This window comes from Streptomyces sp. NPDC002092, from assembly GCF_053593775.1.
This window is the reverse complement of the sequence record NZ_JBSFDG010000003.1, coordinates 430,879-488,284: the sequence shown is the minus strand read 5'-3', so window position 1 is coordinate 488,284 and position 57,406 is coordinate 430,879. Positions and strand designations below refer to the sequence as shown.

Genomic DNA, 57,406 nt, shown 5'->3' with positions numbered 1-57,406 from the left:
TTCGCGGAGGGCCCCGCCGCCCGCCACCGTCCGGCACCACGCCCGAACATGACGGAGCTGTAGCGACCGTCAGCCCCCGAACGTCACCTGCTTCGCCTCCCGCACCGCCGCCGTGCGCCCCGGTGCCGAGTGGTACTGCCAGTACAGGTTCGTGTGGGCGATGACCTGGTCCGGCGTCGGGGCTCCCCACTTGCTGTTGTCGTTCGTGGTGTGCGCGTCGGCGACCAGCGTGACGTCGTAGCCCCGTACGAACGCGCCGTGGATCGTGGAGCGTATGCAGGCGTCCGTCTCCGCGCCCGTCACGACGAGATGGCCGACTCCGGCCGCGGCGAGGACCTGCTCCAGGTCCGTGCCCTCGAAGGAGTCGCCGTAGTTCTTGTGCACCAGCGGTTCCCCGTCGCGGCGGGGCAGTTCGGCCACGTACTGCCAGTCGTCGCTGCCCTTCTTGAGTCCCTCGTCGGAGTGCTGGACCCAGACGACCGGCACGTCCGCGGCGCGGGCCTTGTCGACGAGGGCGGCGATGGTGGCGACGACGGCGTCCCGCTCGTGCGCGGCCGCCACGACGCCCTGCTGGACGTCGATCACCAGCAGGGCGGTGCGGGGGCGTTCCTGAAGAGTGGTCATGCCGCCACGTTAGGCGGCGCCACTGACAATCGCCCGGAGCGTCAGGCCCGTACCAGTTCCCGGTCCTCGTCCGGGTCGCTGTCCTTCGCGTCGCCGTCGCCGAGGGTCTTCAGGCCCTCGCCCTCGACGTCCACGTTCGGGACCGCCCGGTCCAGCCACTTCGGCAGCCACCAGGCCTTCTTGCCGAGCAGGCCGAGGACCGCCGGGACGATCGCCATCCGCACGACGAAGGCGTCGAAGAAGACCGCGATCGCGAGGCCGAAACCAATCATCTTGATCATGGACTCGCTGGAGGTGATGAAGCCTCCGAAGACCGCGATCATGATGGCCGCGGCGGCCGCCACGACCCGCGCGCTGTGCCGGAAGCCGGTCACCACGGCCTGGCCCGGCGTCTCACCGTGGACGTACGCCTCGCGCATCCGGGTCACCAGGAACACCTCGTAGTCCATGGCGAGACCGAAGACCACACCCACCATGAAGATCGGCATCATCGACATGATCGGGCCGGTCTGCTCGACGCCCAGCAGGCCGCCGAGCCAGCCCCACTGGAAGACCGCGACCACGGCACCGAGCGCGGCCAGCACGCTCAGCAGGAAGCCGAGCGCCGCCTTCAGCGGGACCAGGATGGAGCGGAAGACCGCGATCAGGAGCAGGAAGGCGAGGCCCACCACCAGGCCCAGATACGGGATCAGGGCGTCGTTGAGCTTCTGCGAGAAGTCGATGTTCATCGCCGTGGTGCCGGTGACCAGCGCCTTCGCACCCGTGTCGGCCTTGATCTCGCCGCCCTGGTCACGGATGGCGTGCACCAGGTCCTCGGTCTGCACCGAGGACGGCTTCGAACCGGGGATGACGGTGATCGTCGCGGTGTCACCGGCCTTGTTGAACACCGCCGGGGTCACCGTGACGACGTCCTTGAGGCCCTTGATCCCGTCGGCCACCCTGTCGGCGGCCGCCTTGGGCGAGTCGCTGTCCTTGGCGTCGACGACGATCATCAGGGGGCCGTTGAAGCCGGGGCCGAAGCCCTCCGAGAGGAGGTCGTAGGCGCGGCGCTGGGTCGTGGACGTCGGCTGCGAACCGTCGTCGGGCAGGCCCAGCTCCAGCTGGGTGGCCGGGACCGCGATCGTGCCGAGGCCGACCACGCCGAGCAGCAGCACGGCGGCCGGACGGCGGATGACGAAGCGCGCCCAGCGGGCACCCAGACCGGGCTTCTCAGGAGTACCGGCCGCGCTCTTGCGGCGCTTCTCGCCCGCCGCCTTGACCTTCCTGCCCGCGTATCCCAGCAGTGCCGGAATCATGGTCAGCGCGATGAGGACGGCCACGACGACCGTGCCCGCCGCCGCGAGGCCCATCTTCGTCAGCATCGGCACGTCGACGACCGAGAGACCCGCGAGTGCGATCACGACCGTGAGGCCCGCGAAGACCACCGCCGAGCCCGCGGTCCCCGCGGCCCGTCCGACGGCCTCCTCGCGGTCGCGGCCCTCGGCCAGTTCGCTGCGGTAGCGGGAGACGATGAACAGCGCGTAGTCGATGCCGACCGCGAGACCGATCATCAGGGCGAGGGTGGACGTGGTGTCGCCCAGGTCGAGCGTCTTGGCCAGAACGGTGATGGTGGAGACGCCGATACCGACGCCGATGACGGCCGTCAGCAGCGGCAGTCCGGCCGCGACCAGTGAGCCCAGCGTGATGACGAGGACGACCGCGGCGATGGCGAGGCCCACGACCTCACCGGCCGCTCCCGGCTCGGCCCCGGCCTGCAGCGCGTCACCGCCGATCTCGACGGTCAGCCCGGCGTGCCGCGCATCCTGCGCGGCCTCCTTCAGGGCGTCCCGGGAGGCCTCCTTGAGCTCCATGCCGGAGACCTTGTACTTCACGGACGCGTAGGCGACCGTGCCGTTCTTGCTGACGGCGTGCGCCTGGTAGGGGTCGGCGACGGAGACCACCTCGGAGCCGTCGGCGAGCTCCTTCACCGTCTTCTCGACGGTCGCCTTGTTGGCGGCGTCGGTCATCTTCTCGCCCGCGGGCGCCTTGAAGACGACGCGTCCGGTCGCGCCGTCGGCACTCATCCCGGGGAAGCGCTGTTCCAGCAGGTCGAAGGCCTTCTGCGCCTCGGTGCCGGGTATCGAGAAGGAGGTGGAGCCCGCCGCGGGGGCGTTGGCGGCGCCGACCCCCGCGAGGGTCAGCAGCGCCACCCAGAACAGGGCGACGAAGTGCCGTCGCCTGAAGGCGAGCCGGCCGAGTTTGTAGAGGAACGTGGCCACGGAGGCGTACTCCCGGTCAGTCGTGGGTGTTTCAGGGCAGGGGTGATCACCCGGCGGGGAGACAGGGGTGATCGTCCCGACGACTTGAGCGGTGACGTCAGGTGGGCGAGGAAGTGCGGGGAGGTGTCAGGCGCAGAGGGCGGGGAGGACGACTGCGTCGATGTACGAAAGGAGGTAGTCCTGCGTCGGCGGCAGCTCGTCGATCATCGTGCGGGCGGCGAAACCACCGATCATCATGTGGATCATGTAGTCGACCGCGGGGTTGTCCGCGCGGACCTCGCCCCGGTCGATCGCCCGCTGCAGGACACGGCGGAACTCCGCCATCTCCGGCTCGATCAGATGCTCCTTGAACGCCTTCAGGAGATCCGGGTTGCTGTGGATGGCCATGGCCAGGCCCCGCATGAGGGCGGAGTTCTGCTCCATCTCGCAGTCGTCCGACCGCATGGTGAGGGCATGCAGATCGCCCCGGAGGGAGCCGGTGTCGATCTCGCCGAGGGACAGACCGCCCGGCTTGTTGTGCCGCACCGCCTTCGCGACCAGCTCGGCCTTGCCGCCCCACTGGCGGTAGAGCGTCGCCTTGCTGGACTTGGTGCGGGCCGCGACGGCGTCCATGGTGACGGCGTCGTAGCCCACCTCCCGGAGCAGGTCGAGCACGGCCTCGTACAACTCGGCCTCACGCTCGGGCGTGATCCGACTGCGACGCGCCGTTGCGACCTCAGTCATGCCACTCACCTTCCCGCTCGGGATGCGCCGACTCGGCGCCTGCTTCGTACGTTCATGAAGATACCCTGTATCCATACGAAACGAAACCGTTTCGTACGTGCGGTGGCTCACGTAGGTGAAGGATCCGTAAGTTCCCACGAGTTGCCCGGCCCCTTCCGGCGGAAAAGCATGGGGAGGTGAGCTATCTGCGCCTGCCCCATCTCAGCGGTGACCTGTTGTGCTTCGTGGCCGAGGACGACCTCTGGCTCTCCCCCCTGGACGGCCCGGGCCGCGCCTGGCGCCTCACCGTCGACCGTACGAAGCTCGGCCATCCCCGTTTCTCGCCGGACGGGAGCACCATCGCGTACACGAGCTGGCGCAGTCTGGTCCCCGAGATCCACACCGTCCCGGTGGACGGCGGTCCGGGCCGGCAGCTCACCTACTGGGGCTCCGCGGACACCCAGGTCTGCGGATGGACACCCTCTCAAGGGGACACAGGGGGCACGATTCTCGCCGTCGCCTCCCACGGCGAGCCCTTCTCTTACTTCACCTGGGCCTACAAGGTCTCCCCCGACGGCGACCCCGGCCGCAAGCTCCCCTGGGGCCCGGTCTCCGACATCCAGGTCGCCGACATCGAAGGCGAACGCAGGACCCTCCTGCTGACCGGCACCCCGCCGCACGAACCCGCCGCCTGGAAGCGCTACCGCGGCGGCGCCATGGGCCGCCTCTGGCTGCACGGCGAACGCCTCCTTGCCGATCTGGAGGGCCATCTGCACTCTCCGATGTTCGTCGGCGGCCGGATCGCCTTCCTCTCCGACCACGAAGGCATCGGCAACCTCTACTCCTGCGCCTACGACGGCTCCGACCTGCGCCGCCACACCGACCATGACGCCTTCTACGCCCGGCATGCGTCGAGCGACGGCACCCGGGTGGTGTACCAGTGCGCCGGCGACCTGTGGATCGTCGACGACCTGGCCGCCGACTCCGGGCCGCGCCGCCTGGACGTACGGCTGAGCGGTCCGCGCGCGGGGCGGCGCACGTACCAGGTCCCGGCCGCCCAGCACGTCGACGGCATCTCGGTCGACGAGACGGGCCGCGCGAGCGCCGTCGTCGTACGCGGCAGCCTGTACTGGCTCACCCATCGGGACGGCCCGGCCCGCACGATCACCGACACCCCGGGCGTACGGGTCCGCCTCCCGGAGATGCTCGGCTCGACCGGCCAGGTCGCCTATGTGACGGACGCGGAGGGCGAGGACGCGGTCGAGATCGCCTGTCTGCCGCGGGCGACCGGCGACCGAGAACCGCGCCGACTGGCCTCCGGCGCACTGGGCCGCGTACTGGAACTCGTGGCCGACCCGCAGGGCGAGCGCCTCGCCCTCGCCTCGCACGACGGCCGCCTGCTCCTGCTTGACGTTACGGAGGATTCTGGGGGCACCTCCCGGACGGAGTCCGGGGGAGGCGAGGTCACCGAGCTGATCCACTCGGTCAACGGACCGGTGCGCGACCTCGCCTTCTCCCCGGACGGCGCCTGGCTGACCTGGTCCCACCCGGGGATCGGACGCTCCCTGCGGCAGATCAAGATGGCGCGCATAAAGGACCATTTGATCGTCGACGTCACCGACGGCCGCTTCGAGGACGAGAACCCGGTGTTCACGAGGGACGGCCGCTATCTCGCCTTCCTGTCCTGGCGCGGCTTCGACCCGGTGTACGACGTCCACACCGGGGACCTGTCCTTCCCGCTGGGCTGCCGCCCGTACCTGGTCCCCCTGTCCTCCGCGACCCCCTCCCCCTTCGCCCTGACCCCGGAGGGCCGGCCGGCCGCCGGGGGCCTGGACCCGGTGGAGGACGAGGAGGAGGGCGGCGACGGCGCGGTCACCGTCGAGATCGAAGGGCTGGAGAACCGGGTCACCCCCTTCCCGGTCACCGCCTCCAAGTACTCGGCGCTGTACCCCGTGGCGGGCGGCGGCCTGGTCTGGCTGCGCTGGCCGATCTCGGGGGCGCTCGGCGAGACGTTCGCCAACCCGGACGACACCACCGGCCGCCCGACCCTCGAACACTTCAACATCAGCAAGGCGAAGAAGTCCGAACTCCTGGAGCACCTGGACTGGTTCGCGCTCAGCGGCGACGGCACCCGCCTGGTCGTGGTCGACGAGGGTGATCTGCGGGCCGTCCCCTCCTCCGAGTCCGGCGACGGCGACACGACGGTCTGGATCGACCTGCGCCGCATCCTGCACGAGGTCGATCCGGCCGCCGAGTGGCGCCAGTCGTACGAGGAGGCCGGGCGTCTCATCCGCGCGTACTTCTGGGATCCGGGGATGTGCGGCATCGACTGGGATGCGGTGCTCGACCAGTACCGCCCGCTGGTCGAACGGGTCGCGTCCCCCGACGAGTTCGCGGACATGCTGCGCGAAGTGCTCGGCGAACTGGGCACCTCGCACGCCTACGTCACCGCCGCCCGCCGCAACGAGGGCCCGCCTCACTACCAGCGCCTGCAGGGACTGCTCGGCGCCAACCTCGTCCGCAGGCAGGGGGGTTGGGTGGTCAAACGGATCCTCCCGGGCGAGTCCTCGGACTCCAAGGCCCGCTCACCGCTGGCGGGCACGGGCATCAGGGAGGGTGCCGTACTGACCCACGTCGACGGCCGCCCGGTGGACCCGCTGACCGGGCCGTACCCGCTGCTGGCGGGCGCGGGCGGCACCACGGTCGAGCTGACCTTCACCGCGGCCGAGGGCGAGGCGGGCCGCTCCCGCCGCGTGGCCGTGGTCCCCCTGATCGACGAACGCCCCCTGCGCTACCAGGACTGGGTGGCCAAACGGCGCGCCGTCGTACGGGAGTTGAGCGGCGGCCGCTGCGGCTATCTGCACATCCCGGACATGGGCGGCTCGGGCTGGGCCCAGTTCAACAGGGACCTGCGCATGGAGGTGTCGAGGCCCGCCCTGATCGTCGACGTACGCGGCAACGCGGGGGGCCACATCAGCGAACTGGTCGTCGAGAAGCTGTCCCGCACGATCCTGGGCTGGGACCTCACCCGCGACGCCCAGCCGGTCTCGTACGCCTCCAACGCGCCCCGCGGCCCGGTGGTGGCCCTGGCCGACGAGGCGACCTCCTCCGACGGCGACATGATCACGGCGGCCATCAAGCTCCTCAAGCTCGGCCCCGTCATCGGCCAGCGCACCTGGGGCGGGGTGGTCGGCATGACCGGCCGCCACCGCCTCGGCGACGGCACGATCATCACCGTCCCGATGAACGCGGCCTGGTTCGACGCCTACGGCTGGACCGTGGAGAACAAGGGCGTCACCCCGGACCTGGAAATCCTGCGCACCCCCCTGGACTGGGCGGAGGGCCGCCACGCCCAACTGGACGACGCTGTCCAGTTGGCGGTGCAGCTGCTGGAGACGAACCCTCCGGCGACCCCTCCGGATTACAGCAACGTCCCGGACCGCTCACGCCCGAAGCTGCCGCCGAGGACGAGTTCTTGAGGTTGCGGGGAACCGCGCCCGGAACCACGAGAGCGGGGTGCCCCAAAAGCCACAGGGCACCCCGCACTTACCGTCTCAGGCCAGACGACTAGACGTCGTAGTCCTGGTCGAACCGGTCCTGCTCCTCGCGCTGCAACCGCTCCGTCTCCTCGTCCCGCATACGCTCACCCGGCTTGCCGCGCTGCGGCTGCTGGCCGCGCTGCTGACCCTGCTCCTGGCCCGGTCGGCCGCGCTGACCCTGCTCGCGGGCCTGCTGCGCCTTCTGCTTGGCCTGCTCCTGCCACTGTTCCGACTTGTCCTGGAACTTGTCCTTCATACCCATATGGGTTCACTCCCGTAGTGGGTGGGGGGAAGGCCCTTGACCGGGCCTCGACCAGATTCACACGGCCCACCACGGTGCGCATTTCGATCAACTACGGTGCGTAGCGCGGGCTTCCTCGTCGGCCGCCCCACCTGCACCGACGAGCCCTGAGCGCATGCCCTCCAAGCGTGACCCGAACCGCCGCATCTCCCGCTGCCCCACCGTCCCGATGAGACCCGGCAGATACCCCCGCACGCCCTGCATCCCGCGCAGCCACCACTGCCCGTACACATGGCTCGACCGGCGCTCGATCCCGGCGACGATCCGGTCGACGGCCGGCCCCAGGGGGTACGTCTTGTTGGACGGCCACGGCAGCCGCTGCCGCAGCTCCCGCATCACCTCGTCCTGGTCGGCGCCCCGCACCATGTCGGTGTCGGTCCACGACAGATACCCGACCCCGACCCGTACGCCCCTGTAGCCGACCTCGGCCCGCAGACTGTGCGCATACGCCTCCACACCGGACTTGGAGGCGCAGTACGCGGTCATCATCGGCGCCGGAGTGATCGCCGCGAGGGAGGCGATCTGCAGCAGATAGCCGCGGCTCTCCATCAGAACCGGCAGGAAGGCGCGGGCAGTCACCGCGGACCCGATGAGGTTCACCTCGATCACCCGCCGCCAGGCCTCGGGATCCGAGTCCACGAAGGGGCCGCCGGTCGCGACACCGGCGTTGGCCACGACGATGTCGACCTTCCCGAACCGCTCCTTGACCTCCTGCGCGACCCGTGCCATCGCCTGATGGTCCGTCACATCGGCGTACCAGTGGTCGCTGTCGCTGTGCAGCCGCTCGGAGACCTGCTTGAGGGCGTCCGGCTCAAGACCGACCAGCGCCACCTTGGCACCCCGGGCCGACAACTTCCGCGCGAGCAGCTCGCCGACACCGCGCGCGGCGCCCGTGACGACGGCGACCTGCCCTTCGAGGCTGACCTTGCTCATGCGCCCTCCTTGACCGAGTCGATCGTTGCGTACGTCGTCACAAGTTCCCGGATACGGCCGCTGACCAGCTCCGGCGCCTCCACCGGGGTCATATGGCCGAGCCCCGGCAGCTCGGTGCTGCCCACGCAGTTCGGCAGCGCGGCCACCAGCGCCCGCGCCTGCACGGGCGGGGTGAGCCGGTCCGCCGTCCCGACGACGACGGCCGTCGGCACCCTCAACTCCCGTACGCCATGGTCGAGATCGAGCAGGGCGAGCACCTGCGACCAGGCGTGACGCACCTTGCGCGGACACGCGTGCACGATCCGCGCGCACGCCTCCACCATGTGCGGCGCCGAAGCCGGCCCCATCGTCCCGTACTTGAGGATCCGCCGCGCGAGAGGCGTGACCGGCCCGAGCGGCGCCCGCGCACCCAGGATGTGCCTGGTGAGCCAGGTCCGCAGCCGCCCGGGCCCGAGGGGCACGACGGTCGACTCGGCCACCAGCCGCGAGGAGCCGGTACTGCACAGCAGTACGGCCGCGGCATGCTCCCGGAAGCTCCTTCTCGTGGCCGCCGCCATCACCGTCATACCGCCCATGGAGTGCCCGGCGATCACGGCTTTCTCGCCCGGCGCGAGAGTCGCCTCCAGTACGGCTTCGAGGTCGTCGGCGAGGGCGTCCGGACTGCACGCCGGGCTCGCCGGGCTGCGGCCGTGGCCGCGCTGGTCGTAGGCGATGACGCGGTGGTCGGCGGCGAGGTCACGTATCTGCGCGGCCCAGAAGGCGGTGGAGCAGGTCCAGCCGTGGGCGAGGACGACGGCGGGCGCGTTCTCGGGCCCGTGCACCTCGACGTGCAGCCGGGCGCCGTCGGCGGAGACGGCGACGAGTTCGCGGACGGGGGTGGGCGGGGCGTACGGCCCGGACGTGACGTGCATCAGCCGGCTCACGCGTCCACCTCCGCCTTCTGCTCGGCGGGCGCCCTCAGCAGTTCGTACTCGGCGAGATCCACCTGCCGCGTGGCCCGCCGGAACTCCGTCGTCGTACCGGGCCAGATGGTGGTGTTGCGGCCGCTCGGGTCGAGGTACCAGCTGGTGCAGCCGCCGGTGTTCCACACCGTCCGCTTCATGCGCTCCTGCACGCGCGTGTTCCAGGCCTCGACGGCGCTCGGCCTGGCGTCGAGGGCGGCGCGGCCACCGAGAACGTCCAACTGCCGCAGGAAGTCGGCCATGTAGTTGAGCTGGGACTCGATCATCAGGATCATCGAGGAGTTACCGAGGCCGGTGTTGGGCCCGATGATGGTCATCCAGTTGGGGAACCCGGCGGCCGAGGCGCCCCGAAGCGACTCCATCCCGCCCTTCCAGGCCTCGGCGAGGGTCCTGCCCTCCGCGCCGACCACCCGCTCGGCGATCGGCATGTCGGTGACATGGAACCCCGTACCGAAGATGATCGCGTCGACCTCGGCCTCGCTCCCGTCGGCGGCGACGACGGTCGACCCGCGGATCTCAGTCAGCCCACTGGCCACGACGTCCACATTGGGCCGGGCGAGCGCCGGATAGTAGGTGCTGCTCAGCAGGATCCGCTTGCAGCCGATGCGGTAGTCGGGGGTGAGCTTGGCGCGCAGGGCCGGGTCCTTGATGGCCCGCGCCATGTTCCGCTTGGCCAACTGCTCTATGAAACCGAGCTCGTCGGGGTGCTTGGTGAACGCCTGGACCTGCAGCTCCCGGATCCCCCACAGCAGTCCGCGGCGGGCCTGCGCGGTGAAGGGCAGCGCGCGGTGCAGGGCCCGCTCGGCGCCGCTGATGGCGCGGTCGACGCGCGGCATGACCCAGGGCGGGGTGCGCTGGAAGAGGGTGAGCCGGCCGACCTCGGGCTGGATGGCGGGCACGATCTGGATGGCGGAGGCGCCCGTGCCCACCATGGCGACGCGCTTGCCGCGCAGGTCGTAGTCGTGGTCCCAGCGGGCGGAGTGGAAGACCTTGCCGGGGAAGGAGTCGAGCCCCGGGACATCGGGCACCTTCGGGTCGGACAGCGGCCCGGTCGCGGAGACGACCACATCCGCGGACAGGGACCCGCTGCTGGTCTCGATCTCCCACCGCAGCTTCTCGCCGTCCCAGGTCATCATCTTCACTTCGGAGTCGAAGCGGATGTGGGGCCGCAGATGGAAGACGTCCGTGACGTGCTCCAGGTAGGCACGGATGTGCTCCTGCCCGGAGAAGGTGCGCGGCCAGTCGGGATGGGGCGCGAAGGAGAAGGAGTAGAGATGGGAGGGCACGTCGCAGGCGCACCCCGGGTAGCTGTTGTCGCGCCAGGTGCCACCCACGCTGCCGGCCCGTTCGAGGACGACGAAGTCGGTGACGCCCTCGCGCCGCAGTCGCACGGCGGCCCCGAGCCCGCCGAACCCGGACCCGATCACCGCCACCCGCACATGCTCCCGCTCAGCCATGCCGACGCCCTCCCTCACGCGACTCCGCCAGTGAACACTGGCGCAATGGGAGCGTAGAACAGCTCCGTACCGATGGGTAGGGGCGGGAGGGCAGGAATGTTACTGGCGGTACAACATAGGCTGCGCTCGTGACCGAGAAGCGCGAGTACCGCATGGAGGAACTGGCCCGCCTGGCCGGCATCACCGTACGCACCCTGCGCTTCTACCGAGAACGCAAACTGATACCGCCGCCCCGCCGCGAGGGCCGTATCGCCTGGTACGACGACCACCACCTGGCCCGGCTGCACACGATCGCGGCGCTGCTGGAACGCGGCCACACCCTCACCGGTATCGCGGAACTGGCGGAGGCCCTCGACCACGGCCGGGACGTCGCCGACCTCCTGGGCATCGAGCCGACCGAGGAGGAACCGGTCCGCCTCACCCCCGAGGAACTCGCCGCCCGCTTCGAGGGCCAGGTCACCCCCGAGAACCTCGCCGCCGCCCTCGACCTCGGCTACCTCGGCACCGACGGCGACGAGATCGTCCACATCAGCCGCCGCCTCCTGGACGTCTCCTCCGCCCTGGTGAGCGAGGGCATCCCGCTCGCGGAAGTCCTGGCAGCGGGCAAACAGGTCCGGGAACACGTGGACGACCTGGCGGAGATGTTCGCCGAACTGGTCCTGCGCCACGCCGGCGAGGACGACCTGCAACGCCTGCGCCCCCTGGCCCGGAGCGTGGTGGAGGCGGAACTGTCGCTGGCGCTGGACCGGCGGTTGCGGAAGCAGGAGCAGCCCTGAGCGGCAGAGATGCCGCACTTCTTCAGCATTCACTCCATCGAGGCACTTTCCCGCCAAACGTAAACGGATTTGGTTTCGCGCTCCGACAGTGAGATCGAAAAGGCCCCGGCGACTGTGCGACCAGTCCCGGGGTATGGCCGACACCTACGTGGAGCGTCGACATGCCCAAGCGTAGTCCTCAGCCGTCACGACCGGATTCGACTCCGCCCGAACATCCGCGAGCTCTCGGAGCCGTGCGTCTCAGCTACCTGACCGGAGTGACCACCTCGCCCGGCAGACAGCGTGCCTGCATCCAACTGTGCACCGAGCGGCTGGGTTTTGCCCTGATCGCCGAAGCCACAGACCTCGGGGTGTCCGCACGCAAGGTGTCCCCCTTCGAGAGGCCTTCGCTGTCGTCTTGGCTGCAGCGCCCAGACAAATACGATGCCATCGTGTGGTCACATGTGGACCGCGCCGTGCGCTCCGAGGCACACATGGCCGAGCTGGCCGCTTGGGGGCAACAGCACGCCAGAACGCTCGTCTTCGCAATGCCAGAAACAGATCACCCACTCGTGGTGACGCCCCAGGCCGACGACTCCACTCTTCGGCGGTGCATGGAGTTGGCCCACGACGCGGAGCAGGAAGCCCGGACCATCTCGAACCGGCTCACGAGCTGTCACGAGGCGCTGCGCGCAGCCGGTCGCTACGGAGGCGGACTGGTCCCGTTCGGCTACCAGAAGGCGCCACACCCCGCTGGCGTCGGCCGGTGCCTCGCTCCGGACCCCGAGACCTTCACAATCGTCCGTGCGATTGTGGACGACGTGCACTCGGGACTGTCCCTGGTCGCCATCGCCCACAAACTCGAAACCGTCGGCGTTCTGGTGCCACGCGACCGCCACGCCCAACTTCAGGGACGTCCCACAGGCGGGCGGCGCCACGGACGGGTGTTTCGAGCGATTCCGCTGGACCGCAGGCAGCCTGTCCAAGATTCTGCGCACACCAGCACTGATGGGGCACCGAGTACACAGAGGAAAGACCGTTCGTGACGCCGAGGGCTCCCCAGTGCTGATCGGTCCTCCGCTGCTCACCGAAGAGGAGTTCCAGGCCCTCCAGGACGTCCTCAACGCTCGCTCGAACGGGATCCACCCCAAGCGCCGGGAAACGTCCTTGTTGATCGGAGTCGCCCACTGCGCCGGGTGTGGTGGGCGCATGTACTTCGCCACCCGAAAGGCCTATACCTACGGCGACTACGTCTGCCGCGCATCTGCCCGTGGCACGACCTGTCCTGCGCCCGCCGCCATCCGAGCCAGCTGGCTCGACGAGTACACCATCAGCCGCTACCGCGAGGCATTCACAACCGACGGCGAGGTTACGCGGGAGCAACTCCTCAGGGACGGCGTTCGCGTCACGGTCGCCAAGGGGCGGTCAGGAGGCGGACCAGAGTGGCTGACCGGACCGGATACCTCTCGCTTGACCTTCGCACTTGGCGAACGAGTCGACCTGCCTCACATCTCGAAGACCACCGTCACAGGAGCATGATCCGACCACCGCTCCTCATGGCTGGCCGCCCGCTCCACAACCGCCTTGACGGCGCGGGCGGCCACCCCCGGGGTCGCGACGGCGAGGTCGATGCGCCACCCCGAGTCGTGGTCAAAGGCCCGCCCCCGATACGACCACCACGAGTACGGCCCCTCCGCATCCGGATGCAGCGTCCGCACGACATCGACGTAACCACCGTCCTCGGCGTCGAAGACCCGCCCGAGCCACTCCCGCTCCTCGGGCAGGAACCCGGAGTTCTTCTGGTTCGCGCGCCAGTTCTTGAGGTCGGCCGGCCGGTGGGCGATGTTCCAGTCGCCGCAGACGACGACTTCGCGTCCGCCGGCGGCGGCGCGCTCCCGCAGGGCCTTCAGATAGTCGAGGAACTCGCCCATGAAGCGCATCTTCTCGTCCTGGCGCTCGGTGCCGACCTCGCCGGAGGGGAGGTAGAGGGAGGCGACCGTGACGCCCGGCAGATCGACCTCGACATAGCGGCCGCTGGTCTCGAACTCGGCGGCGCCGAAGCCGACCTGGATGCGGTCGGGCTCGCGGCGGGTGTAGAGGGAGACCCCTGCGCGGCCCTTGGCGGCGGCCGGCGCATGCACGACATGCCAGCCGTCGGGCGTGCGCACATGCTCGGGCAGCTGCTGCGGCTCGGCACGCACCTCCTGGAGGCAGAGCACATCGGCGGAGGTGCCGGCGAGCCATTCCACGAAGCCCTTCTTCGCGGCGGCGCGCAGTCCATTGACATTGACGGAGGTCACAGTGAGCACCCGGGAACGATACCGGCACACTGGATCGAGACCGGACCCCTTCTGTGCATAGGTGTACGATTCTCCACATGATTATACGTCGTGTCTCCTTCGACCACCCGGACGCCGTCAAGCTGAACGACGAGGTCCAGGCGGAGTACCACGTGCGCTACGGCGACGGCGGGGACGCCACATCACTGGACCCGGCGGACTTCGAGCCGCCGAACGGCGTGTACTTCATCGCTTACGACGAGAACGACGCCCCCGTGGCCACGGGCGGCTGGCGCGCCCAGGACACCAACGACGAGGGCAACCTCGACGGCGACGCCGAGGTCAAGCGGATGTACGTGGTGGAGGCGGCGCGCGGCCGCGGGCTCGCCCGGCGCATCCTGGCCGCCCTGGAGGAGGACGCCCGCGCGGCCGGCCGCCTGCGGATGGTCCTGGAGACGGGCACGAAGCAACCGGAGGCCATCGCCCTGTACACATCCAGCGGGTACGAGCCGTGCCAGAAGTTCGGCTACTACCGGCACTACGAGAGCAGTCGGTGCTTCGCGAAGGAGCTGTGACAGGCCTGCCTGACAGGACGTCAGGCACAGCGTCAGGCGCAACAAAGATCCCGCCCGATCTTCCGATCGGGCGGGATCTCATCAACTGCCTCAGGTTTCCCTGACCAGTTGTTGCGGTGGACCTGAGGGGATTTGAACCCCTGGCCCCCTCGATGCGAACGAGGTGCGCTACCGGACTGCGCCACAGGCCCTTGCAACGAGTGAAACTCTAGCACCCCGATCCGTGTGCTTGGAAATCCGTTCCTGGCCTGCCCCCGGGGGAGCGGCACAGGTCGGGGGGCTACTCGTTGGCGGCGCGGGGCCGCTCGCCGTCCTCGTACTGGTCGAACAGCGGTGTACGCCCCCGCTCCCGGGCCCGCCGCGCGGAGGCCGCCCGGCGGGCGTCACTGCGCCCGTCGTCGTCCGCCTTGTCCTCCTCGGGTGCGGGTTCCGCGGTCTCGGCGGCCGGCGTCTCCTGGCCCCGGGCCACGGAGCCCGAGCGCGCCGAGCTCCAGGTGTCCGGCGCCCCGAGGTCGATGTCCGCGGTGGCCCGCGGAGCGACCGGCGCGGTCACATACGTCGGCAGCGGCACCGGCACCGGGTCCCAGCTGTCCCCGTGCCCGGGGCGCCGCTGCCGCTCGCGCTGCTGGTCCACCCACTCGGCGTGGTCGGTCTGCTCGACGAGGGCACGCCGGTCGGCGGCGAGCGCGGACAGTCCGGGGTCGGTGTCCTGCGCCGGCCCCTCGTCCGACTCGTCGGCGTCCGCCTCGGTGGCGGCCGCGCGGCGGCGCGGCTGGCGGGCACGCTCGCGCAGCCGCTCGGCGGCGTCCTCGGCACGGCGCCGGTCCATCTGGTAGGCGAACCGGCGGCGCTCCTGGGAGCGCAGGTATGCGATGTACGCGCTGAGCAGCACGGCGGGCACGCCGGGCGCCCAGAGGAACGCGAGCCCTCCGACCGCGGCGACGATCGCGCCGAGCGTGAACGCGATGAAGAGCATCACGGTGGTGCGTCGGCGCCGCGCGAGCGCCTTCATGCGCCGGGCGCGCGCCAGGGCGGCTTCCTCCGAGGGGGAGCGCCGGGCCGCGGGAACCCGTTTCCGCGCGGAGGCGGGGACGGGGGCCGGTGCGGGTGCCGGGGCTTCCGCCTGTTCTCGCGCCGGTTGCGCGCGCGCCTGCGCCTGTGCCTGTACCGGTACGTCCGCACGCGCCTGGGGACGGGTCGGAGGCACGGCGAAGGCCCGTACGTCCACCGAATCGGTGACGACGTCCGGACGACCGGCGCTGGACTCCCCCTCTTCGGTGGAGCGCGCCTGCAGGTCCTTGGCGTACCGGCGCTCCATTCCCGCCCGTCCGGACAGCAGCCGGATGGCGGTGCTGAAGCGTTCCGTCGGACGGGCCTCGTTCAGCTCGTCCTGCCTACGGAGCCACATCGGCACCAAGTAGGCGGCCCAGGCCCCGACAATGACTGCGTAGATGAGGCCGCTGCTGCTCACGCCTCACACGGTAGAGGGGTTTGCGTGAGGCCATCTGCCAATTGAGCCGGTGTGTCGCACGATCTGGCTGATATTTCGAACTTTTTTTGTGACCGATGCGATCAGCACCCCACCGAGGGCGTGAATTTAGCGCCTTGAGGCGGTCACCGCTCGATCAATTTCGAACACGTATTCAATTCCGGGTTATGCGGGATTCCCCCGAGTACGTGCCCGCTGCCAGCGGCTCAGCAGCCCGTCGGGGACCTCTTCCGCGGTGAGCGCGAAGACGAGGTGGTCGCGCCAGGCTCCGTCGATGTGGAGATAACGCGGTCTGAGGCCCTCCTCGCGGAATCCGAGTTTCTCCACGACCCTGCGGCTCGGCCCGTTCTCCGGGCGAATGCAGACCTCGATGCGGTGCAGTCCGACGGTGCGGAAACAGTGGTCCACGACAAGCGCCACGGCGGTCGGCATCACTCCGCGTCCGGCCACCGACTCGTCCACCCAGTAGCCGATGTGACCCGAGCACATCGAGCCCCAGGTGATTCCGGCGACCGTCAACTGCCCGACCAGACGCCCCTGGTACTCGATGACGAACGGCAGCATCCGGCCGGAGTTCGCTTCGGACCGCAGATGCCGGACCATCTGGCGGTAGGTCGGCCGGTGCGCGATCGGCCCGCTCGGAGTGGGCGGCGGAATGGTCGCCTCCCAGGGGCGCAGCCAGTCCCGGTTGCGTCGGTTGACCTCGCGCCAGGCCCGCTGGTCGCGCAGCTTTATGGGCCTCAGGACGATGTCGCCGTCCGTCAGCACGACGGGCCAGGATGGGGTGTTCAGCTCGCACCCCCACTGGTGGAGCCGGGTCTGGGGTGGTCGCCGCCGCGGATCTGGTCGACGGCATGGACCAGGACGGGTTCCAGGACGGCCAGGCCGTCCTTCACCCCGCCGGTGGAGCCCGGCAGATTGACGATCAGTGTGCTTCCCGCCACTCCGGCCAGGCCCCGGGAGAGCGCGGCGGTGGGCACCTTGTCCCGTCCGAACGCCCTGATGGCCTCGGCGATGCCCGGCACCTCGTGGTCGATCACGGCGCGCGTCGCCTCGGGGGTGCGGTCGGTGGGCGAAAGGCCGGTGCCGCCGGTGGTCACGACCACGTCGTACCCGGCGTCGACGGCGGCGCGCAGGGCGGCCTGGACCGGGTCCCCGTCGGGCACGACCTGCGGTCCGTCGACGGCGAAGCCGAAGCCCTTCAGACCGTCGGCGATCAGCGGGCCGCCCCTGTCCTCGTAGACACCGGCGGCCGCCCTGTTCGAGGCGGTGACGACCAGAGCGCGATACGTCATGTCCGGCTCCAGTCGCCCGACTTGCCGCCCGTCTTCTCCTCCACCCGTACGTCCGTGATGACCGCTCCCTTGTCGACCGCCTTGACCATGTCGATCACGGTGAGTGCGGCGACGGAGACGGCGGTGAGGGCCTCCATCTCGACGCCCGTGCGGTCCGTGGTCTTGACGGTGGCCAGGATCTCGACGGCGTCGTCCGCGACCGACAGGTCCAGTTTCACACCGGACACCGACAACGGGTGGCAGAGCGGGAGGAGGTCCGGGGTGCGCTTGGCGCCCATGATGCCCGCGATGCGCGCGGTGGCGAGGGCGTCGCCCTTGGGCACCCCCTCGCCGCGCAGCAGCTCGACCACGCGGGGCGAGACGAGGACGCGTCCGCTGGCGCGGGCGGTGCGCGCGGTCACGTCCTTGCCGGACACGTCGACCATGCGGGCGGCGCCCGCGTCGTCGATGTGGGTCAGTCGATCGTCCGTACTCATTGGCTGTGTGGCGCTCCCGTCCGGGCCCCTCGCGGTGCGGCGCGTGGGTCTGTGTGCGCGACACGGTATCGCGGGCCGGGAGCAGTCAGCCGAGCAGGACGACCTCCACTTCGGAGCCGGGCTCCACGGACTCCACGTCCTCGGGGACGACGATCAGTGCGTCGGCGTGCGCGAGGGCCGCGACCAGGTGGGATCCGGCGCCGCCGACCGGGGTCACGGAGCCGTCGGCGTACGTCCCGCGCAGGAACTGTCTGCGGCCCTTCGGCGAGGTCAGCGCCTTGCGGGCGGCGAGGGTGGCGCGGGTGCGAGGCCGGTGCACGTCCTCGAGTCCCATGAGGGTGCGGATGGCGGGGCGGACGAAGAGCTCGAAGGAGACGTACGAGGACACCGGGTTGCCGGGCAGCGCCAGCAGCGGGGTGTGGTCGGGGCCGATGGAGCCGAAGCCCTGGGGCTTGCCCGGCTGCATGGCGAGCTTGCGGAACTCGATGCCGCTGCCCGGCTCGTCCTCGTCGCCGACGTACGACAGGGCCTCCTTGACCACGTCGTACGCCCCGACGCTCACGCCGCCCGTGGTGACCAGGAGGTCGGCGCGCACCAGCTGGTCCTCGATGGCGGAGCGGAGGGTCTCCGCGTCGTCGGCCACGGCGCCCACCCGGTAGGCGATGGCGCCGGCGTCGCGGGCGGCGGCGGTGAGGGCGAAGCTGTTGGAGTCGTAGATCTGGCCGCTGCCCAGTTTCTCGCCGGGCTGGACGAGTTCGCTGCCGGTGGACATGACGACCACGCGCGGACGGGGACGCACCCGTACCGTGCCGCGGCCGATCGCGGCGAGCAGGGCGATCTGCGGAGGGCCGAGGACCGTGCCGGCCTCGAGGGCGCGGTCGCCGGACTTCACGTCGCTGCCCTTCGCGCGGACGTGCGCGCGTGCCTCGGCCGGGCGGTACACATGCACATGGCCCTCGGCGCCCTCGGGGGACAGAGACCGGGCGCGCATACCGGTCGCCGGGCCCTCGCCGAGGCCGCCGTCGGTCCACTCGACGGGGACGACGGTCTCCGCGCCGGGCGGCAGCGGAGCGCCGGTCATGATGCGGGCGGCCTGGCCGGGGCCCACATGGAGCAGGTCGGCCTGGCCCGCCGCGACGTCCCCGACGACGGTCAGGACGGCGGGGAACTCGGCGCTCGCGCCCGCGACATCCGAGACCCGCACCGCGTACCCGTCCATGGAGCTGTTGTCGAACGGCGGCAGGGAGACGGGCACCGTGACGTCCTCGACCAGGACGCAGCCCTGGGCGTCGAGGAGTTGCAGCTCGATGGGTTCCAGGGGGCGGACGGTCGTGAGGATGTCCTCCAGGTGTTCGTCCACCGACCAGAGGTGGTCCTGGCCGGTGGTGCGGGGCGCGGCGCTGCTCAACGTTGCTACATCTCCTCGGCTACGTAACTGCGAAGCCAGGTCCGGAAGTCCGGGCCCAGGTCTTCACGTTCGCATGCGAGTCTGACAATGGCACGCAGGTAGTCGCCGCGGTCGCCGGTGTCATAGCGGCGGCCCTTGAAGACGACGCCGTGCACCGGGCCGCCGACCTTCTCGTCGGCCGCGAGCTGCTGGAGGGCGTCGGTCAGCTGGATCTCGCCGCCGCGGCCGGGCTCGGTCTTGCGCAGTATGTCGAAGATGTGCGGGTCGAGGACGTAGCGGCCGATGATCGCGTAGTTGGACGGGGCGTCGGCGGCGGCCGGCTTCTCGACCAGGTCGTGGACCTTGACCACGTCCCCGTCCTGGGTGGGGTCGACGGCCGCGCAGCCGTAGAGGTGGATCTGCTCGGGCGCGACCTCCATGAGCGCGATGACGCTGCCGCCGCGCTGCTCCTGGACCTCGACCATGCGCGCGAGGAGCGGGTCGCGCGGGTCGATCAGGTCGTCGCCGAGGAGGACGGCGAAGGGCTCGCGGCCGACGTGCGGGGCGGCGCACAGCACCGCGTGGCCGAGGCCCCTGGGGTCGCCCTGCCGCACGTAGTGCATGGTCGCGAGGTCGCTGGACGCCTGGACCTTGGCGAGCCGGCCCGCGTCGCCCTTCTTCTGGAGGGCGGACTCGAGCTCGTAGTTGCGGTCGAAGTGGTCCTCGAGGGGGCGCTTGTTGCGGCCCGTGATCATGAGGACGTCGTCGAGGCCCGCCGACACGGCCTCTTCGACCACGTACTGGATCGCCGGCTTGTCGACGACCGGCAGCATCTCCTTGGGAGTGGCCTTGGTGGCCGGCAGGAACCGGGTGCCGAGGCCCGCTGCAGGGATGACAGCCTTGCTGATCCTGGGGTGCGACTGGGTCATGGCGGCAACCTTATCCGGTGCCTTTGCAAGGAATCTGAGGCTCCGGTTAATTGGCTCTCATATGAGCACATATGGAAGGGTACGGGTGCGACCTGTGAGTCACATCGGACGTGCGACCGAGGCTGACAAGCGAATGTTGCGGCGAGAGCTCCTCGCGGTGAGAAACAGATTGACGGCCGATGACGTGCGGGAATCCGCGGACGCGCTGGCCGGTCGCGCCCTGGAGCTGCCGGAGCTGGCGCATGCGCGCACGGTGGCGGCGTACGTCTCCGTGGGAAGCGAGCCGGGCACGCTCGCGCTGCTGGACGCGCTGCGCGAGCGGGGCGTGCGCGTCCTGCTTCCCGCCCTTCTCCCGGACAACGATCTCGACTGGGGCGCCTACGCCGGGGAGGGCTCCCTCGCGCGCATCCAACACGGCGGGAAAATGGCCCTCTTCGAGCCCGCCGGCGAACGCCTCGGACCGGACGCCGTGACCGGGGCCGACGTCGTGCTGCTGCCCGGCCTCGCCGTCGACGCCCGCGGGATGCGGCTGGGGCGCGGCGGAGGGTCGTACGACCGCGTCCTGGCGCGTCTGGAGCGCGCGGACGCGCATCCCGCGCTGGTGGTGCTGCTGTACGACTCGGAGGTCGTCGGGCGTGTTCCCGAGGAGGCGCACGACCGGCCGGTGCATGCGGTGGTGACGCCGTCGGGGGTACGGCGGTTCACATGAGAAGTGCCCTCCACGCGCGCGTGGAGGGCACTTTCCGCGACCGGTGATCTAGGGCCGGTCACTCATGGCTTCAGGACCAGGGTGTCGCTCGTGTTCTTGTCGACGGCCTTGTCCGAGAAGTTCCAGTCGAGCAGTTCGCCCTTGGCCCACTTGCTCGTCTGGTCGGTGTAGTGGGCGCTGTAGGCGTGCCCCGAGGCGCCGGTGAGGTTGATCCACTTCGACTTGTCGAGGTCGTCGAGGTTGACCACCATGCGCATCGACGGCACCCACACGACGCCGTAGCCGCCCGCCGCGTTCCAGCCGGTGGCGTTGACCGTCGCCTCGCCGCCGCTGAGCTTCCAGGGGCCGCGGTTGAGGATGTACTTCACGAAGGCGGGGCCGTCGGTGCCGAGGGTCTGGTTCTTCAGGAACAGACGGTGCAGCCGGCCCCAGCTCCAGGTGTCGATGTCCTTGCCGAGCTTGGCCGTCAGCTCCCAACGGGCGTCGATCATGGCGCGCTTGAACAGATCGTCGCGGTTGTCGCTCGCCCCGGGCCGGGTGAGCGACTTGGGCGTCGACCACCAGTCGCTCTTCTGGTCGTCCACCAGGTTGCGGACGACCTCGAACCAGCGGTCGCCGCCGTCCGGCTGCGCCTGGTCGGCGGCGCGCTCACCGCACTCGCGCACCTTGTTCGTCTCGTCCGCGGGCCCGGTGCTGTTGACCGGATCGACCCACAGGCACTGGCCCTCGACCCGCAGCTCCTTGGGCAGCTTGTTGCCGAAGGCGAGCTTGAGGATGTTGCGCCAGACCGAGTTGAAGTAGGCGGCCGCCGCCGAGTCGGCGTCCTGGGTGTAGTCCCAGCCCTCCAGCAGGTCCTGTGCCTCGCGGACGGCCTTCGCCCCGCGGACGTCCTTGTCCGTGATGTCGATCTTCAGCAGCTTGGGCACGAGCAGCCTGGCGATCTCGCTGCTGTTGTCCAGCTGCATCTGGCGCATGTCGTCGGTGGAGATCTTGCCGCCGCCTCTGATCTTCGACTCGATCAGGTCGGTGATGCGCTGGCTGCGGGTGCCGTAGCCCCAGTCCGTGGTGAGCGTGTAGGGGTACTTGTCCTTGTCGATCACTGCCTGGTTGGCGGTGACGATGTAGCCGCGCTTGGGGTTGAACTCGTACGGCAGCGCGTCCTTGGGGATGTACCCGGTCCACTTGTAGGCGGAGTCCCAGCCCGGCGCCGGGATCGAGCCGTCGTCCTTCTTCGCGCGCGTGGGGATCTTCCCGGGCAGCGTGTAGCCGATGTTGTTCTTGTCGGCGTAGACGAGGTTCTGCGAGGGCACGTCGAACAGGGCGGCCGCGGAGCGGAAGTCGCTCCAGTTCGACGCCTTGTCCATGGCGAAGACGGCGTCCATGGAGGTGCCCGGGTCGAGCGCGGTCCAGCGCAGCGCGATGCCGTAGCCGTCGCCGCGGTCGGGTGCGGCGGTGTTCACGGTGGCCTTCTTGCCGACCGTCACGAGCTCGTCGTCGCGGTCGGAGAGCAGGGGCATCCCGTCGGCGGTCTGGCGCACGACGATCGTCTTGGACGTGCCGCCGGCGACCTTGATGGTCTCCTCGCGGGTCTTGAACGGCCGCACCGTTCCGTCGTAGAGGTAGCCGTCGCCGGAGACCTTCTCCAGGTACAGGTCGGTGACGTCGACACCGGAGTTGGTCATGCCCCAGGCGATGTCCTGGTTGTGGCCGATGACCACGCCGGGCATGCCCGCGAAGGTGTAACCGGTCACGTCGTACTGGCACTTGCTGGAGACGGTGCGGCAGTGCAGGCCCATCTGGTACCAGACGGACGGCAGCGAGGCCGACAGATGCGGGTCGTTGGCCAGCAGCGGCTTGCCGGTGATGGTGTGATCCCCGGCGACGACCCAGGAGTTGGAGCCGATGCCCTGGCCGTTCACGCCGACGGCCGTGGGCACGTTGTCCAGGACCTTGTAGAGACCCGACAGCTGGCTCGTCAGTGCCGAACCGGTCGCCGACGAGGAGGACGTGCCGGTCGCGCCGCTCCCCGACGCACCCGACCTGCCGCTCGTGGACGAGCTGCCGTTCTGCTCGAACGTCTTGGTGAGCGCGTTGTACTGGCCCTCCTGGACGATCGCCTTGTTGCGGCTGTACGGGTAGTCCGGGTACAGGTCGGCGATCTGCTTGGGGCCCAGGCGGCTGGTCATCAGGGCGCGGTCGATCTCGTCCTGCATGTTGCCGCGCAGGTCCCAGGCCATCGCCTTCAGCCAGGAGATCGAGTCGACCGGGGTCCACTGCGCCGGCTTGTAGTCGTTGACGAAGCCCAGGGCCGCGTACTCCAGGGAGATGTCCTTGCCGTCCTTGCCCTGCAAGTAGGCATTGACTCCCTTGGCGTAGGCCTGGAGGTACTTCTTGGTGGAGGCCGACAACTTGGTGTCGTACTCCTTCTTCGCCACCCGGTCCCAGCCCAGGGTGCGCAGGAATTCGTCGTCCTTGACCTGGTCCTTGCCGAACATCTCCGACAGCCGGCCGGAGGTCATGTGGCGGCGCACATCCATCTCGTAGAACCGGTCCTGCGCCTGGACGAAGCCCTGCGCCATGAACAGGTCCTCGTCGGAGGAGGCGTAGATCTGCGGAATGCCGTTGCCGTCGCGCTTCACGTCGACGGGTCCTGACAGGCCGTCGAGCGTGATCGAGCCCTTGGTCTGCGGGAACGACGCGCGGACGGTGCTGATGGACCAGTACGCCCCGTAGGCGATGCCTCCGATGATGGCCAGGACCAGGACCAGCACGACCAATCGGGCTTTGCGCCCCTTCTTCCTGCCGGACTTGCCGGGCTTGTCACCCGTTGTGGCGGTGATGTTGGGGGGCATCGCTGTCCTTGCTGTCCTAACGCGAGCGGCAGGCGGGGCTGTGACTTTGAATGAGCGCTGGAGCAACCATAGGCGCAGGGCCCCGCGCCCCTTGACGCGGAGTCGGGAACGAGACCGGGCGGGCGTTCGATCTTGCCTCGGCGAGCGTCAAGAAATCGTCAAGAGTTAGGTAAGGTAACGAAGTACTTGGGTGCGGAGTTTCTCTGCTTCGTGTCCTATGTACGTGAGCTCCCGCGCGGGATGCGTGTGAGCCAGGGAAGGGAACGGCCGCTGACTGTCCAGCACCTCAACCAGCTTCTGCTCGTCTGCTCGCTCGTCCTGCTCGTCGCCGTGGCAGCGGTCCGGATCTCCTCGCGCAGCGGGCTCCCCAGCCTGCTCGTGTACCTGGGGATCGGGGTCCTCATGGGCCAGGACGGGATCGGCAACATCCACTTCAGCAATGCCGAGCTGACCCAGGTCATCGGTTACGCGGCCCTGGTCGTGATCCTGGCCGAGGGCGGTCTGGGCACGAAGTGGAAGGAGATCAAGCCGGCCCTGCCGGCCGCCTCCGCGCTGGCACTGGGCGGGGTCGCGGTGAGCGTCGGGGTCACGGCGTCGGCCGCGCACTTCCTGATCGGACTGGAGTGGCGGCAGGCACTGATCGTCGGGGCCGTGGTCTCCTCCACGGACGCGGCGGCGGTCTTCTCGGTGCTGCGCAAGATCCCCCTGCCCGCGCGCGTGACGGGCACGCTGGAGGCCGAGTCCGGCTTCAACGACGCCCCGGTGGTCATCCTGGTGGTCGCCTTCTCCACGGCCGGCCCGGTCGAGCACTGGTATGTGCTGCTGGGCGAGATAGCTCTGGAGCTCGCCATCGGCGCGGCCATCGGCCTCGCGGTGGGCTGGCTCGGCTCCTGGGGCCTTCGGCATGTGGCGCTGCCCGCCTCGGGCCTCTACCCGATCGCCGTGATGGCGATCGCCGTCACCGCGTACGCGGGCGGCGCACTGGCGCACGGCAGCGGCTTCCTGGGCGTCTACCTCGCCTCGATGGTGATGGGCAACGCGAAACTGCCCCACTGGCCCGCCACCCGCGGTTTCGCCGACGGACTCGGCTGGATCGCCCAGATCGGCATGTTCGTCCTGCTCGGCCTGCTGGTCACCCCGCACGAACTCGGCGACGACGTGGTGCCCGCACTCGTCATCGGCCTCGTGCTGACCATGGTGGCGCGCCCGCTGAGCGTGGTGCTGTGCCTGACGCCGTTCCGGGTGCCGTGGCAGGAGCAGACCCTGATGTCCTGGGCCGGGCTGCGCGGCGCGGTCCCCATCATCCTGGCGACGATCCCGATGGTGCAGGGCGTCGACGCCAGCCGCCGCATCTTCAACATCGTCTTCGTGCTGGTCGTCGTCTACACCCTGGTCCAGGGGCCGACGCTGCCCTGGCTCGCCCGCAAGCTGCAGCTGGGCGAGGACGCCGAGGCCGCCGACCTCGGCATCGAGTCGGCGCCGCTGGAACGACTGCGCGGGCATCTGCTGTCCGTCGCGATCCCCGAGGGCTCGAAGATGCACGGCGTCGAGGTGGCCGAACTGCGCCTGCCGGCCGGGGCTGCCGTCACCCTGGTCGTCCGCGAAGGAAAATCGTTTGTCCCCCTGCCCACCACGGTGCTGCGGCGCGGCGACGAACTCCTCGTGGTCACCACGGACCCGGTGCGGGACGCGGCCGAGCGGCGACTGCGCTCGGTCGGCCACGGCGGCAAGCTGGCCGGATGGCTCGGGACGAACGGCGCGGGAGCGGGGACCGGGCGTTAACGGTGTGTTTCATACGGTTCACACCCTGAGCAATCGCAGGTGAACGCCCGCATGGTGCTCGTATTCACAGGCACATCAGCCACTGATCCCTGTACGATGAAGGCGCACCCAGATCGAACCAACTCTGCCTGACGCAGTGCTGGCGCGACCGTATGGCGGCCGGGACGTCCCTGAGCAGTGGACCGCCGGTATCTACCGCAGTTCCGCGCAAGAGGACAGCTCTCGGCGCCGCCCGTACAAAGGGGCGCGCTACCAGGCGGCAGAAAGGCACGGGCCGTGGCATCCACGGTCACCTCCCGCCCGGGCTACGGACAGCTGCTGCGCACCCGCGGCGCCTGGACGTTCCTGCTCCCCGGCTTCGCGGCACGCCAGCCGTTCGCGATGCTCACCATCTCCATCGTGCTGCTGGTGCAGCACACCACCGGCTCCTACGGTGCGGCGGGCGCCGCGGCAGCCGTCACCGGCGTCTCCATGGCCCTGTTCGCGCCCTACAGCGGCCGTCTCGCCGACCGCTACGGCCAGCGCACCGTGCTGATCCCCGGCGTACTGCTGCACTCGCTGTCGGGACTGACCCTCACCGCGCTCGCGCTGGCCCACGCACCCCTGTGGGCCCTGTTCGCTGCGGCCGTGCCTACCGGCGCCTCAGTGCCGCAGGTCGGCCCCATGGTGCGCGCCCGCTGGGGCGTGAAGCTCCAGGGCTCGCCCCTGATGACCACCGCGGCCGCCTTCGAGTCCGTCACGGACGAGCTGACCTTCGTCTTCGGACCGCTGCTGGCCACCGCCCTGTGCACCGCCGTCACCCCGGCCGCCGGCCTGGTGACCGAGGCCTCGCTGACGCTCGTCGGCGGTCTGCTGTTCGCGGCGCAGAAGAGCACACAGCCGGCGGTCACCGCGACGGGGCACGCGCGCGTGGAGCACGCTTCCGCACTTCGCGTCCCCGGTGTGCGCGTTCTGATCGTCGCCTTCCTCGGCATCGGCTCCGTCTTCGGCGGCATGCAGGTCTCGCTGGCCGCGTTCACCGAGTCGATCGGCGAGCCCGGCCTGAACGGCGTCCTCTACGGGGTCTTCGCGGCGGGCAACATGCTCTCCGGCATCGTCTGCGGCGCCGTCGCCTGGAAGGTGGCCCCGCAGCGGCGACTCGTCCTCGGGTACGGCGCCCTCGCCCTGGCGGCCTCCGGCCTGTGGGCCGCCCACTCGGTGCTCGTCCTGGCCGGCCTCGGCCTGCTCGTCGGCATGTGCATCGCGCCCGCGTTGATCACCGGCTACACGCTGGTCGAGGGTCTGGTCCCGGCCGGCGCCCGCACCGAGGCCTTCACCTGGCTGACCGGCGCGGTGGCACTCGGCCAGGCGGCGGCCGTCACGGTCGCCGGACAGCTGGAGGACCGCTTCTGGGGCGGGGCCGGATTCCTGGTGCCGATGGCCGGTACCGTACTGGCGCTGACGACCCTCTTGGCCCTTCGGTCACGGCTCGTGGCGCGGCCCCGCAGTCTGACCGTCGCACGTGGCGTCGGTCACCGAGTGCCGGTGACGGTGGACTGATCCTCAGGAATACGTCACTATAGACGCTCGTTAGCACTCATTGAGTGAGAGTGCCAGGAGGAAGACAGTGCCCACCTACCAGTACCAGTGCACCGAGTGCGGCGAGGGCCTCGAGGCGGTGCAGAAGTTCACCGACGACGCTCTGACCGAGTGCCCCAACTGCGGTGGCCGCCTGAAGAAGGTGTTCTCCGCGGTCGGCATTGTCTTCAAGGGCTCGGGCTTCTACCGGAACGACAGCCGCGGCTCCTCTTCGAGCAGCTCGCCGGGGTCGTCCTCGAAGTCGTCGACGTCCACCTCGTCGTCGGCGCCGTCCTCGTCGTCCTCGGACTCGAAGCCGTCGAGCACCGGCACCACCTCCAGCAGCAGCTCCGCCGCCTAGGACTTGCTCGCGGGACCCTGGACCCTGTCGTCGTACCACGGCAGGGTTCTCGCCGTCTCCTGATCCCCCTCACCGGGCGCCGCCGGGGCCGGATACTGTGCGGCCATGGCGAACGCAGAGATCGGTGTAATCGGCGGCTCGGGCTTCTACTCGTTCCTCGACGACGTGACCGAGGTCCAGGTGGACACCCCTTACGGGCCGCCCAGCGACTCCCTGTTCCTCGGTGAGCTCGCCGGCCGGCGGGTCGCCTTCCTGCCCCGACACGGCCGCGGCCACCATCTGCCTCCGCACCGGATCAACTACCGGGCCAACCTGTGGGCGCTGCGGTCGCTCGGCGTGCGCCAGGTGCTCGGTCCGTGCGCCGTGGGCGGGCTGCGCCCCGAGTACGGGCCGGGGACGCTGCTGGTGCCGGACCAGTTGGTCGACCGTACGAAGTCCCGGGTGGGGACGTACTTCGACGGGCTGCCGCTGCCCGGCGGCAACATCCCGAACGTGGTGCATGTGTCCCTGGCCGATCCCTACTGCCCCGTCGGACGTGCGGCCGCCCTGAAGGCGGCGCGCGGCCGGGACTGGGAGCCGGTGGACGGCGGCACCCTGGTCGTGGTCGAGGGGCCGCGCTTCTCGACCCGCGCAGAATCGTTGTGGCATCGGGCGCAGGGCTGGTCGGTGGTCGGCATGACCGGCCATCCCGAGGCGGCGCTCGCCCGTGAACTGGAGCTGTGCTACTCGACGATGACGCTGGTCACCGACCTCGACGCGGGCGCCGAGACCGGCGAGGGCGTCTCGCACGACGAGGTGCTGCGGGTGTTCGCGGCGAATGTGGACCGGCTGCGGGGCGTGCTGTTCGACGCGGTGGCCGCCCTGCCGGCGAACGCGGACCGGGACTGCCTGTGCACGACCGCGCTGGGCGGAATGGATCCGGGTTTCGAGCTGCCGTGACGAGGTGCCGGGGCGGAGCCTCGGGGCGAGCCTTGCGGGCGGGCGAGCGTGCCTCGCGGATACTGCGGGCCAGGCTCCGGAACTCCCCGTTCCGGTGAGGGAGTTGTCCACAACCCGTGGGTAGTCCACCGGTGTCGGCAGAGATCGCCGCGAGGCCTCATCGTGGGCCTGCAAGCCGACTCCTCGACGCAGGTGGTGATCCGCATGTCCCTCCCTCCCCCGCCCTTCTTCCCCTCCCCTTCCAGCCCGCGCCCGCCCGGCGCCGAAGCCCCCGCCACCTGCGAGGTCCCGCACTTCGCTCCCGTGCGGGTGCGCGGCGGGCGGTATCAGCTACAACGGCTCGTACGGCACCGGAGGCGTGCCGTGGCCGCAGGCCTCGCGGTGACCGCGGCCGCGCTGGTGGCCGCGGGACCACGGGTCACCGGTCCCGCGCGTGGGCATCCGGTGGCGGATCCGGTACGGAAGCACCGCGCCGTCGAGATGGTGGCCGCGCCGGTGCGGATCGCCGACGGGGCCACGGTCCGGCTGCTCAGGCCCGGCGACCGGGTGGACGTCGTCGCCGCCCAGGAGACGGCGACGGGCGGCGATGCCCGCGTGGTCGCGCGCGGGGCGCGGGTGACGAAGGTGCCGGAGCCTTTGGACAGCGGGGCCGACAGCGGGGCGCTGGTGGTGCTCTCGGTCCCTCGTTCCACCGCGGCGCACCTCGCCGGCGCGAGCGCGACGGCCCGGCTGGCGGTGACGGTGTGCTGATCCAGGCACCCGGACGGGCAGGGCGGTCCCGCGGTGCCGTAGGTTGCGGAACTGTTTGTTCCCCAACCTGTGCGTGCGAGAAGAGGACCCGAGGTGAGCGAGAAGAAGGAACCGAGCATCTGGCACGGCTTCAAGGCCTTCCTGATGCGCGGGAACGTCGTCGATCTGGCGGTGGCGGTGGTGATCGGCGCCGCGTTCACCAACATCGTGAACTCGGTGGTGAAGGGGCTCATCAACCCGCTGGTCGGGGCGATCGGCACCACGAACCTCGACAACTACAAGTCGTGCCTGAGCGAGAAGTGCGAGGGCAACCGCGGGATCCAGCTCATGTGGGGCTCCGTCCTCGGCGCCACCCTCAGCTTCGTGATCACCGCGGCCGTCGTCTACTTCCTGATGGTGCTGCCCATGGCGAAGTACCTCGCCCGTGTGGAGGCCCGCCGCAAGGCGCGGGAGGGCACCCACGAGGTGATCGAGGTGACCGAGCTGGAAGTGCTGAAGGAGATCCGCGACGAGCTGGTCGCACAGCGCGCGGCCGGGCGCAACGGGCGGTAGCGGCAGCGGCCGGGGCGGCTCAGAGGTGGTGGGGCGGCTTCTCGTCGAGAAAGCGCTTCAGGTCGGCCGCGGAGTCCCCGTCGGAGCGCGGCCGTTCGCCCCAGCCGCGGTCGGTGTCGTCCGAGGACTGCTGGTCCAGCGGGTCGTCGAAGATCAGCGCGGGCTTCGGAGCGCGCGGCTCGGGGGCGGGGGCGGAGGTCATGCGTCCAGGGTACGGCCCCGGGGGTGCGCGGCGGCCGGGTCGCGCCGGTGGCCCGCCCGGCCTGCGGGCCGTGCGCCGTGCAGGCAGGTCCCTGACTGCTGCCGGGGAATTCCCGCCGGTTATCTGCTGTGCTTGGCCCCATGACGACCAGTTCGACTCCGCCGCCCGCGTCCTCCGGCCCGCCGGCGAACCGCCGACCACTGCGCAGGCTCGCGGCCCGGGGCCGCGAGGAGGCGCACCGCGTCGCCTCGCCGCTCGAGCTCTTCTTCGACCTGTGCTTCGTCGTGGCCGTCGCCCAGGCGGGCGTGGAGATGGTGCACGCCATCGCCGCGCGGCACGCGGGCGAGGGGATCCTCAACTACGGGATGGTGTTCTTCGCCATCTGGTGGGCGTGGATGAACTTCACCTGGTTCGCCTCGGCGTACGACAACGACGACGTGCTGTACCGGGTCGTCACCCTGGTCCAGATCGCCGGGGTGCTGGTGCTGGCGGCCGGGATCTCCCGGGCGTTCGAGAAGCACGAGTTCCTGGTGGTCTGGCTGGGCTATGTGATCATGCGGGTTGCCATGACGGCGCAGTGGCTGCGTGCGGCGCGGTCCACCGAGGGCGCCGAGCGGACCATGGGGCTGCGCTATGCCGCGGGTGTGTCGCTGTGCATGGTCGGCTGGCTGGGGCTGGTGGTGCTGCCGGTGGGCGCCCGAGGGTGGGTCTTCGTGGTGATGGCTGTCCTGGAGATGTGCGTGCCGCCGTACGCGGAGAAGGACCACCCCACCTCCTGGCATCCGCACCACATCTCCGAGCGGTACGGGCTGTTCACGATCATCGTGCTCGGCGAGACCATCGCGGCGGCCACCGTCGCGGTGAAGTCGGGCATCGACGAGAACGACGCCCTGGGCGATCTGCTGCCCATCGCGGCGGGCGGGCTACTGATCATCTTCACCGCCTGGTGGATCTACTTCGCGGTGCCGATCCACGGTCATCTGCGCACCAACGGGCAGGCGTTCCTGTGGGGCTACGGCCACTACCTGATCTTCGCCTCGGCGGCCGCGGTCGGGGCGGGCCTGGAGGTGGCGGTGGAGCAGGCGGTCGGCAAGGCGCACATCTCCACGCTGGAGGCGTCGGCGGCGGTGACCCTCCCGACGGCGCTGTTTCTGCTCACCGTGTGGGCGCTGCACTCCCGTTACTACAAGGTGGGCATCGCCCAGCAACTGGTGCTGCCGAGCACGGCGTTGCTCGTGATCGTCTGCACCTTCCTGGGCCACTGGGCGGTGTTCGCGGCGGGCCTGGTGTCGGCGCTGGCGGTGGCGTCCGGGGTGGCACTGGCGGCGCGCAGGGGCTCCGGGGAGCGCGGGGCGAGCGGGTCGAGTGGGGAGCGCGCGACGAGTCCGGTCGGCTGACGGAGCACTGCCGTGCCGGGCCGGGCGAGACTGGCTCCATGACAGTTGACGCATTGACGGACGTCACCGGAGTGCGGGTGGGACACGCGACGCGCGCCGGCGGCGGCTGGCTCACCGGCACCACGGTCGTCCTCGCCCCGGAAGGCGGCGCCGTCGCCGCCGTGGACGTGCGCGGCGGCGGTCCCGGCACCAAGGAGACCGACGCGCTCGACCCGCGCAACCTCGTGCAGAAGGTCGAGGCGATCGTGCTGACCGGCGGCAGCGCGTACGGGCTCGATGCGGCGTCGGGGGTGATGGCCTGGCTGGAGGAGCGGGGGCGCGGGGTGCGTGTGGGGGTGGACCCTGGGCACGTGGTGCCGGTGGTGCCCGCGGCCTGCGTCTTCGACCTCGGGCGGGGTGGCGACTTCCGGGCCAGGCCCGATGCCGCCACCGGCCGGGCGGCCGTCGAGGCGGCCGCGGCGAGCGCGGTCGGGGCGCGGGTGCAGGAAGGGTGCGTGGGCGCCGGCACCGGAGCGGCCGTGGGCCCGGTGAAGGGCGGGGTCGGCACCGCGAGCACTGTGCTCGGCTCCGGGGTCACGGTGGCCGCCCTGGTGGTGGCCAACGCGGCCGGATCGGCGATGGATCCGGAAACGGGGGTTCTGTACGGGGAGTTGTTCCAGGGGCGCGTGAACCACCCCGAGGGGCCTGTGCACGAGGCCGCGCGCCGACGCCTGGCCGAGGCGGCGGAGAAGAACGGGCGCCCGCCCCTGAACACCACGCTCGCCGTGGTCGCCACCGATGCGGATCTGTCGAAGGCGCAGGCGCAGAAGCTCGCCGGTACGGCGCACGACGGCATCGCGCGTGCCGTGCGGCCGGTGCATCTGCTCAACGACGGGGACACGGTGTTCGCCCTGGCGACCGGAGCGCGTCCGCTCGACGCCGGGCACCCCCTCGCGCTGAACGAGATCCTCGCGGCGGGCGCGGACCTGGTGACACGGGCGATCGTGCGGGCCGTGCGCGCCGCCGAGCCGGTGGACGGGCCCGGCGGGATGTGGCCGTCGTACGAGGAGTTGTACGGAAGTCCGTAACAACAGGGCTGCGTTCGCACGCGATTGTCCCGGTTCTGTCACGTGATCGCGTTCATCGCGGACGGAGGGAACCCCACGGTCCGCCGAATCCCTCCTTTCACACGCACTGGAACGGACAACGCACATCACACGAACCTGGAGCAGCCCGTGACAACGCCGGACATTGCAGCGCGGCGCGTACGCGTACTGGGAGCCTGTGCCGCCCTGATGGTCGGCGCCCTCACTCTGACCGCCTGCGGTGGCGACGCCAACGCCAACTCCTCGGGCTCCTCGGGCGACAGCAAGGGCGACAAGGGCTCGACCCGGACGTCGACGGCGAAGATCGTCATCTCGGCGAAGGACGGCTCGACCGACGCGTCGATCAACACGACCGGCGTGAAGGTCAGCGACGGCAGGCTGACCGACGTGAAGATGACCGTGGCCGGGTCGGGTCAGGCGGTTCCGGGGTCGATATCCGCGGACGGCGGGGTGTGGAAGCCCAAGGAGCAGCTGGAGCGCGGGACGAAGTACCAGATCTCGGCGACCGCGAAGGACGGCAGCGGCCGTACGGCGGCGGCCAACTCGATCTTCACCACCGTCAGTTCGGCCAACAGCTTCATCGGGACGTACACACCGGACAACGGGACGACGGTCGGCGTGGGCATGCCGGTGTCGTTCGACTTCAACAAGGTGATCAGCGACAAGAAGGCCGTGCAGTCGCACATCACGGTCACGTCGAGCAGCGGGCAGAAGGTGGTCGGGCACTGGTTCGGGGCGCAGCGGCTCGACTTCCGGCCCGAGGAGTACTGGAAGGCCGGCTCCAAGGTCACGATGAAGATCGACCTGGACGGCGTCGAGGGCGCGAACGGCGTCTACGGGGTGCAGAAGAAGACCGTCACCTTCACCATCGGGCGCTCGCAGGTCTCCACGGTGGATGTGAACACGCAGACCATGACGGTCGTGCGGGACGGCCGGACGCTCAAGTCGGTGCCGATCTCCTCGGGCAGCCCGGAGCACACGACGTACAACGGGCAAATGGTGATCTCCGAGAAGTTCCAGCAGACCCGGATGGACAGCAGGACGGTCAACCTGGGCGGCGAGTACAACATCCCGGACGTGCCGCACGCGATGCGCCTGACGAACACGGGCACGTTCATCCACGGCAACTACTGGTACGACAAGAACAATCCCCCCTTCGGCCGCCAGGGCACCAGCCATGGCTGCGTCGGGCTCGCGGACGTGCAGGGCGCCCAGGGCGCCACGAACGCGAAGTGGTTCTACGACAACTCGCTGATCGGCGACGTCGTGATCGTCAAGAACTCCCCCGACAAGACGGTCGCCCCCGACAACGGGCTCAACGGCTGGAACCTGCCGTGGAGCGAGTGGGTGTCGGGCAGCGCCGCGTAATCGCCGCCTGAGCAGCACCTTCTGACAGATCGTCGGGCCGTGTGGGAATTCCTCACACGGCCCGCGCGTTTTCTGTGCGTACGTTTTCTCGGTTCCCGGACATGATGTCCGACCGAGGGGCTACGGTATGCACCCACAAGGTGACATGCAGCAACGCCGGGAGAAACCTTGAGCGTTCCGTACGAGACGGCAGCGTACGAACCAGCCGAGTCGCCCGAGTCTCCGGAGGAGCATCTCGAGCGACTCCTCGGTCGTGCCCTGAACTCCTTCGAGCTGCCGGACGAGACGATAGGGCAGCTGGACTGCGCGCTGGCGCACGACAGTTCGCTGCACTCCGCGCACCACAGCGCGGGGCTGCACCGCGAGACGTACCGGCACACCTGGCTGCTGGTCGACGGCTCGGCGCTCACGCTGTGGGAGCTCGTGCACAACACCGCGCCGGGCAGCCCCGCGCAGCACGAGGTGTATGTCGACGAGGAGGAGTTGCGTGCGGCCACCGCCCGGCTGCCGCTGTCTCCGGACGCACCGGACTTCGAGCTTCCGGTGACGGTGCAGCTGTCGCCGATCCCGGCGCCGCGCCACGCGTATCTGCCGGACGACTCCGCGGATCATGCGCGCCGGCTGCTGCGCCGCGCGGAGAACCCGGACCGGCCGGGCGCGGAGACGGCCGCGCTGCTCGCGACGGCGTTCGCGCACCGGATCACACAGGCCTTCGGGCGCCCGTGCCGGGCTGGCCGGGCCGGGCTGGGCTTCTCGCTCTACGAGCACGCGTTCCTGCTGCGTGACGGCGTGGAGGTCTCGCTCTGGGAGGTCGAGCACACGGCGACGCCCGACGGGCGGCACATGTGCGAGGTGTACGTCAGCGAGGACGCGGCCCGGGAGGCGATGGAGCGGCGGGCGGCGCAGGTCTCCTGACCGCCGGCCGGCCCGTCAGCGGCCGTCGCCGAGCTGTCGTACCAGACCCGCGAAGGCGGCCCGCTCCGCCGGGGTCAGTTCGACGGACTCCCGGTGGGGAGGCGCCTGCCGCTGCTGCGGGAGGACGTACGGTGTGCGGCCGCGGCGCACGACGCCGAGCAGGCCGAGCACCCACACGACGGCCGCGAAGGCGAGGACGGCCACGCCCAGCGACTGGAGGATCGAGACGTGCTCATCGGGCATGCGCCCCAGTAGACATCACGGTCCGGGACTTTGGTCCCGGACCGTGATGTATCCCACCAAAGGGATATGCGCACCCGGCGGTTACGCCGCCACCGGCTGCTTCGCCTGGGCCGTCGCCGTCGACGTGTCGTCCGCGGTGCCGGGCTTCACGGCCCCCGGTACCGGCTTGCGCATGCCCTTCAGGAAGACCACGAGCGCGGTGGTGACGCACACGCCGACCGCGATGGCAATCAGGTAGAGGAAGGCGTTGCCGATCAACGGGACCACGAAGATGCCGCCGTGCGGGGCGCGCAGGGTGGCGCCGAAGGCCATCGACAGGGCCCCGGTGATCGCGCCGCCCACCATCGAGGAGGGGATGACGCGCAGCGGGTCGGCCGCGGCGAAGGGGATCGCGCCCTCGGAGATGAAGGAGGCACCCAGCACCCAGGCGGCCTTGCCGTTCTCACGCTCGGTCTCGGTGAAGAGCTTCCCGCGGACCGTGGTGGCCAGTGCCATCGCCAGCGGCGGGACCATGCCGGCGGCCATCACCGCGGCCATGATCTTCATCGCGGAGTCGCTCGGGTTGGAGACCGCGATACCGGCCGTGGCGAAGGTGTACGCGACCTTGTTGACGGGGCCGCCGAGGTCGAAGCACATCATCAGGCCGAGCAGCAGGCCGAGCAGGATGGCGTTGGAGCCGGAGAGGCCGTTCAGCCAGTCGGTCATGCCCTTCTGGGCGGAGGCGATGGGCTTGCCGACCACCACGAACATCAGGAATCCGACGATCGCCGAGGAGATCAGCGGGATCACCACCACCGGCATGATGCCGCGCAGCACCGCCGGGATGTTGATCTTCTGGATCGCCATCACCACACCACCGGCGAGCAGACCGGCGACCAGGCCGCCGAGGAAGCCCGCGTTGATGGTGGAGGCGATCATGCCGCCCACGAAGCCGGGGACGAGACCTGGCCGGTCCGCCATGCCGTACGCGATGTAGCCGGCCAGCACCGGGACCAGGAAGCCGAAGGCCACGGCGCCGATCTGGAACATCAGCGCGGCCCAGCTGTCGGTCTGCGTCCACACGAAGTGGTCCATCACCGACGGCGCCGACTTGATCTTGTAGCCGCCGATCGCGAAGCCGAGGGCGATCAGCAGACCGCCGGCCGCGACGAACGGGACCATGTAGCTCACGCCGGACATCAGCCACTTGCGCAGCTTGGTGCCGTAGCCCTCGCCGGACTCACCGGCACGCTCGACCGGGCTGCCGGGAGCGGCGCCCGCGGTGACCTCACCGCGCTCGGCCTTGCCGCGCACCTCGGTGATCAGCTCGCCGGGCCGGTTGATGCCGGCCTTCACGCCGACGTCGACGGTCGGCTTTCCGGCGAAGCGTTCCTTCTCCCGTACGGGCACGTCGTGCGCGAAGATCACGGCGTCCGCCGCGGCGATGACGGCCGGGTCGAGCCGGGTGAAGCCGGCCGAGCCCTGGGTCTCGACGGTGACCTCGACGCCCGCCTCGCGGCCCGCGTTCTCCAGCGACTCGGCCGCCATGTACGTGTGCGCGATACCGGTCGGACAGGAGGTGACGGCGACGATACGGAAGGGGCGCTCGTCCGCGGCGGGGGCGCCCGACGCCGGGGCGGACGCGTCCTCGACACTCGCTCCCGGCGCCGGGGCCGTGCTGCCCGCTGCGGCGTCGGCGGAGGCCGCCCCCGACGCCGCAGCGGAGTCTTCGGAACCGGCCGCGGCCGGCTCGTCCCCGCGGATCAGTGCGGCCGCGGCCGCCGCGTCGCCCGCCGAGCGCAGCGCGTCGGTGAACTCGGCGTTCATCAGATGCCGGGCCAGCGAGGACAGGATCGTGAGGTGGGCGTCGTCGGCGCCGGCGGGGGCCGCGATCAGGAAGATCAGGTCGGCGGGGCCGTCCGCCGCGCCGAAGTCGATGCCGGCGGCGCTGCGCCCGAAGGCCAGCGTCGGCTCGGTGACGTGCTCGCTGCGGCAGTGCGGGATGCCGATGCCGCCGTCGAGGCCGGTGGGCATCTGTGCCTCACGGGCGGCCACGTCGGCGAGGAAGCCGTCCAGGTCGGTCACCCGGCCCAGGGCCACCATGCGCTCGGCGAGGGCACGCGCCGCCGCTTCCTTCGTATCGGCGGACAGGTCGAGGTCGACCAGGTCCGCGGTGATCATGTCGCTCATCGCGGGCTCCTTCGCACGCGTATCGCCCGGGGGGTGGGGTGGGCGGGGGTTGGGACGGGGGTGCTGCGCGGGGTGGGATCAGTGGGGGTGGAGGCGGGGCCGGGGAAACCCCGCCTCCGGTCGGCCGCGAGGAGTAACGGGGAGCCTCGCCGCCTCTGCGCACCACTGGCTGTGCCCATGTGCGGCTCCGCCGCGGGGTCGCGATGCGCCGTCTTGCGCCTGTACGTCATGACACCGGCTCCTCAAGTACACGATCCACCGGCACGTCGGCCGTCACCGTCACCGCCGACGGATCCAGGTCCCGCGGCGTCGGCATCACGCTGCCCGGCAGCTGGACGGCCGCCGCGCCGTGTGCGACGGCCGAGGCCAGGGCCTCCGGGCCGCTGCCGCCGGCGATCAGGAAACCCGCCAGCGAGGAATCACCGGCACCCACATTGCTGCGTACGGCATCCACGCGCGCGCTGCCGAACCAGACGCCCGAGGCGTCCACGAGCAGCTGCCCGTCGGCGCCCAGGCTCGCGAGGACGGCACGCGCGCCCATCTCGCGCAGTTCCTCGGCCGCCTTCACCGCGTCGCCCACGGTGAACAGGGGGCGGCCGACGGCCTCCGCGAGCTCCTCGGCGTTGGGCTTCACCACGTCGGGCCGCTCGCGCAGCGCCTCGAGCAGGGCGGGCCCGGAGGTGTCCAGCGCGATCCGCGCGCCGCCGGCATGCACCCGGGCGACGACATCGGCGTACCAGGCCGGCGCGAGCCCCCGCGGCAGGCTCCCGCAGCAGGCGATCCAGTCCGCGTCGGGCGACTGCCGGTGCACGGTGTTCAGCAGCAGCTCCTGCTCCTGGGCCGACAGCTCGGGACCGGGAGCGTTGATCTTCGTGAGTACCCCGTCCGCCTCCGCGAGCGCGATGTTCGAGCGGGTGGCCCCGGCGACCGGGACCGGCGCGACCTCGATGCCCTGCGCGTCGAGCAGCTCGGCGACGAGCGCGCCCGGCGCACCGCCCAGGGGCAGCACCGCGACCGTGCGCTGCCCGGCGGCCGCGACCGCACGCGAGACGTTCACGCCCTTGCCGCCCGGGTCCATGCGTTCGCCGGTGGCGCGGATGACCTCGCCACGGTCGAGCGAGGGGACCTCGTACGTACGGTCCAGGGACGGGTTCGGGGTGACGGTGAGGATCATGCGCACTCGTTTCTCAACACACACGTGCGTGCCGGTCTATACACACAGCACTTCTGTGCCGCCGCGCTCGATGGCGGTGGCGTCTTCCGGGCTCAGCCCGCTGTCGGTGATCAGCAGGTCGACGTCGCTCAGGTCGCCGAAGCGGGCGAAGTGCTCCTGGCCGTGCTTGGAGGAGTCGGCGAGCAGCACCACCCTGCGGGCCGCGGCGACCGCCGCGCGCTTGACCGCGGCCTCGGCGAGGTCGGGGGTGGTCAGGCCGTGGTCGGCGGAGAAGCCGTTGGCCGCCACGAACAGCACGTCCGCCCGGATCTCGCTGTAGGCGCGCAGCGCCCAGGCGTCCACGGCGGCGCGCGTACGGTGCCGTACGCGACCCCCGACGAGGTGGAGCTGGATACCGGGGTGGTCCGCGAGGCGGGCCGCGATCGGCAGGCTGTGCGTGACGACGGTGAGGGACGCCTCCAGGGGCAGCGCGGCGGCGAGCCTCGCCACCGTCGTACCGGCGTCGAGGATCACCGTGCCCTCGCTCGGCAGCTCCGAGAGGGCGGCCTTGGCGATGCGGTCCTTCTCGTCGGTGGAGGTGCCCTCGCGCTCGGCGAGATCGGGCTCGAAGTCGAGCCGCCCGGCCGGTATGGCACCGCCGTGCACCCGCCGGACGAGCCCCGCGCGGTCGAGGGCCTTCAGGTCCCGGCGGATCGTCTCCGCCGTCACCTGGAACTCCTCGGCCAGCGACACCACGTCCACCCGGCCGCCGTCACGGGCGAGCCGAAGGATCTCCTGTTGCCGCTCCGGTGCGTACATGTCCGTTCACCTCCGACCTCATGCCCGAACTTGTGGTTTCACTCGGAGGCTACGCCCGGATTTCCGGAAAGTAAACAGGTTCGGGCACCACTCAGACACAAACGGGCATCGATGGCAGATACACGAGACGTCGTCGGGATCCGTGCCGAGAAGTGAGCGGCCGACTGCGGAAGCCCTGACGGGCTGTCACCCCGTCCGTATCCTGGACGGTGGGACGCAACTTCTTCGGGGGGTGTTGTGGACACGGACGACCCCAACCCGCTAGCCCGGGCGGACGGCGGTCGCAACTGGCCCATCAATGTGGTCCAGGCGCTGCTCGCCTCGCCCAAGCTCGCGGACGGACTGACCCGGGCGCTGTTGTTCGAGCTGGTCGGGGCGGAGCTGGAGCAGCCGCTGGAGGCGGCGGACCGGCCGAGCCTGATGCGCGAGTTCCTGGGCCTGGTGCGGCACTGCGAGGAGCAGCAGGGTGGTCTGATGGCGTTGGCGCACGCGGTGGAGCAGATCGAGGGCCCGAGCTGGACCTCCCATGTGGTGGGCGAGCTGGTGCGGCAGCGGCTGGCCCGGGCGCCGTCGGCCGGGGTGAACGGGGCCGCCGTACCGGCGCAACGGCGGATCGACGACCGCCGGGACTTCTTCGTCTCGTACACCGCGGCGGACCGAAGATGGGCCGTGTGGATCTCGTGGCAGCTGGAGAAGGCGGGCTACAGCGTCCTGGTGCAGGAGTGGGACTTCGTACCGGGCTCCAACTGGCTGTTCGGCATGGACGGGGGCGTGACACAGTGCGAGCGCACCATCGCGGTCCTCTCCCCGGCGTATCTGGAATCCGTCTACGGCCGGCTGGAGTGGCAGGCGGTCCAGAACGGCGACCCGGCCGGTCTGCTGCGCAATCTCGTGCCGGTGATGGTCGACCGGTGTGCTCCGCAGGGCCTGCTGGCCTCGGTCGTGTACATCGATCTGTCGTCGCCGGAGCTGGGCATGGAGTCGGCACAGGAGCTGCTGCTGGCGGGCGTCGGCGGTGCGCGCACCGGCCGCTCCAAACCCACCGTGGCACCCCCCTTCCCCCGCTCGGAGGGGCCGCGTTGACGGAGGCGGGCGGCGAGGACCGCAACGCCTCCCGGATACGCAACCGGATCGGCGCGAAGACGGCGCACACGCTGATGGAGATGCGTGCGCTGGGCACGGCCGAGGGGCGCGCCCAGCTGGTCGCCGCGGTGGGCCGGGAGACCGGCCGTCCGCTCGTGACGCGGGACGAGGACACCGTGGCCGAGCAGTACCTGGACGTGTTCCGGCACTGCTCCGTGGATCCGGACGGGCTGTCGGTGCTGGCGGACGTGGTGCACGGCATGGATCCGTACTGTCCGCAGGTGTTCGCCGTGCAGCAGCTCGCCGACGAGTGGACCGCGGTGGGCTCGCTCGAGGGGCTCGCGGTCCTCGGGTCCTGGCAGTATCTCGCCGAGGCACTGCGCCCGCTGCAGCCACTGCCGTACCCGTACAAGATGCGGTCCGCCCTGGTCTGGCTCGCCACCGGGAAGCGGCTGAGCGAACCGCCGCCGCACGCCGAGAACCCGTGGCACGACTTCCTCTATCTCGCCGGGCAGAACACGGCACCCGGTGAGCTGCCCCCGTGGATGCTCCACCTGGACGTGTGCGCCCCGTACATGAGCCGGGAGCTCAGCGAGGAGGTGATGGCCCGCAACCGGCACTGGTCGCTGGGCCTGGGCCTGTCCGAGCTGCTGGACGAGGAGCGGAACAGGGCCCGCGGGGCGTCGGTGTCCGGGGTGGCCCGGCAGCTGAGACGGTATCTGGCGATCCGTATCGAGGCGGACCCGCTGAACAACACCCAGTACAACGTGTTCCCTTCGCACATGTCGGACGGGCCGGGCCGCGGCTGGGTGCAGGGGCAGCCGCGGCACCAGGTGCCGGTGGAGCAGCTGGAGGACGTGGTCGGCTCGATCGTCCGGCAGACCGAGCGGCACCGGCGGGCGGGGCCCGCCGGTGCGGCCGAACCGGCGCCGCTCTTCCTGGAGTTCGTGCTGCCGTTCGAGCTGCTGAACCTGCCGGTGGAGTGGTGGCCGCACGACTGGGACTGGGCCTCGCAGGTGACGTCGGCGAGCGAGTTCTCGGTGGTCATCCGCAGCCTGGACCGTCTGCAGACCCGGGAGTGGCACGAGTTCTGGAGCACCCGCTGGCAGCAGCTCGGCGCGGACGAGCCGCCCTCGCGCTCGGTCTGCTACGCGGCTGAGACCCGGGCCCGTTCCGGTGCGCCGCACGCCCTGGAGCAGCGTCTCGGCGAGGACGAGCACCTGGTCGCCCTGGTGCTGAGCGAACCGCCGCTGACCGGCACCGGGCACGGCAGCGAGGAGCTGCACACCGCGCTGCGCATGGGGCTGCCGGTGGTGATCTGGAACCGGGCCGACCGGGCCACGTCGGGGCTGCGGGAGGTCCTGGACGAGTTGCTCCGCGACGGCCTGAAGCGGTTCCCGGCCAGAGTCGACGCGTATCGCCGCGAGGCCGCGGGCCACAACGGCGAGGCCGCCGCCACCGGCCGCAACGGCCACATCGGCCGCCATCTGACGGTCCTGTGGGACGACGCCGAACGCAACCCGATGGATCCGGACCCGGCCTGACTGCGCTTCAGGGGGGTCGGGGGCACGTGCACAGCCGTACGACCGGAGAGGACACCGCTGATGTCGCCGACCGCCGAGCCCTGGGGCGTCTACCGAGGAACCGGCCTGCCCGGCTCTTCGGCCACCGGCCCCTGGCCGGAGCCGCCACCCTGGCGCCGGTTCCACAACGGCCCCTGCCTGCCCGCGCCGCCCGACGACCCGTACGCATCGTCCGTGCTCGGCGAGGGAACGAAGCCGCTGCCCGCCGCGCCCGGCGAGGCCGAGCGGGTCAACGCGGCGCTGGCGCTGTGCCGTCCCCTGCTGGTGACCGGCGAGCCCGGCACCGGCAGGTCGGCACTCCCCTACCGGATCAGCCGCGAACTGGACCTCGGCCGGGTGCTGCGCTGGCGCATCACCAGCGTGTCCACACTCCGGGAGGGGCTCTACGACGGGGCCGGCCGGCTCGGCCCGCTGGGCACCGCCTTCCTGCCGTACCGCAGACCGCGGGTGCTGCTCCTCGACCGGCTGGACCGGGCGGAGATCGCGCTGCCGGAGGACCTGTGCACGGTGCTGGACGCGGGCGGCTTCACGGTGCCCGGGTCTCCCGCTCAGGTGGCGACCGACGACGACGCCGAGGCCGCGGTGGCCCTGCGCGGCGGCGCCGTACAGTGTCACGCCTTCCCCCTCGTGGTGATCACCACCGGCGGCGACCGCGACCTCTCGCCCGCGCTGGCCGAGCGGTGCGTGCCGTTGACGCTGGCGCGGCCGACGCGGGCGGTGCTGGAGGGCATCGCTGCGGCGCGGTTGCCGGACGGCCTCGCCCAGGATGTCGTGACCGCCTTCCTGGACCGGGCCGAGGCGGCCCAGGGGCCGGTGGTGGGACGGCTTCTCGATGCGCTGCATCTGGCGGGGCAGGGTGCACTGGTCTCGCTCGCCGAGGGGCGCCCCTGGCAGGAGGCGCTGGACACGGTGTGGGCGTGGACGGAGGCGGCGCAGCCGTGAGGGGCGCTCCGCTGGAGAGGGCGCGCTATGCCGTCTGTCATCTGCGGTGCCGTTGTGGCTGGTCGCGCAGTTCCCCGCGCCCCTACGGGGCGCTGCCGGACCGCCTCGGACCCACGGCAAGGGAGGCCAGCGAATCATGACCCAGTCCCCAGCCTGGTCCCCACTGCCCCCGGAATTACCCGAAGCGCTACGCCGCACCGGCACCGCACTACGGCGGCCCGCCGGGCACCCCGCAGGCACCCGTTGGGACATCGCCGTCGTCGCCGACTCCGGGCCCACCATGGGGATCTGGGAGCCGACCGTGCGGGCGTTCGTGGGCGGGCTGCAGCACACCGGTGCCTTCGGGAGGGTCACCGTACACCGGCTCCCGAACGGGGGTGGAAGGGCCCCGGCGACACTGCCGCAGCACGGCGCGACGGGGCGGCTGACCCTGGTGCTCACCGACGGTGCCGGGCCGCACTGGCGCGATCACGGCGTGGAGCCCTTGCTGCGGCGCTGGGCGCAGGCCGGGCCGGTCTGTCTGATCCATCTGCTGCCGCATCCGGTGTGGCCGGTGACGGGTCTGCGGGGCTGGCAGGTGCAGCTGCGCTCCCCCGCCCCGGGAGCGCCCAACAACCGGCTGCGCTGGCGGGCCCGCGGGCTGGGCCCCGACCCGTACGACCTGCCGCCGGCGCCGGGGCGGCCCGACGTACCGGTTCCCGTGCTTGAGCTGTCCGCCCGCTGGCTGGACGCCTGGTCGAGTCTGCTGGGCGGGGCGCCGCCGCGCTGGCTGCCGCTCACCGTGACCTTCCCCCGCGCGCACGTGCCCGCCGCTCCCGAGCCGGATCCGCTGCAGCAGGACGCCCCCGCGCTGGTGGCCCGGCTGCGGTCGGCCGCGCCCCAGCAGGTGTTCACGCTGGCCACCATGCTCGCCCCGATCCCCCTCACCGACCCGCTGGTCCGGCAGGTGCAGGACGCACTGCTGCCGGGCAGCTCGCTCACGGACTTCGCGCTGCTGCTCGCGCAGGGCATCGTCCGCCCGGCCGACCGCGCGTTCCCGGCCTACGAGTTCGCGCCCGGCGTACGCGAGGAGCTGCTGGCCGCGGGACGCCGTACCGACCTGGTCCGGGTTGTCGAACTGGTGGGGGATCGCCGGGGACCGGGCGGGGAACACTTGTGGCGACTGCCCCGGCTGCTGCGCGGCGAGTCCGTGTCCCAAGTCCCTTCCGTGGACGCGGAGTCCGGTCCGTGGCTGCTGGCGGAAAGCGCCGTGCTCCACGCCCTGTCCGGGCCGTTCCTGAAACCGGCCGGAGAGGTGGACGAGGCGGTCGCGGGCCTCCGTGAGGAGCCTGCGCACCGGCACTCGTCCCGCACCAGCACCACCGCACCGCTCACACACAGCGACCCCGTCGCCCGCACCCCGGGCGACGCCGACCACCCGACGCATCAGGGGAACAGGAGGCCGGTGATGCCAGAGCAGGCCCCGGCGCACACGGCGGGTACCGAGCGCACCAGGAACACCCCCACGGTCTGGGGGAACATCCCGCCGCGCAACCCGAACTTCACCGGCCGCAGGGAGCTCCTGGAGGCCCTCCACCAGCGGCTGCTGCAGGAGAAGACGACGGCCGTACTGCCGCACGCCCTGCACGGCATGGGAGGCGTCGGCAAGAGTCTGCTGGCGGTGGAGTACCTGTATCGCCGGATGTCCGAGTACGACGTGGTGTGGTGGATCTCCGCCGAGCGCACCGCGCAGATCTCCCTGTCCCTGGTGGAGCTCGCCCCGCGCCTCGGCATCAGCGCGGGCAGCGACGCCTCCTCGACGGTCGCGGCCGTCCTGGAGGCGCTGCGCATCGGACGGCCGTACGCCAACTGGCTGTTGGTGTTCGACAACGCCGAAAGCCCGGAGGCGGTACGGGCGTTCTTCCCGGCGGGCGGTCCCGGCAACATCCTCATCACCTCCCGCAACCCCCAATGGGCGTCCATCGCCCGCCCGTTGGAGGTGGACGTCTTCCTCCGCGAGGAGAGCAAGCAGCTGCTGCGGCTGCGCGGTCCGGAGATCAGCGACGAGGACGCCGACCGGCTGGCCCAGGCGCTGGGCGACCTGCCGCTGGCCATCGAGCAGGCGGCCGCCTGGCACGCGGAGACCGGCATGCTGGTCGACGAATACCTGCGCCTGCTGACCGAGAAACGCGTGGACCTGCTGCGCGGCACCGCACCGCTCGACAACCAGCATCCGGTCATCGCCGCGTGGAACATCTCCCTGGACCAGCTGGAGACCAAGAACCCGGCCGCCTACCAGCTCCTCCAGGTCTGTTCCTTCTACGCCCCCGAGCCCATCGCCCGCTCCCTCTTCGCCCGTATGCCACGCGGCTCGATCGCACCGGAACTGGACCTGGCCCTGGAGGACCCGATCCGGCTCGGCCAGGTCATCCGTGAGATCGGCCGCTACTCACTGGCCCGCTTCAACCACCGCAACAACTCCCTCCAGATGCACCGTCTGGTCCAGGCCGCCCTGCTGTACCGGATGACGGAGGAGGACCGGTCGACGATGCGGCGGGGGGCGCATCTGCTGCTGGCGGCGAGTGATCCCAACGACCCGGACAACGTGCTGCGCTGGGACCGGTACGGCGCGCTCTACCCGCATGTCCTCGTCTCCGACGCCGCCCAGTCCGACGAGGGCTGGGTGCGCAACCTCGTCGTCAACGAGGTCATCTACCTCCTGCGGTTCGGCGACTACCAGCCCTGCCTGGAACTCGCCCGCACCGCGCACGAGACCTGGTCCGCCAAACTCGGCCAGGACCATCCGCAGACCCTCCAGGTGGCCCGCTGGCTGGGCTTCCTGCTCTTCAGTCTGGGCCGCTACCGGCAGGCCGCCGAGCTCAACTCGGCCACCCTGGAGGCCTACCGGCGCACCATCGGCCCCGATGCCCAGGACACCGCCGACGCCCTCGGCAACGTCGCCATCGACCACCGCGTACGCGGTGCCTTCAGCGAGGCCCTCAGCCTTTCGGAATCCGTCCACCAGCAGTACTTACGGCTGCTGGGCCCCGACGACCCCGAAACCCTGCGCGCCGCCCACAACCTCGGCGTCAGCCTCCGCCTCGTCGGCGACTTCGGCCGCGCCCGCGACCTCGACCAGCAGACCTGGAACGGCTACACCGAGATCTACGGCCAGGACCATGTGCTCTCGCTGCTCAGCTGGCTCGGCTTCATCCTCGACACCCGGGAACTGGGCGAGTACGCCGTCGCACTGACCTACCACCGAGAGCTCGTCGACCGGTGCAACTCCCTGCTGGGCAGCACCAACCCACTCAGTCTCTCCTGCTACCGCCACCTCGCGGTGGCCCTGCGCAAGGCCGGCGAGCACCGGGAGGCGATGGAGACGGCGGAGCGGGCCCGCACCGACCTCATCCACCGGTACGGCACCGACAACCCCGAATCCATGGCCGCCACCCTGGAGTTGTCGGTGCATCTGCGGCACAGCGGCGATCTCCCGGAGGCGCTGCGGCTGGGCACGGACATCTGCGAGCAGTACGAGAGGACGTACGGCAAACACCATCCGCACGCCCTGTCGGCCGCGCTGAACCTGGCGATCACCTACCGGCTGCTGGGCAACGCGGCGGCCTCCCAGTACATCAACTCACTGGTGCTTGAGGAGTTCACGGCGACGCTGGGCGAGATGCATCCGTCGACCCTGGTGTGCCGCACCAACCTCGCCAGCGACCACTACGCCCTCGGCGACCCGGCCACCGCCCATGAACTGGACACCGAGACCCTGCGCCGCTCCCGTGACGTCTTCGACGACGACCACCCCTCCACCCTCGCCTGTGCCGCCAACTTCGCCATGGATCTGCGCGCCCTCGGCCACACCGAGGAGGCGGCCACGCTCCATACCGACACTCATGAACGCCTCAGCCGCAAGCTGGGCAGCAGCCACCCTGCGGTGCGGATGTCTGCCGACTGGGAACACAGGGCCGACTGCGACATCGACCCCATGCCGTTGTGATACCGGAGCTGGGGTGAGCACTACTGCGTGAGTGCCACGATTGGCCGTCGATCGTCTTCAGGCTCGTCCTGGCTGGTCGCGCAGTTCCCCGCGCCCCTTCAGGGCGCCAGCCAGTGCGCCAGGGCCACCGGGTCCGGCGGTTCCGGCAACAGACGGCTTACCGCCACGGCCAGTTCGGGGTGGCTGGTCAGGACCGCCCCGGCGGCCTGCTCGCCGGTCTCGGTCAGCGCCAGGCCCAGGCCTGCCCAGGCTGCGGGTCTGGCGCCGGGGAGCGCCAGTTCCTCGGCGTAGAGCTTGACCGCGGTTTGTGCGTCGCCTGCCACCAGGGCCAGGTCGGCCGCGGCGGCGCCGGGGATCTGGGCGGCGGGGTCGGCGTCGGCGAGCAGCCTTGCGTACTCGGCGGGGTCGACGAGGCTGAGGCGGGACAGCAGTGCCAGGGTGTCGAGCCGGCAGGCGCCGGGGTCCGTGCGCAGTTCGGGCTCCGGCGCCGGCCCCAGAGGGGCGCCCGAATCGTCGACGGCCTCCCGGTGGCCGTGCTGCCAGGCCTGCGCCAGCGCCTGTGCGTAGGGCTTGGGGGTGTGCAGGTGGTGGGCGCGCCAGGTCGCGTGGTGGTGGGCGGACGCCAGCCGGGCGAGGTTCTGCTCGTGCTGCCCCACCGGCTCCGCGCTCCAGTGTGCCGTCTGCTCCGTGAGCGCCTCACAGAGCCGGCGCCCGAGCGGGGTCAGCAGGGGGCGGTCCCGCAGGGTGGTGAGCACCTGGTCCAGGGCGCCCCGCAACAGAGCGAACTCGAAGCCCGCGAGGCCCTCCTCGCCTCGCGCCCGCCAGTAGCGCGCGACCCCCGAGAAGGCGTACGCCCCGTGCACCAGCCCGCCGAGCGGACGCGGATCGTCCCGCCAGGGGGCGTAGAACAGGTCGCCGCAGTCCTCGAAGAGCGGGGCGAGGAAGATGAGGCCGTTGAGCAGGGTGTGCCGGAACTCATGGATGAGGGCCACGCCGAGCTGGGCCGGCAGCACCGCCGTGTCCTGGTCGGGTTCCGTCAGCAGTACGCAGCCGAAGGCGTCGCTGGAGGAGGCGGTGCGCCCGCGCAGGCGTTCCCGGTGGGGCAGCGGGACGAGAGACAGCAGCCCGGCGGAGAGCGCGCGGGCGTCGGCCCGGTGGTCGGCCACCAGAAGGGGCCACATGGCGGAGATCCAGCGCTGCCAGTCGGCGAACTGCTCGGGCGCCAGCCGCCGGGAGGCGGCCAGCCCGGACACCGCCGGGTAGGGGCCGAGGTCGTCGATCGCGAGCGTGAGGGTCATGCCGTCGGTGGTGGCGCGCAGCCGGCGCAGACCCTGCCAGCCGGGCGCGTCGCGTTCGGGATCCTCCGGCAGCGTCACCGCCGTAGCGTCCCCGACGATGCTCACCACACCGTTCCGCGCCCGCACCTCGGCGGTCCCCCAGGGCTCGGCGGTGTCCAGCCGGGCACGCCCCAGGCACGGCAGGAAAACACTTCCGTCCCGCACCGGGACCCGCACCCGGAAGGGGGCGCCCGCCATGATCGACACGGTGGCCGCGAACTGGGCGAGGAAACCCAGCTCCACCCACAGCGGTACGTCCTGCGCGCCCTCGTCCCGCTCGGCCCGGGACAGCCGCCGGAACAGGGCGGCCGCCCACAGGCCGACCTGCGGATCGAGCAGTACGGCGCGAACGGCCTCGGGGGCCCGCTTCTCGACGCTCTCCAGCAGCCGCCAGGCCTCCTCGACCCCGGCGGTCTTGGCCTCGGGGGTCCCGGCGCAGGAGTCCAGGATTCCCCGCATGAGCAGCAGCCGGCGGCTGTACTCCACGTCCAGGAGCACGGCTACCGCCGAGTCGTCCTCGGTGGTGGCCAGCAGGGACCGCAGGACGGACACGGAGAGCTGGTGATGGTGCATCGGCACGACTTCCTCGTTCCCGGCCGGGGGTGACGTGCCGTGAAATTTAACCGCTCGCGCCCGGCGCAGAGGCCGCGTTGCCGATTCTTTCGGGGACTGTGCCTGAAGTAAGTAACCGGGGTTAGTCTGCCGCGCCCCAAAGGGGCGCGGGGCTGTATCGGTATGCGGCTCCGCCGCGCGGCGCGACCAGCCACAACGGCGCCGCAGACGATCAACGGCGCACCCCGCGGAGCGCTCAGCTACCGCTGCTGCCACCGATGGTGGAAAGCGGTTGGTTGACGCAGCGCTTCAGATGCTTGACGGAGGATTCCAGAACCATGCTGTCCAGGCTGCTGAGCTCTCCGAGGGAGAGCCCCGAGAGGTCGGGAAGCCAGCTGGACATGGCCGTTTCCGACGCTGCCGCCTCGGATGGAGTGGCCTGATTCCTCGATGCCATGACGTCCCGTCGCTTCCCGGATGAACACGTGTCGAGGACACCCTGCTACACAACACCCCGCCCCTGCAAAGACTCTAGGGACGGGGTGTCAGGTCCGCTACCGGACAGCAGCCAGATTCTCCTCGTGAGCGTCGGCGTCCTGGATGCTCCCGGCGTGCAGTTCGGCCGTTTCGGCCTGCTCCACCGGCGCCTGTGCCTCCCCCGCCCGCTTCGGCAGGGCGAACATCAATACGAAGATGGCCCCCATCACCGCGGCGACCCATCCGAGTGCGTGCTGGAAGGCGTCCACGAACGCCGGGCCCACCTCGGACCGCGTCAGCCGGTCGCCGATCTCCCCGAAGAACACCACCGAGACCAGCCCGAGCCCCAGCGCGTTCCCCATCTGCTGCACGGTGTTGATGAGCCCCGAGGCCGAGCCGGCGTGCTCGCGCGGCACGTCCGACAGCACCGCGTCCGTCAGCGGGGCCACGATCAGGCCCATGCCCACGCCCATCACGACCAGGGGCAGCGCCATCTGCCAGGACGCGATGGCGAGGCCGTAGCGAGCGGACTCCCCGATGTAGAGCAGGACGCCCGCGGCCATGAGCAGCGCGCCCGCCTGGAGCACCTTGCGGCCGAAGCGCGGCACCAGTTTCTGCACGGACAGGCCTGCCGCGGTCGAGACGGAGATCGAGAACGGCACCCCGGTCAGCCCCGCCCGCAGCGGGCTCCAGCCCAGCCCGGTCTGCATGTAGAGCGTCCAGACCAGGAAGAACACCCCGAGCGCGATCCCGAACACGGTCTGGACGGCGATACCGGCCGCGAAGCTCTTCACCCGGAACAGCGAGAGCTCGACCAGCGGAGATCCGTCCCGTACGGCCTTGCGCCGCTCGTACGCCACCAGGACCGCGAAGACGACGAGCGCGCCCGCCATCGAGGCGTACCCCCACAGCGGCCAGCCCAGCTCACGGCCGCGGGTCAGCGGGTAGAGCAGCATCGTCAGACCCAGGGTGACAAGGGCGACCCCGACCAGGTCCAGCTTCAGCGCCCGCGGTGCCTTCGACTCGGTGATGAAGCGACTGCCGAGGAGCAGGCCCGCGATGCCGACCGGGAGATTGATGAGGAAGATCGGCCGCCACTGAAGACCCCACAGGTTCCACTCCGTCAGCAGCGCGCCGAGCAGCGGGCCCGAGACCGCCCCGAGCCCCACGATCGCGCCGAACAGTCCGAACACCTTGCCCCGCTCGTGCGCCGGGAAGGTGGCGTGCACGATCGACAGCACCTGCGGCACCATCATCGCCGCCATGCCGCCCTGCAGGATCCGGGAGGCGACCAGCATCTCGGGGTTCGCGGCGAAGCCGCACAGCGCGGAGGCGAGGGTGAAGCCGCCGATGCCGAGGAGGAACAGCCGCTTGCGGCCGTGGATGTCGCCGAGCCGCCCGCCGGTGATCAGCCCCGCGGCGAAGGCGAGCGCGTAGCCGGCGGTGATCCACTGGATCTGGCTGATGGAGGCGCCGGCGTCCCGCCGTATCGACGGGATCGCGATGTTGACGATCGTGACGTCGACGAGGTCCATGAAGGCCGCGGTCATCACGATGGCGAGGGCGAACCAGCGCCTGCGGTCGCCGGAGGCGGGAACGGATGGGGTCTCGGTGGAGGTCATACCCCGAAGCTAGACCCCTATTAGGTCAGGTCGTGTCCTACTTCTGCGGCATGCTCTCACCATGACGACGGACACCCCGGCGCGACTCCTCCAACTCCTCTCCCTCCTCCAGACTCCCCGCGAATGGCCCGGCGGCGAGCTCGCCGAGCGGCTGGGCGTGTCGCGGCGCACGGTGCGGCGGGACATCGACCGGCTGCGCGAGCTGGGCTATCCGGTGCAGGCGACCCTGGGCGCCGAGGGCGGCTACCGGCTCATCGCGGGCAAGGCGATGCCGCCGCTCGTGCTCGACGACGAGGAGGCCGTGGCGATCGCGGTAGGGCTGCGGGCGGGCGCCGGGCACGCCCTGGAGGGCGTGGACGAGGCCTCCGTACGGGCCCTGGCCAAGCTGGAACAGGTGCTGCCCTCCCGCCTGCGCCACCGCGTCTCCACGCTCCAGGCCGCGACCACGCCGCTGACCAGCGGGGACGGGGCGAGCATCGCACCCGAGACGCTGACCGTCATGGCGTCCACGGTGGCCGGGCACGAACGCCTGCGCTTCGCCTACCGCGCCGGCGACGGCACCGAGTCCCGACGCCTGACGGAGCCGTACCGCCTCGTCTCGACCGGCCGCCGCTGGTACCTCGTCGCCTACGACCTCGACCGCGCCGACTGGCGCACGTTCCGCGTCGACCGGGTGAGTGCCCCCTTCGCAACCGGCGCCCGGTTCGCCCCGCGGGAGCTGCCGACCGGAAACGCGGCGGAGTATCTGCGCCGCTCGATGCAACGACACCAGGAGTCGTACGACTTCGAGGTCATCTTCGCCGCCCCCGCGGAAACCGTCGCGACCCGCATCCCGTCCTGGCTGGGCACCCCGGAACCGCTCGACGACCACACCTGCCGCCTGCGCGCCCGCACAAGCGACGCAGCGGACTGGCTGGCAGTCCGACTGGCCCTGCTGGGCCACGAGTTCACGGTACGGGAACCACCTGAACTGGTGGAGAGCGTACGGGAACTGGGGGGACGGTTGATGCGGGCGGGGGCGGCCGGCACCACGCCCTGAAGAGGCCTCGGAGCCCGCCTCACCTTGGCGGGTTAGCGAAACGTGACGACCTTATGGCAGAGTGTCACGCTGCGGGACACACATGACGGCGGGCCACCCCAGTGTTCAGGTCTGGGGTGGCCCGCCGTCATCTGCGTCCCGGCGAGATCCCAGCGCGCGCCCCGAAAGAGAACCGGGCCCCGGCGCCCGGGGGGAGGGGCGCCGAAGCCCGGCTCAGGAAAGTCCCGCCGCCGGGGGGGATGTGCGTCGGGACTTGGTCCGTGGTTGCAGTGGTCCGCTCGTTCAGGGGGCGGGATGCTGCCGCCGAACTCCTGTGCCCTGAAGTCTTGTTCCCTGCGTTCTGACGGTTGAAGCGGCGTCGGCCCGCCATGTTTGCGCGGTCTTTCGCCACCCGGCGTGCGCGGCCTCCGGCGCGTACACCACCCGGCTCTCACCGCGTGCCGTACGCGCCCCCGTGACCGCTCGTCAGGCCGCCGCCTCGAAGCCCGTGTCGCGGGCCAGCTTCTTCAGCTCCAGCAGGGCGTGCTTCTCGATCTGCCGGATCCGCTCACGGGTCAGACCGTGCTCCTTGCCGACCTCCGTCAGGGTGCGCTCGCGGCCGTCCTCGATGCCGTAGCGCATCTTGATGATGGACGCCGTGCGCGGGTCGAGCCGCCCGATGAGGTCGTCGAGTTCCTCGCTGCGGAGCAGGGTGAGGACGGACTGCTCGGGGGAGACCGCGGAGGTGTCCTCGAGCAGGTCGCCGAACTGGGTCTCGCCCTCGTCGTCCACCGCCATGTTCAGCGAGACCGGGTCGCGCGCCCAGTCCAGGACGTCGATCACACGGTCCGCGTTCGAGCCGAGCTCGGCGGCGATCTCCGCGGGCTCCGGGTCGCGGCCGTGCTCGCGGTTGAACTCGCGCTGCACACGGCGGATCCGGCCCAGCTCCTCCACCAGGTGGACGGGCAGGCGGATGGTGCGCGACTGGTCCGCTATCGAGCGGGTGATCGCCTGACGGATCCACCAGGTCGCGTACGTCGAGAACTTGAAGCCCTTGCGGTAGTCGAACTTCTCGACCGCGCGCACCAGACCCGCGTTGCCCTCCTGGATCAGGTCGAGCAGGGGCAGACCGCTACGGGGGTAACGGCGCGCCACGGCCACGACCAGGCGGAGGTTGGAGCGGATGAAGACGTCCTTGGCGCGCTCGGCGTCGGCCACGAGGGCTTCGAGCTCCTCGCGGGTGGCCTCGGCCTTGGACTCCTCGTACCCGTCGAGAACCTGTCGCGCGAACACACCCGCCTCGATGATCTGGGACAGCTCGACCTCCTTGGCGGCGTCGAGCAGCGGTGTGCGCGCGATCTCGTCGAGGTACATGCCGACCAGGTCACGGTCGGCGATCTCGCCGGCGTGGGCGCGAACACTGCTTGCCGCGTCGGCCGTCTCGCCGGTGGCGGACTTACGACGGGCGACGGCACGGGTTGCCATGCGTGCTCCCTTGCGATGGTGGGCTGGCGGGTGGTCTCTCAGACGCCGGGCACTCGCCTTCGAGTGCCGCTGAGCACTTTGGTCGGGTGCCCTGCATCCGATGGAAACAACGACTGGAATCCGGACAGAATTCCCAACCCGCCCCCCAATTTTTCTGATCATGCAGTACCCTGTCCGGCCACGGAGGGAGGCCTGAGGGTGTCGGAGCGTACAGAGGTGCAGGTCAGACCAGGAGTCGAGGAGGACCTCGACGCTCTCACCGACCTCTACAACCACTACGTACGTGAGACGCCCATCACATTCGATACCGCCGTCTTCACTCCGGAAGAGCGTCTTCCCTGGCTGCTCTCCCACCCTGTAGACGGGCCGCACCGGCTGATGGTTGCCACGGATGCGGACACACAGGAAATTCTGGGCTACGCCACATCCAGCCCTTACCGTGCGAAACCGGCCTACGGGACGTCGGTCGAGGTCACGGTGTACGTGGCCCCGGGCGCGGGCCGCCGCGGCATCGGCACGCTGCTGTACAAGGCGCTCTTCGAGGCCCTGGCGGACGAGGACCTGCACCGCGCCTACGCGGGCATCGCCCAGCCCAACGAAGCGTCCACGCGGCTGCATGAACGCTTCGGATTCCGCCACGTCGGCACCTACCGGGAGGTGGGCCGGAAGTTCGGCAGGTACTGGGACGTCGCCTGGTACGAGAAGGAGCTTTAGCAGGCCCGGGCGTCGCGATGTCCCAAGCGGTTCGGCAGCGCCCCGAAGGGGCGCGGGGCTGTGCCGATCAGCGGCTCCGCCGCGGGGCGCGACCAGCCACGACGGCGCCGCAGACGATCGACGACGCACGGCGCCCCGCGCAAAACTCAGCCGAACTGCACCGACCGCTTCGCCATGCCCATCCAGAAGCCTTCGATCACGGACTTCTGCGCATCCAGCTCGCCGGTGACGTCCGCCGCGCCCATGGTCACGAACAGCGGGGCGAAGTGCTCGGTGCGCGGGTGGGCGTAGCGGCCGGCCGGGGCCTTGTGGAGGAAGTCCAGCAGGCCGTCCCAGTCCCGGGCCTCCAGCGCCTTGCGGCCCCAGTCGTCGAACTCCGAGGACCAGCTCGGCACTCCCCCGCCCGTGTGCCGCAGCGCGGCCAGGTTGTGGGTGAAGAAGCCGGAGCCGACGATCAGCACGCCCTCGTCGCGCAGCGGCGCGAGCTTGCGGCCGATCTCCATCAGCTTCACCGGGTCGAGGGTCGGCATCGAGATCTGCAGGACCGGGATGTCGGCGGCAGGGAACATCTCGACGAGCGGGACATAGGCGCCGTGGTCGAGGCCGCGGTCCGGGATGTCCTGCACGGGTATGCCGGGGGCTCGCAGCAACTTCCGTACGGACTCGGCGAGTTCGGGTGCACCGGGGGCCTCGTACCTCACCTGGTAGTAGTGCTCGGGGAAACCCCAGAAGTCGTAGACGAGCGGGACGGTCTCCACCGCGCCGAGCGCGAGCGGGGCCTCCTCCCAGTGGGCGGAGACCATGAGGATCGCCTTGGGGCGCGGCAGGTCGGCGGACCAGGCGGCGAGTTCGCCGGGCCAGATCGGGTCGTCCGCGAGCGGCGGCGCACCGTGGCTGAGATAGAGGGCGGGCATGCGCTCCTGAATGGCGGCGGACATGGCGGTGACTCCCAATGCTTGAACTCTCAAACTCCCTGCTTCAGAGCATACGCCCCATTTGTTTAATATTCAAGGAGACCTCTCGTACGATGGATACATGAATACGGCACCCACAACCGCTGAAGAAGCAGACGCAGCGGCGAAACCCGCCGGGCAGACCCGTTGGCTCACCGACGACGAGCAGCGCATCTGGCGCTCCTACCTGCACGCCACCATGCTTCTCGAGGACCATCTCGACCGCCAGCTGCAGCGGGACGCGGGCATGCCGCACATCTACTACGGGCTGCTGGTCGGCCTCGCCGAGGCGCCGGGCCGGCGGCTGCGGATGACCGAGCTGGCCATGAAGTCGAAGATCACCCGGTCCCGTCTCTCACACGCGATCGCGCGGCTGGAGAAGAACGGCTGGGTGCGGCGCGAGGACTGCCCCGACGACAAGCGGGGGCAGTTCGCGGTGCTGACGGACGCGGGCGCCGAGGTGCTGGGGCGGACCGCGCCGGGCCATGTGACGGCCGTACGCCAGGCGGTGTTCGAGCGGCTCACCCCGCAGCAGCAGAAGACCCTCGGCGAGATCATGGAGATCGTCGCCGAGGGCCTGCAGCCCAGCGATGCGGGCGCGGACCTGCCCTGGCTCCGCTGAGCCGCTCACTCAGGGAGCCAGGGCAGGTCCTGGGGTCGTACGCGAGAGGCGTCCCCTTCCTCTCGCGTACGGATGGTTCCGAAGGGGTACCGCCGGACGGTCGCCGTCAGTGGGCGACCACCGGGACGGCCAGCTCGTCCTCGACGCCGTCCTCCGAGCCGGCCACCGTGGTCGAGCCGGGGCCGCCGGCGTTGACCAGGGTCACGACGATCGCGGAGGCCAGCACCAGCATGCCGACGGCGAACCAGATCGCGTTGGTGTAGCCGTGCACCGCGCCCTGCATCTGGACCAGCTGCGCCTGCGACTTGGAGGTCGCGGTCGCGATGTGGTCCTTGATGTACGCCGTCGTCGCGGACGCGGCGATCGTGTTCAGCAGGGCCGTACCGATCGCACCGCCCACCTGCTGCGAGGTGTTGACCATCGCGGAGGCGACACCGGCGTCCCGGGGCTCGACGCCCAGGGTGGCCAGGGACATCGCGGGCATGAACGCCGTACCCATGCCGAGGCCGAGCAGCAGCATCGCCGGCAGGATGAGCGAGGCGTACGACGAGCCGATCTCCAGCTGGGTCAGGAACAGCATGCCGCCGGACGCGACCAGGAAGCCGGGGCCCATCAGCAGCCGGGCCGGGACCCGGGTCATCAGCCGGGCGCCGATCTGGGTGGAGCCGACCATCATGCCCGCGATCATCGGCAGGAAGGCGAAACCGGTCTTGATCGGTGAGAAGCCCTTGATGACCTGCAGGTAGTAGGTCAGGAAGAGGAACGTGCCGAACATCGCGATGATCGCGATACCGAGCGAGAGGTAGATGCCGCCCCGGTTGCGGTCGGTCACCACGCGCAGCGGCAGCAGCGGCGCCTTGACCTTCGCCTCGGTGACCACGAAGGCGATCAGCAGGACGGCCGACGCGACGAACAGGGAGACGGTGGTGGTGTCGCCCCAGCCGTCGGACTCGGCGCGGGTGAAGCCGTAGACCAGCGAGACCAGGCCGAGGGTGGACAGCAGCACGCCCGGGATGTCGAGCGGGTTGCGGTTGCGGCCGCCCTCCGGCTCACGGATGACGAAGTACGCGCCCAGCGCGGCGATCACGGCGAACGGGATGTTCACGAAGAACGTCCAGCGCCAGTCCAGGTACTCGGTGAGCACGCCGCCGAGGATGAAGCCGACGGCGCCACCGCCACCGGCGATCGCACCGTAGATACCGAACGCCTTGGCACGCTCCTTGGCGTCGGTGAACATCACGGCGAGCAGGGAGAGCGCGGCGGGCGCGAGCAGCGCACCGAAGACGCCCTGCAGGGCACGGGCGCCGAACATCATGGCGCCGGTGGTGGCCGCTCCGCCCAGCGCGGAGGCGGCGGCGAAGCCGGTCAGACCGATGACGAAGGCGCGCTTGCGGCCCCACAGGTCGGCGATCCGGCCGCCGAACAGGAGCAGACCGCCGAAGGCGAGGGCGTAGGCCGTGACGACCCACTGCCGGTTGCCGTCCGAGATGCCCAGGTCGGTCTGGGCGGACGGCAGGGCGATGTTCACGATGGTCGCGTCGAGCACGACCATCAGCTGGGCGAGCGCTATGAAGACGAGCGCTTTCCAGCGATTGGCGTCGCCGGTGTTCTCGACGGCGCCTGGAGCCTTTGAGGCTGTTGCAGACATGGGGGTACCCACTTCGGGACTTCGTGACGGAAAAAGGTGTCGTAACGGGGACGGCTCGCGTACCGAGACGGCCGGTGAGTGTCGAGAGTGTCGACTCGCTTGGAGTCCTGAACTAATCGGTGCAGGGCCGGCGCAGATCCTCCACGGTCACGGGCGTGCCCGGCAGGACCGAGCGGGCCGGGGCCCGCAGTCCGTCCAGGAACAGCTGCAGATGGCGGTGTACGAAGCGGTCGTTGACGAGGCAGTCGGTGCCGGCCGGGGGCCGGCTGAGCTGCGCCACGACGATCATGAGGTCCCCGACGGCGACGTCGGGGCGGAGCTGGCCGGCCTCCTTGGCGCGGTCCATCAGCTCGTTCACGGTCTGCTCGACCCGCTCACGGGCCGCTTCGAGATCGGGATGGTTCTTGTCGAAAGTGCTCTGGACCATCGGGCACAGCGCGCTGATCCGCTCGTCGGCGGAGGTGTGCACAAAGCGCTCGAGCGCCTCGAAGGCGTCCCCGGTCTCGGCGAGCGCGAGCTCGGCCGCCTCCGACGTCCGGTCCATGACGGAGCAGACGACCTCGCGGACGAG

50 protein-coding genes and 1 tRNA gene (2 of these 51 running past the window's edge) are annotated in these 57,406 nt (G+C 70.7%); 24 read left to right on the top strand and 27 right to left on the bottom strand.

The genetic code is table 11. The features are described 5' to 3' along the window. Window positions 1-63, top strand: partial view of a N,N-dimethylformamidase beta subunit family domain-containing protein gene (locus ACWCRD_RS09700; RefSeq protein ID WP_450965358.1) — the 3' portion only. It extends 1,500 nt beyond the left edge of the window; 63 of the gene's 1,563 nt are visible here — the last part of the coding sequence; the start codon falls outside the window, past its left edge; it ends in the stop codon at window positions 61-63. A gap of 6 nt (window positions 64-69) precedes the next feature. On the opposite strand, the gene ACWCRD_RS09695 is transcribed toward ACWCRD_RS09700, so the two are convergent. The 3 genes from ACWCRD_RS09695 to ACWCRD_RS09685 all read right to left on the bottom strand — a co-directional run bounded on the left by ACWCRD_RS09695 (window position 70) and on the right by ACWCRD_RS09685 (window position 3,605). Continuing rightward, window positions 70-624, bottom strand: coding sequence for a cysteine hydrolase family protein (locus tag ACWCRD_RS09695; RefSeq protein WP_450965357.1), 555 nt, complete (start codon window positions 622-624; stop codon window positions 70-72). A gap of 41 nt (window positions 625-665) precedes the next feature. Beyond that, window positions 666-2,882: an MMPL family transporter gene (locus tag ACWCRD_RS09690; protein ID WP_450965356.1), complete on the bottom strand. Its 2,217-nt coding sequence runs from the start codon at window positions 2,880-2,882 to the stop codon at window positions 666-668. 126 nt (window positions 2,883-3,008) lie between these two features. Further along, entirely contained in the window at window positions 3,009-3,605 is a 597-nt protein-coding gene (locus ACWCRD_RS09685; protein ID WP_450965355.1) for a TetR/AcrR family transcriptional regulator, read from the bottom strand. Window positions 3,606-3,781: 176 nt separating this feature from the next. Here ACWCRD_RS09685 and ACWCRD_RS09680 point away from each other — a divergent pair, with 176 nt between their 5' ends. Then, window positions 3,782-7,063, top strand: coding sequence for a S41 family peptidase (locus ACWCRD_RS09680; RefSeq protein ID WP_450965354.1), 3,282 nt, complete (start codon window positions 3,782-3,784; stop codon window positions 7,061-7,063). 88 nt (window positions 7,064-7,151) lie between these two features. On the opposite strand, the gene ACWCRD_RS09675 is transcribed toward ACWCRD_RS09680, so the two are convergent. The 4 genes from ACWCRD_RS09675 to ACWCRD_RS09660 all read right to left on the bottom strand — a co-directional run bounded on the left by ACWCRD_RS09675 (window position 7,152) and on the right by ACWCRD_RS09660 (window position 10,776). After that, window positions 7,152-7,385: a hypothetical protein gene (locus ACWCRD_RS09675; RefSeq protein WP_450965353.1), complete on the bottom strand. Its 234-nt coding sequence runs from the start codon at window positions 7,383-7,385 to the stop codon at window positions 7,152-7,154. Between the two features lie 87 nt (window positions 7,386-7,472). Beyond that, a complete protein-coding gene (locus ACWCRD_RS09670) occupies window positions 7,473-8,357 on the bottom strand; it encodes an SDR family oxidoreductase (protein ID WP_450965352.1) in 885 nt (294 codons plus the stop codon). Beyond that, window positions 8,354-9,280 (bottom strand): alpha/beta fold hydrolase, encoded by a 927-nt coding sequence (locus ACWCRD_RS09665; protein WP_450965351.1) that lies wholly within the window; start codon window positions 9,278-9,280, stop codon window positions 8,354-8,356. Before ACWCRD_RS09665 ends, ACWCRD_RS09670 begins: the two co-directional genes overlap by 4 nt. Next, a complete protein-coding gene (locus ACWCRD_RS09660) occupies window positions 9,277-10,776 on the bottom strand; it encodes a flavin-containing monooxygenase (RefSeq protein ID WP_450965350.1) in 1,500 nt (499 codons plus the stop codon). The genes ACWCRD_RS09665 and ACWCRD_RS09660 overlap by 4 nt, the downstream gene beginning before the upstream one ends. A 128-nt stretch (window positions 10,777-10,904) precedes the next feature. On the opposite strand from ACWCRD_RS09660, the gene ACWCRD_RS09655 reads away from it, so the two are divergent. The 3 genes from ACWCRD_RS09655 to ACWCRD_RS09645 all read left to right on the top strand — a co-directional run bounded on the left by ACWCRD_RS09655 (window position 10,905) and on the right by ACWCRD_RS09645 (window position 13,070). Then, complete coding sequence (locus ACWCRD_RS09655; protein WP_450965349.1) at window positions 10,905-11,552, top strand: MerR family transcriptional regulator; 648 nt, start codon at window positions 10,905-10,907, stop codon at window positions 11,550-11,552. Between the two features lie 233 nt (window positions 11,553-11,785). Continuing rightward, window positions 11,786-12,577, top strand: coding sequence for a recombinase family protein (locus tag ACWCRD_RS09650; protein WP_450965348.1), 792 nt, complete (start codon window positions 11,786-11,788; stop codon window positions 12,575-12,577). After that, window positions 12,510-13,070 carry a recombinase zinc beta ribbon domain-containing protein gene (locus ACWCRD_RS09645; protein WP_450965422.1) on the top strand — a complete coding sequence of 187 codons (561 nt, stop codon included), beginning with the start codon at window positions 12,510-12,512 and terminating at the stop codon, window positions 13,068-13,070. The genes ACWCRD_RS09650 and ACWCRD_RS09645 overlap by 68 nt, the downstream gene beginning before the upstream one ends. Here ACWCRD_RS09645 and ACWCRD_RS09640 read toward each other — a convergent pair. Next, on the bottom strand, window positions 13,037-13,861 hold the full coding sequence (locus ACWCRD_RS09640; RefSeq protein WP_450965347.1) for an exodeoxyribonuclease III: 825 nt from the start codon (window positions 13,859-13,861) through the stop codon (window positions 13,037-13,039). The genes ACWCRD_RS09645 and ACWCRD_RS09640 overlap by 34 nt on opposite strands. Before the next feature lie 47 nt (window positions 13,862-13,908). Between ACWCRD_RS09640 and ACWCRD_RS09635 the strand changes: the two genes are divergently transcribed. Then, window positions 13,909-14,385, top strand: a complete 477-nt coding sequence (locus ACWCRD_RS09635) for a GNAT family N-acetyltransferase (RefSeq protein WP_450965346.1) — start codon at window positions 13,909-13,911, stop codon at window positions 14,383-14,385. 117 nt (window positions 14,386-14,502) lie between these two features. Here the strand turns inward: ACWCRD_RS09635 and ACWCRD_RS09630 are convergent. From ACWCRD_RS09630 to galU, 7 genes are all read right to left on the bottom strand, one after another. Beyond that, window positions 14,503-14,576: transfer RNA gene (locus tag ACWCRD_RS09630), tRNA-Ala, on the bottom strand. Between the two features lie 89 nt (window positions 14,577-14,665). After that, window positions 14,666-15,856 carry a divisome protein SepX/GlpR gene (gene sepX, locus ACWCRD_RS09625; protein ID WP_450965345.1) on the bottom strand — a complete coding sequence of 397 codons (1,191 nt, stop codon included), beginning with the start codon at window positions 15,854-15,856 and terminating at the stop codon, window positions 14,666-14,668. Between the two features lie 183 nt (window positions 15,857-16,039). Further along, on the bottom strand, window positions 16,040-16,642 hold the full coding sequence (locus ACWCRD_RS09620) for a GNAT family N-acetyltransferase (protein ID WP_390699169.1): 603 nt from the start codon (window positions 16,640-16,642) through the stop codon (window positions 16,040-16,042). Window positions 16,643-16,662: 20 nt separating this feature from the next. Beyond that, window positions 16,663-17,169, bottom strand: coding sequence for a MogA/MoaB family molybdenum cofactor biosynthesis protein (locus ACWCRD_RS09615; RefSeq protein WP_450965344.1), 507 nt, complete (start codon window positions 17,167-17,169; stop codon window positions 16,663-16,665). Continuing rightward, on the bottom strand, window positions 17,166-17,645 hold the full coding sequence (gene moaC / locus ACWCRD_RS09610; protein ID WP_450965343.1) for a cyclic pyranopterin monophosphate synthase MoaC: 480 nt from the start codon (window positions 17,643-17,645) through the stop codon (window positions 17,166-17,168). Before moaC ends, ACWCRD_RS09615 begins: the two co-directional genes overlap by 4 nt. 85 nt (window positions 17,646-17,730) lie before the next feature. Continuing rightward, entirely contained in the window at window positions 17,731-19,053 is a 1,323-nt protein-coding gene (gene glp / locus ACWCRD_RS09605) for a molybdotransferase-like divisome protein Glp (RefSeq protein ID WP_450965342.1), read from the bottom strand. 5 nt (window positions 19,054-19,058) lie between these two features. Further along, window positions 19,059-19,961, bottom strand: a complete 903-nt coding sequence (galU, locus tag ACWCRD_RS09600) for a UTP--glucose-1-phosphate uridylyltransferase GalU (protein ID WP_450965341.1) — start codon at window positions 19,959-19,961, stop codon at window positions 19,059-19,061. Window positions 19,962-20,094: 133 nt separating this feature from the next. Between galU and ACWCRD_RS09595 the strand changes: the two genes are divergently transcribed. After that, window positions 20,095-20,670, top strand: a complete 576-nt coding sequence (locus ACWCRD_RS09595) for a 5-formyltetrahydrofolate cyclo-ligase (protein ID WP_450965340.1) — start codon at window positions 20,095-20,097, stop codon at window positions 20,668-20,670. Between the two features lie 62 nt (window positions 20,671-20,732). Here the strand turns inward: ACWCRD_RS09595 and ACWCRD_RS09590 are convergent, their stop codons facing one another. Beyond that, window positions 20,733-23,522: a penicillin acylase family protein gene (locus ACWCRD_RS09590; protein WP_450965339.1), complete on the bottom strand. Its 2,790-nt coding sequence runs from the start codon at window positions 23,520-23,522 to the stop codon at window positions 20,733-20,735. Between the two features lie 240 nt (window positions 23,523-23,762). On the opposite strand from ACWCRD_RS09590, the gene ACWCRD_RS09585 reads away from it, so the two are divergent. The 6 genes from ACWCRD_RS09585 (at window position 23,763) to mscL (ending at window position 29,463) form a co-directional block, all read left to right on the top strand. Further along, on the top strand, window positions 23,763-25,304 hold the full coding sequence (locus tag ACWCRD_RS09585; RefSeq protein ID WP_450965421.1) for a potassium/proton antiporter: 1,542 nt from the start codon (window positions 23,763-23,765) through the stop codon (window positions 25,302-25,304). Window positions 25,305-25,580: 276 nt separating this feature from the next. Beyond that, window positions 25,581-26,843 carry an MFS transporter gene (locus ACWCRD_RS09580; RefSeq protein WP_450965338.1) on the top strand — a complete coding sequence of 421 codons (1,263 nt, stop codon included), beginning with the start codon at window positions 25,581-25,583 and terminating at the stop codon, window positions 26,841-26,843. Between the two features lie 67 nt (window positions 26,844-26,910). After that, window positions 26,911-27,222, top strand: coding sequence for an FmdB family zinc ribbon protein (locus ACWCRD_RS09575; protein WP_450965337.1), 312 nt, complete (start codon window positions 26,911-26,913; stop codon window positions 27,220-27,222). A gap of 105 nt (window positions 27,223-27,327) precedes the next feature. Further along, window positions 27,328-28,161, top strand: coding sequence for an S-methyl-5'-thioadenosine phosphorylase (locus tag ACWCRD_RS09570; protein WP_450965336.1), 834 nt, complete (start codon window positions 27,328-27,330; stop codon window positions 28,159-28,161). Window positions 28,162-28,365: 204 nt separating this feature from the next. After that, window positions 28,366-28,911, top strand: a complete 546-nt coding sequence (locus ACWCRD_RS09565; protein WP_450965335.1) for a hypothetical protein — start codon at window positions 28,366-28,368, stop codon at window positions 28,909-28,911. A 93-nt stretch (window positions 28,912-29,004) separates the two neighbouring features. Further along, window positions 29,005-29,463, top strand: a complete 459-nt coding sequence (mscL, locus tag ACWCRD_RS09560; RefSeq protein WP_450965334.1) for a large conductance mechanosensitive channel protein MscL — start codon at window positions 29,005-29,007, stop codon at window positions 29,461-29,463. A gap of 19 nt (window positions 29,464-29,482) precedes the next feature. Here the strand turns inward: mscL and ACWCRD_RS09555 are convergent, their stop codons facing one another. Continuing rightward, a complete protein-coding gene (locus tag ACWCRD_RS09555; RefSeq protein ID WP_351473816.1) occupies window positions 29,483-29,665 on the bottom strand; it encodes a hypothetical protein in 183 nt (60 codons plus the stop codon). Between the two features lie 140 nt (window positions 29,666-29,805). Between ACWCRD_RS09555 and ACWCRD_RS09550 the strand changes: the two genes are divergently transcribed. From ACWCRD_RS09550 to ACWCRD_RS09535, 4 genes are all read left to right on the top strand, one after another. Continuing rightward, window positions 29,806-31,062 carry a low temperature requirement protein A gene (locus tag ACWCRD_RS09550; RefSeq protein ID WP_450965333.1) on the top strand — a complete coding sequence of 419 codons (1,257 nt, stop codon included), beginning with the start codon at window positions 29,806-29,808 and terminating at the stop codon, window positions 31,060-31,062. 38 nt (window positions 31,063-31,100) lie between these two features. Beyond that, window positions 31,101-32,129, top strand: a complete 1,029-nt coding sequence (locus ACWCRD_RS09545; RefSeq protein ID WP_450965332.1) for a P1 family peptidase — start codon at window positions 31,101-31,103, stop codon at window positions 32,127-32,129. 147 nt (window positions 32,130-32,276) lie between these two features. After that, window positions 32,277-33,515 (top strand): L,D-transpeptidase, encoded by a 1,239-nt coding sequence (locus ACWCRD_RS09540; protein ID WP_450965331.1) that lies wholly within the window; start codon window positions 32,277-32,279, stop codon window positions 33,513-33,515. Between the two features lie 168 nt (window positions 33,516-33,683). Continuing rightward, complete coding sequence (locus tag ACWCRD_RS09535) at window positions 33,684-34,430, top strand: DUF6227 family protein (RefSeq protein WP_450965330.1); 747 nt, start codon at window positions 33,684-33,686, stop codon at window positions 34,428-34,430. A gap of 15 nt (window positions 34,431-34,445) precedes the next feature. On the opposite strand, the gene ACWCRD_RS09530 is transcribed toward ACWCRD_RS09535, so the two are convergent. From ACWCRD_RS09530 to ACWCRD_RS09515, 4 genes are all read right to left on the bottom strand, one after another. Then, window positions 34,446-34,673, bottom strand: coding sequence for a hypothetical protein (locus ACWCRD_RS09530; RefSeq protein WP_450965329.1), 228 nt, complete (start codon window positions 34,671-34,673; stop codon window positions 34,446-34,448). An 81-nt stretch (window positions 34,674-34,754) separates the two neighbouring features. After that, the gene (locus ACWCRD_RS09525; RefSeq protein ID WP_450965328.1) at window positions 34,755-36,842 is read right to left on the bottom strand and encodes a PTS fructose transporter subunit IIABC; all 2,088 of its coding nucleotides are present in this window, start codon (window positions 36,840-36,842) and stop codon (window positions 34,755-34,757) included. Between the two features lie 226 nt (window positions 36,843-37,068). Next, window positions 37,069-38,016 carry a 1-phosphofructokinase gene (gene pfkB / locus ACWCRD_RS09520; protein ID WP_450965327.1) on the bottom strand — a complete coding sequence of 316 codons (948 nt, stop codon included), beginning with the start codon at window positions 38,014-38,016 and terminating at the stop codon, window positions 37,069-37,071. Window positions 38,017-38,052: 36 nt separating this feature from the next. Continuing rightward, complete coding sequence (locus tag ACWCRD_RS09515) at window positions 38,053-38,814, bottom strand: DeoR/GlpR family DNA-binding transcription regulator (protein ID WP_398958034.1); 762 nt, start codon at window positions 38,812-38,814, stop codon at window positions 38,053-38,055. A 237-nt stretch (window positions 38,815-39,051) separates the two neighbouring features. Between ACWCRD_RS09515 and ACWCRD_RS09510 the strand changes: the two genes are divergently transcribed. The 4 genes from ACWCRD_RS09510 (at window position 39,052) to fxsT (ending at window position 46,407) form a co-directional block, all read left to right on the top strand. Continuing rightward, window positions 39,052-39,897: a TIR domain-containing protein gene (locus tag ACWCRD_RS09510; RefSeq protein WP_450965326.1), complete on the top strand. Its 846-nt coding sequence runs from the start codon at window positions 39,052-39,054 to the stop codon at window positions 39,895-39,897. Then, complete coding sequence (locus tag ACWCRD_RS09505) at window positions 39,894-41,441, top strand: VMAP-C domain-containing protein (RefSeq protein ID WP_450965325.1); 1,548 nt, start codon at window positions 39,894-39,896, stop codon at window positions 41,439-41,441. The genes ACWCRD_RS09510 and ACWCRD_RS09505 overlap by 4 nt, the downstream gene beginning before the upstream one ends. A 60-nt stretch (window positions 41,442-41,501) precedes the next feature. Continuing rightward, window positions 41,502-42,422, top strand: coding sequence for an AAA family ATPase (locus ACWCRD_RS09500; protein ID WP_450965324.1), 921 nt, complete (start codon window positions 41,502-41,504; stop codon window positions 42,420-42,422). Between the two features lie 136 nt (window positions 42,423-42,558). Continuing rightward, window positions 42,559-46,407, top strand: coding sequence for an FxSxx-COOH system tetratricopeptide repeat protein (fxsT, locus tag ACWCRD_RS09495; protein ID WP_450965323.1), 3,849 nt, complete (start codon window positions 42,559-42,561; stop codon window positions 46,405-46,407). 98 nt (window positions 46,408-46,505) lie between these two features. On the opposite strand, the gene ACWCRD_RS09490 is transcribed toward fxsT, so the two are convergent. Both ACWCRD_RS09490 and ACWCRD_RS09485 read right to left on the bottom strand, forming a co-directional pair. After that, the gene (locus tag ACWCRD_RS09490; protein ID WP_450965322.1) at window positions 46,506-48,317 is read right to left on the bottom strand and encodes an HEXXH motif domain-containing protein; all 1,812 of its coding nucleotides are present in this window, start codon (window positions 48,315-48,317) and stop codon (window positions 46,506-46,508) included. A gap of 533 nt (window positions 48,318-48,850) precedes the next feature. Further along, window positions 48,851-50,395 (bottom strand): MFS transporter, encoded by a 1,545-nt coding sequence (locus ACWCRD_RS09485; RefSeq protein ID WP_450965321.1) that lies wholly within the window; start codon window positions 50,393-50,395, stop codon window positions 48,851-48,853. Between the two features lie 61 nt (window positions 50,396-50,456). Between ACWCRD_RS09485 and ACWCRD_RS09480 the strand changes: the two genes are divergently transcribed. Continuing rightward, complete coding sequence (locus tag ACWCRD_RS09480; protein WP_450965320.1) at window positions 50,457-51,434, top strand: helix-turn-helix transcriptional regulator; 978 nt, start codon at window positions 50,457-50,459, stop codon at window positions 51,432-51,434. Window positions 51,435-51,899: 465 nt separating this feature from the next. Here ACWCRD_RS09480 and ACWCRD_RS09475 read toward each other — a convergent pair whose 3' ends face one another. Continuing rightward, window positions 51,900-52,898 (bottom strand): sigma-70 family RNA polymerase sigma factor, encoded by a 999-nt coding sequence (locus tag ACWCRD_RS09475; RefSeq protein WP_450965319.1) that lies wholly within the window; start codon window positions 52,896-52,898, stop codon window positions 51,900-51,902. A 198-nt stretch (window positions 52,899-53,096) separates the two neighbouring features. Between ACWCRD_RS09475 and ACWCRD_RS09470 the strand changes: the two genes are divergently transcribed. Then, complete coding sequence (locus ACWCRD_RS09470) at window positions 53,097-53,612, top strand: N-acetyltransferase family protein (RefSeq protein ID WP_450965318.1); 516 nt, start codon at window positions 53,097-53,099, stop codon at window positions 53,610-53,612. 146 nt (window positions 53,613-53,758) lie between these two features. Here ACWCRD_RS09470 and ACWCRD_RS09465 read toward each other — a convergent pair whose 3' ends face one another. Next, entirely contained in the window at window positions 53,759-54,550 is a 792-nt protein-coding gene (locus ACWCRD_RS09465) for a dioxygenase family protein (RefSeq protein ID WP_450965317.1), read from the bottom strand. Between the two features lie 97 nt (window positions 54,551-54,647). On the opposite strand from ACWCRD_RS09465, the gene ACWCRD_RS09460 reads away from it, so the two are divergent. Then, window positions 54,648-55,187, top strand: coding sequence for a MarR family winged helix-turn-helix transcriptional regulator (locus tag ACWCRD_RS09460; protein WP_450965316.1), 540 nt, complete (start codon window positions 54,648-54,650; stop codon window positions 55,185-55,187). Between the two features lie 106 nt (window positions 55,188-55,293). Here the strand turns inward: ACWCRD_RS09460 and ACWCRD_RS09455 are convergent, their stop codons facing one another. Both ACWCRD_RS09455 and ACWCRD_RS09450 read right to left on the bottom strand, forming a co-directional pair. Continuing rightward, window positions 55,294-56,835: an MFS transporter gene (locus ACWCRD_RS09455; RefSeq protein WP_450965315.1), complete on the bottom strand. Its 1,542-nt coding sequence runs from the start codon at window positions 56,833-56,835 to the stop codon at window positions 55,294-55,296. A 112-nt stretch (window positions 56,836-56,947) separates the two neighbouring features. Continuing rightward, a protein-coding gene (locus tag ACWCRD_RS09450; RefSeq protein ID WP_450965314.1) for a TetR/AcrR family transcriptional regulator crosses the window boundary here: on the bottom strand, window positions 56,948-57,406 show its 3' portion. Its footprint extends 204 nt past the window's final position; the window shows 459 of its 663 coding nt (coding positions 205-663); the start codon falls outside the window, past its right edge — the gene reads right to left on this strand; the stop codon is at window positions 56,948-56,950.

Coding starts and splice junctions, on each gene's coding strand:
- ACWCRD_RS09530 (WP_450965329.1), bottom strand. CDS start 34,673: ATGCCCGATGAGCACGTCTCGATCCTCCAGTCGCTGGGCGTGGCCGTC.
- ACWCRD_RS09480 (WP_450965320.1), top strand. CDS start 50,457: ATGACGACGGACACCCCGGCGCGACTCCTCCAACTCCTCTCCCTCCTC.
- ACWCRD_RS09455 (WP_450965315.1), bottom strand. CDS start 56,835: ATGTCTGCAACAGCCTCAAAGGCTCCAGGCGCCGTCGAGAACACCGGC.
- ACWCRD_RS09670 (WP_450965352.1), bottom strand. CDS start 8,357: ATGAGCAAGGTCAGCCTCGAAGGGCAGGTCGCCGTCGTCACGGGCGCC.
- ACWCRD_RS09635 (WP_450965346.1), top strand. CDS start 13,909: ATGATTATACGTCGTGTCTCCTTCGACCACCCGGACGCCGTCAAGCTG.
- galU (WP_450965341.1), bottom strand. CDS start 19,961: ATGACCCAGTCGCACCCCAGGATCAGCAAGGCTGTCATCCCTGCAGCG.
- ACWCRD_RS09545 (WP_450965332.1), top strand. CDS start 31,101: ATGACAGTTGACGCATTGACGGACGTCACCGGAGTGCGGGTGGGACAC.
- ACWCRD_RS09485 (WP_450965321.1), bottom strand. CDS start 50,395: ATGACCTCCACCGAGACCCCATCCGTTCCCGCCTCCGGCGACCGCAGG.
- ACWCRD_RS09585 (WP_450965421.1), top strand. CDS start 23,763: ATGCGTGTGAGCCAGGGAAGGGAACGGCCGCTGACTGTCCAGCACCTC.
- ACWCRD_RS09465 (WP_450965317.1), bottom strand. CDS start 54,550: ATGTCCGCCGCCATTCAGGAGCGCATGCCCGCCCTCTATCTCAGCCAC.
- ACWCRD_RS09490 (WP_450965322.1), bottom strand. CDS start 48,317: ATGCACCATCACCAGCTCTCCGTGTCCGTCCTGCGGTCCCTGCTGGCC.
- ACWCRD_RS09565 (WP_450965335.1), top strand. CDS start 28,366: ATGTCCCTCCCTCCCCCGCCCTTCTTCCCCTCCCCTTCCAGCCCGCGC.
- ACWCRD_RS09525 (WP_450965328.1), bottom strand. CDS start 36,842: ATGAGCGACATGATCACCGCGGACCTGGTCGACCTCGACCTGTCCGCC.
- ACWCRD_RS09500 (WP_450965324.1), top strand. CDS start 41,502: ATGTCGCCGACCGCCGAGCCCTGGGGCGTCTACCGAGGAACCGGCCTG.
- ACWCRD_RS09590 (WP_450965339.1), bottom strand. CDS start 23,522: ATGCCCCCCAACATCACCGCCACAACGGGTGACAAGCCCGGCAAGTCC.
- ACWCRD_RS09515 (WP_398958034.1), bottom strand. CDS start 38,814: ATGTACGCACCGGAGCGGCAACAGGAGATCCTTCGGCTCGCCCGTGAC.
- ACWCRD_RS09695 (WP_450965357.1), bottom strand. CDS start 624: ATGACCACTCTTCAGGAACGCCCCCGCACCGCCCTGCTGGTGATCGAC.
- ACWCRD_RS09660 (WP_450965350.1), bottom strand. CDS start 10,776: ATGGCTGAGCGGGAGCATGTGCGGGTGGCGGTGATCGGGTCCGGGTTC.
- ACWCRD_RS09675 (WP_450965353.1), bottom strand. CDS start 7,385: ATGGGTATGAAGGACAAGTTCCAGGACAAGTCGGAACAGTGGCAGGAG.
- moaC (WP_450965343.1), bottom strand. CDS start 17,645: ATGAGTACGGACGATCGACTGACCCACATCGACGACGCGGGCGCCGCC.
- ACWCRD_RS09550 (WP_450965333.1), top strand. CDS start 29,806: ATGACGACCAGTTCGACTCCGCCGCCCGCGTCCTCCGGCCCGCCGGCG.
- ACWCRD_RS09475 (WP_450965319.1), bottom strand. CDS start 52,898: ATGGCAACCCGTGCCGTCGCCCGTCGTAAGTCCGCCACCGGCGAGACG.
- ACWCRD_RS09555 (WP_351473816.1), bottom strand. CDS start 29,665: ATGACCTCCGCCCCCGCCCCCGAGCCGCGCGCTCCGAAGCCCGCGCTG.
- ACWCRD_RS09685 (WP_450965355.1), bottom strand. CDS start 3,605: ATGACTGAGGTCGCAACGGCGCGTCGCAGTCGGATCACGCCCGAGCGT.
- ACWCRD_RS09460 (WP_450965316.1), top strand. CDS start 54,648: ATGAATACGGCACCCACAACCGCTGAAGAAGCAGACGCAGCGGCGAAA.
- ACWCRD_RS09615 (WP_450965344.1), bottom strand. CDS start 17,169: ATGACGTATCGCGCTCTGGTCGTCACCGCCTCGAACAGGGCGGCCGCC.
- ACWCRD_RS09570 (WP_450965336.1), top strand. CDS start 27,328: ATGGCGAACGCAGAGATCGGTGTAATCGGCGGCTCGGGCTTCTACTCG.
- ACWCRD_RS09595 (WP_450965340.1), top strand. CDS start 20,095: ATGTTGCGGCGAGAGCTCCTCGCGGTGAGAAACAGATTGACGGCCGAT.
- fxsT (WP_450965323.1), top strand. CDS start 42,559: ATGACCCAGTCCCCAGCCTGGTCCCCACTGCCCCCGGAATTACCCGAA.
- pfkB (WP_450965327.1), bottom strand. CDS start 38,016: ATGATCCTCACCGTCACCCCGAACCCGTCCCTGGACCGTACGTACGAG.